General features: G+C 40.9%; 25 protein-coding genes and 1 pseudogene (2 of these 26 running past the window's edge). 2 read left to right on the top strand and 24 right to left on the bottom strand.

Features of this window, described 5'->3' with window-relative positions:
* From EEL30_11155 to treB, 13 genes and pseudogenes are all read right to left on the bottom strand, one after another.
* A protein-coding gene (locus tag EEL30_11155) for an amino acid adenylation domain-containing protein (GenBank protein QDX95741.1) crosses the window boundary here: on the bottom strand, positions 1 to 2,778 show its start. The gene continues 10,953 nt to the left of window position 1, outside the view; the window shows 2,778 of its 13,731 coding nt (coding positions 1-2,778); its start codon is at positions 2,776 to 2,778; its stop codon lies off the left edge, out of view.
* An 86-nt stretch (positions 2,779 to 2,864) separates the two neighbouring features.
* A complete protein-coding gene (locus tag EEL30_11150; GenBank protein QDX92814.1) occupies positions 2,865 to 16,724 on the bottom strand; it encodes an amino acid adenylation domain-containing protein in 13,860 nt (4,619 codons plus the stop codon).
* Between the two features lie 28 nt (positions 16,725 to 16,752).
* On the bottom strand, positions 16,753 to 24,339 hold the full coding sequence (locus EEL30_11145; protein ID QDX92813.1) for an amino acid adenylation domain-containing protein: 7,587 nt from the start codon (positions 24,337 to 24,339) through the stop codon (positions 16,753 to 16,755).
* A gap of 2 nt (positions 24,340 to 24,341) precedes the next feature.
* The gene (locus EEL30_11140) at positions 24,342 to 26,267 is read right to left on the bottom strand and encodes an amino acid adenylation domain-containing protein (GenBank protein QDX92812.1); all 1,926 of its coding nucleotides are present in this window, start codon (positions 26,265 to 26,267) and stop codon (positions 24,342 to 24,344) included.
* A 713-nt stretch (positions 26,268 to 26,980) separates the two neighbouring features.
* Entirely contained in the window at positions 26,981 to 27,571 is a 591-nt protein-coding gene (locus EEL30_11135; GenBank protein ID QDX92811.1) for a Mersacidin decarboxylase, read from the bottom strand.
* 19 nt (positions 27,572 to 27,590) lie between these two features.
* Entirely contained in the window at positions 27,591 to 28,991 is a 1,401-nt protein-coding gene (locus EEL30_11130; protein ID QDX92810.1) for a lanthionine synthetase, read from the bottom strand.
* Positions 28,992 to 29,008: 17 nt separating this feature from the next.
* Positions 29,009 to 30,883, bottom strand: coding sequence for an ABC transporter ATP-binding protein (locus EEL30_11125; protein ID QDX95740.1), 1,875 nt, complete (start codon positions 30,881 to 30,883; stop codon positions 29,009 to 29,011).
* Entirely contained in the window at positions 30,870 to 34,070 is a 3,201-nt protein-coding gene (locus EEL30_11120; protein ID QDX92809.1) for a lantibiotic dehydratase, read from the bottom strand. The genes EEL30_11125 and EEL30_11120 overlap by 14 nt, the downstream gene beginning before the upstream one ends.
* A 70-nt stretch (positions 34,071 to 34,140) precedes the next feature.
* Complete coding sequence (locus tag EEL30_11115) at positions 34,141 to 34,275, bottom strand: hypothetical protein (protein QDX92808.1); 135 nt, start codon at positions 34,273 to 34,275, stop codon at positions 34,141 to 34,143.
* Between the two features lie 852 nt (positions 34,276 to 35,127).
* Positions 35,128 to 35,256: pseudogene (locus EEL30_11110) on the bottom strand (DUF5050 domain-containing protein).
* 657 nt (positions 35,257 to 35,913) lie between these two features.
* Positions 35,914 to 38,112, bottom strand: coding sequence for a DNA topoisomerase III (locus tag EEL30_11105; protein ID QDX92807.1), 2,199 nt, complete (start codon positions 38,110 to 38,112; stop codon positions 35,914 to 35,916).
* A gap of 176 nt (positions 38,113 to 38,288) precedes the next feature.
* Positions 38,289 to 39,968 (bottom strand): alpha,alpha-phosphotrehalase, encoded by a 1,680-nt coding sequence (treC, locus tag EEL30_11100; protein ID QDX92806.1) that lies wholly within the window; start codon positions 39,966 to 39,968, stop codon positions 38,289 to 38,291.
* A 74-nt stretch (positions 39,969 to 40,042) separates the two neighbouring features.
* Positions 40,043 to 41,485 carry a PTS trehalose transporter subunit IIBC gene (treB, locus tag EEL30_11095; GenBank protein QDX92805.1) on the bottom strand — a complete coding sequence of 481 codons (1,443 nt, stop codon included), beginning with the start codon at positions 41,483 to 41,485 and terminating at the stop codon, positions 40,043 to 40,045.
* Positions 41,486 to 42,074: 589 nt separating this feature from the next.
* On the opposite strand from treB, the gene EEL30_11090 reads away from it, so the two are divergent.
* Positions 42,075 to 45,155: an isoleucine--tRNA ligase gene (locus EEL30_11090; protein ID QDX92804.1), complete on the top strand. Its 3,081-nt coding sequence runs from the start codon at positions 42,075 to 42,077 to the stop codon at positions 45,153 to 45,155.
* A gap of 178 nt (positions 45,156 to 45,333) precedes the next feature.
* Here EEL30_11090 and treR read toward each other — a convergent pair whose 3' ends face one another.
* The 11 genes from treR to EEL30_11035 form a co-directional block, all read right to left on the bottom strand.
* The gene (treR, locus tag EEL30_11085) at positions 45,334 to 46,044 is read right to left on the bottom strand and encodes a trehalose operon repressor (GenBank protein QDX92803.1); all 711 of its coding nucleotides are present in this window, start codon (positions 46,042 to 46,044) and stop codon (positions 45,334 to 45,336) included.
* Between the two features lie 218 nt (positions 46,045 to 46,262).
* Positions 46,263 to 47,150, bottom strand: coding sequence for an IS3 family transposase (locus EEL30_11080; GenBank protein ID QDX92802.1), 888 nt, complete (start codon positions 47,148 to 47,150; stop codon positions 46,263 to 46,265).
* On the bottom strand, positions 47,138 to 47,815 hold the full coding sequence (locus EEL30_11075) for a transposase (GenBank protein QDX92801.1): 678 nt from the start codon (positions 47,813 to 47,815) through the stop codon (positions 47,138 to 47,140). The genes EEL30_11080 and EEL30_11075 overlap by 13 nt, the downstream gene beginning before the upstream one ends.
* 119 nt (positions 47,816 to 47,934) lie before the next feature.
* Complete coding sequence (locus EEL30_11070) at positions 47,935 to 49,404, bottom strand: chitin-binding protein (protein ID QDX92800.1); 1,470 nt, start codon at positions 49,402 to 49,404, stop codon at positions 47,935 to 47,937.
* Positions 49,405 to 49,769: 365 nt separating this feature from the next.
* A complete protein-coding gene (locus EEL30_11065; protein ID QDX95739.1) occupies positions 49,770 to 50,528 on the bottom strand; it encodes a chitin-binding protein in 759 nt (252 codons plus the stop codon).
* Between the two features lie 572 nt (positions 50,529 to 51,100).
* The gene (locus tag EEL30_11060; GenBank protein QDX92799.1) at positions 51,101 to 52,054 is read right to left on the bottom strand and encodes an L-threonine 3-dehydrogenase; all 954 of its coding nucleotides are present in this window, start codon (positions 52,052 to 52,054) and stop codon (positions 51,101 to 51,103) included.
* A 46-nt stretch (positions 52,055 to 52,100) separates the two neighbouring features.
* The gene (locus tag EEL30_11055) at positions 52,101 to 53,291 is read right to left on the bottom strand and encodes a glycine C-acetyltransferase (GenBank protein QDX92798.1); all 1,191 of its coding nucleotides are present in this window, start codon (positions 53,289 to 53,291) and stop codon (positions 52,101 to 52,103) included.
* 573 nt (positions 53,292 to 53,864) lie between these two features.
* Positions 53,865 to 54,806, bottom strand: coding sequence for a primosomal protein DnaI (gene dnaI / locus EEL30_11050; GenBank protein ID QDX92797.1), 942 nt, complete (start codon positions 54,804 to 54,806; stop codon positions 53,865 to 53,867).
* Positions 54,807 to 56,312 (bottom strand): transposase, encoded by a 1,506-nt coding sequence (locus EEL30_11045; protein QDX92796.1) that lies wholly within the window; start codon positions 56,310 to 56,312, stop codon positions 54,807 to 54,809.
* A gap of 98 nt (positions 56,313 to 56,410) precedes the next feature.
* Positions 56,411 to 56,899 carry a transcriptional regulator NrdR gene (gene nrdR, locus EEL30_11040; protein QDX92795.1) on the bottom strand — a complete coding sequence of 163 codons (489 nt, stop codon included), beginning with the start codon at positions 56,897 to 56,899 and terminating at the stop codon, positions 56,411 to 56,413.
* 39 nt (positions 56,900 to 56,938) lie between these two features.
* Positions 56,939 to 57,118, bottom strand: a complete 180-nt coding sequence (locus tag EEL30_11035) for a hypothetical protein (GenBank protein QDX92794.1) — start codon at positions 57,116 to 57,118, stop codon at positions 56,939 to 56,941.
* Between EEL30_11035 and EEL30_11030 the strand changes: the two genes are divergently transcribed.
* A protein-coding gene (locus EEL30_11030) for an HD-GYP domain-containing protein (GenBank protein ID QDX92793.1) crosses the window boundary here: on the top strand, positions 57,117 to 57,671 show its 5' portion. It continues 579 nt past the right edge of the window; the window shows 555 of its 1,134 coding nt (coding positions 1-555); it begins with the start codon at positions 57,117 to 57,119; its stop codon lies beyond the right edge, outside the window. The two genes, EEL30_11035 and EEL30_11030, sit on opposite strands and share 2 nt — an antisense overlap.

Genomic DNA, 57,671 nt, shown 5'->3' with positions numbered 1-57,671 from the left:
GTCTACCTTGCCATTTGAAGTTAGCGGCATTTTTTCTATCTCGATAAAATAAGATGGCACCATAGAATCCGGCAATGTTTCCTTGATATGCTTGCGAAGCTCTGCGACTGACCAGGCACCATTTGTCACCAGATAGGCACATAAGAAGGAATGCCCCTGCTCATCCTGCTTCGCCAGCAAAACGGTCTCGCTAATAGCAGGATGCTCTAGTAATCTAGCTTCAATTTCACCTAATTCGATCCGATGTCCCCGAATCTTAACTTGTTCATCTATTCTACCTACGTACTCAATGCTTCCATCCGGTAACCAACGCGCTAAATCCCCTGTGCGATACATTCTCTCTCCCTGCACAAAAGGATTTTCAACGAAACGATCAGCAGTCAGCTCTGGAAGATTGAGATACCCGCGAGCAATCCCTTCCCCGCTCACACATAGCTCGCCTAATGCACCTATCGGTTGTAATTGATTGTCTGCTCCTAAAATAAACACCTTCGTATTGTTCAACGGGCGACCTATCGGCATAATCCCCGTCTCCTTGATCGTATGGTCCACCGTATAGGTAGTGGCAAAAACAGTAGTTTCTGTTGGTCCATACCCGTTGACCAAACGTCCATCTCCCAAGTAATCCAGCGCTTTTTCTACGTGCTTGATCGAAGCCTTTTCTCCTCCAAACACCACCTTGCGCATGTGTTTGAGACTTGTCACATCCAGCTCAACCAGAGTGTTAAACAGAGATGTTGTCATAAAGGACACGGTAATATGCTGGTCTTGAATGACCGATGCCAAATCAGTCGGATTCATCAGTACATGCGTTGGTACTAAAACAAGGGAAGCTCCGTTTAACAGTGCGCTGTATATATCAAAGGTAGAGCCATCAAAAGCGTAGTTGGACAACTGGAGAAGACGATCATTGGGCGTAATCTCTATGTAGCCATTGTTAATGATGGTCTTGACGATATTTTGATGTGTCGTCAGATTCCCCTTTGGTTTACCTGTTGAACCTGAGGTGTACATGACATAGGCCAGATCTTGTGCTTGGTTGACCAAATCTAAATTGTCTGTATTCTCATCCATCCAGCTATCTTCTGTTAACAGCAGTACCTCACCCTGATAATTGGCTGGGATCATTTCAGCTTTTTGCACCAATAACAAATGGGTGCGACTATCTGCTAGCATGTATTGAATGCGTTCACTCGGATAAGATGGATCGATAGGCATATAAGCGCCACCAGCTTTAAAGATGGCTAGAATGGCTATGATCATTTCTAAGGAACGATCCGTAAGTAACCCTATCACCTGATCAGGTAAAATCCCTTGTTTGCGTAAACCACGGGCCATTTGATTCGCCTTTTCGTTCAGCTCGCCGTATGTTAGTTGAGCCTCGCCAAATACGAGTGCCACTTGATCAGGGTTCTTGTCAACCTGCTCTTGAAACAGCTCATGAATCGTTTTCTCTCTTGGATACTTTGCATCAGTACGATTAAAAATGGTTAAAAGCTTATCCTTTTCCAGATCGGATACAAACTCGGTAGCTGGGTCAAAGATATCTTGCTGCGCAATAACCAAAGAAACCAGCTTTTTCATATTCAGCTCTAAAAGATTGAGATACTCTTTTGAATAAACACTTTCGTTATACATAAACTTAAAGATTAATTCCTTGCCAGGAATGACTAGCACGGTCAGATCATAGTGCGTCTGCTCAAAAGTGTGGGCATCCTTCACGGCAAACCCGAGTACGTTTTCTTGATTAAATGTTTCTTGATCCATCGGGAAATTTTCAAACGCTAAAATATGATCAAGCAATTGATGCGTATAAGCTGCGTTCGCCTGAATATCGGCTAAAGAAAGATATCCGTATTTTTCTGCCTCCAGCGCTGTTTGCTGTACGTTTTTCAGCACTTCCCCAAACGTTTTTCCCGCTTCCTTTTTAATACGGATTGGAATCGTATTACTGAATAACCCCACCATTTGTTCAACATGGGGCACCTCGGCGGGTCGTCCGGAGACAACCACACCGTAAGTCGCGTCATTCGTATTATTGTATTTTTGCAATAACGCTCCCCAAATTGTTTGCACAACTGTATTTAAGGTTACCTGATACTTTTGAGCCGTTTGCGTTAGTTTTTGTGTAGCTTCCTCTCCCAAGGAGAAAATGAATTCCTCTTGCTTGAAGGGATGATTGCCAGACCTTAGACGCGGGATACCCGTAAGGTTTTCAAATCCCCGTAGATACTCTTTCCAAAATGCCAATGCTTGTTGGTCATCTTGTTTCTTTAACCAACGTATATATTCGCTATATTGAGGGGCCACCTCTGGAAGCAAGGCCTGTCCTGACAAGCGACGTTGGTACATTTGAAATAAATCCTGAAAAACGATACCCGTGCACCAGCCATCCATCAGGATATGATGATGACTCCACAGTAATTCATACCGATTGGCGGCTGTTTGAAACAATGTAAAACGTAGCAGGATATCCCGGGAAAGATCAAAGCCTCTTTCCCGGTCTTTTTTTCTATATTCCTCGATGAATTTCCGTTGCTCTTCTTCATTGATTTGAGTAAGGTCCTCAATCTGTAAATCTATTTTGCGTTCACTAAGCACAACCTGAACAGGGTCTACTTTTTTATAGCGGAACACACTTCGGAACATGTCGTATTTTTGTACGAGTCCCTGAATACTTTCAGCCAAATAGGTTGGGTTTACAACCCCCTCCAGCAAAAGGGTAACCTGCTCGAAATAGGCATCGCTTTGCGGGTCTTTAATAGAATGAAATAGCATACCCTTTTGTAACGGAGAAAGTGAATAGATATCTTTGATCTTGTCTTTTTTTTGCACGATATATGGCACCACCTATCTCATTGTGATTACAGATCATCTATGTCTTCAAATAAATCATCTAATAGATCGTCTAGCTGTTCTTGGCTTAATTCCTTTTCTGTAAAATCAGTAGGTGTAAATTCTACAGTATCCTTTTCCAAGCAATGCTGAGTAATGAGAAGTAAATTGTGCTTGAAGCGCTCCATCAAAATTTCAACAATCGCCCGATCGACGGCTACAGGAGCAAATCGGCAATTTACATGTAGCTGGTTATTCGAGACCGCTCCATTAAACTCCAGCAGATGCGTGTCATAATATTGCGGGCTAATCGGCTGACCAGTAGGAATCCCAGCAGATTCGCTCTCCTCCTCTTGTTGATCAAATACCCCCAGATAGTTAAAGCTGATCTCTGGGCGAATCGAGAAGGTAATATCCTGTTTGTTCGCATCGCTTGTCAGATGCTTGAGTATGCCGTAGCCCATGCCTTTATTAGGAACTCGGCGCAGGGTTTCTTTTACCGATTTAATGATGAGAGGCAATTCGTCATTTTCTAAATCAATAACGACTGGGAACAGTGAGGTAAACCATCCAACAGTGCGGTTGACATCTACCCCTTCACCTATTTCCTCACGACCATGACCTTCTAAGTGGATAGCCACTCGATTCTCTTTTGTCCATTCCTTACTGGCTAATCCTAATGCAGCAAGCAACAGATCATTAATCTCCGTTCGATAAGCTCGATGTACACGAGTAAGAAGATTCTGGGTTTCTTCTTCTGTTAGACTCATCGTGGCATATTCGCTGTCCTTCACATAGTATCTACCGTCATTGTTTCCTTTTTTAGGAAGAGAGGCGATCGATACTTCTTCCATCTGCTTCCAATATGGAATCTCGTGTAAAAGAACATGACTATTTGCATATTCATTCAAGCGCTCACTCCATGTTTTAAAGGAGGTCGTTTTTTCAGGAAGTACAATTGCTTGACCTTGAATGACTTGCTGATAAGCAGTATGAAAATCCTCAAGCAAAATACGCCAAGAGACGCCGTCAATCACCAGGTGATGGATCACGATCAGTAAATAATCCCCAGCCTTGGTGGTAAATAAGCCAAGTCGTACCAGAGGTCCCTTTTCTAAATCAAAGCCTGCTTGCAATTGAGTAGCGATTTGCTCGATTTTCGTTGTCTGCGTATCAGTTGGTTCTTGGGTAAAATCGAACACCTGCAATGTGAACGCCTTCTCCTCAAGTCCCCTGTTGATCTGAGTCACCTTGTCCTCGGTATGCGGATACACCATTCGCAGGGCATCGTGATGCTCCGTTATTTTTTCAAATACCTTCTCGATCGCATCTTGGTTCCAGCCATTCGAGCTGTACAGTAACGAATCCTGATTAAAATGATGCGGCTGTTCCTGATTTTCTTCAAAGAATGCTTTTTGAATTGGCGTGAGCATAACTTCGCCTTCGACAGTTCCTTGTTCAATCAGTGCCTGACTGGTTTGAATCCATGGTGCAAGCTCTGCAATCGTTGGATGCTTAAACAAATGACTGATCTCCAGTTTACGGTGGTAGCGACGCAGTCTTGCTGTAATTTGAATAGCCTTGATCGAGTCTCCACCCAGTTCAAAGAAGTTGTCATAGATACCAATCCGTTCTACACGTAAAACTTCTTGCCAAACCTCAACAAGGATTTTTTGGACCTCGGTAGTAGCCTCTACATACTCCACTCCCGTTTGTATCTGTCCGTCTGGCTCTGGCAAAGCCTTTTTATTCACCTTACCGCTTGGTGTCAAAGGAAATTCCTCAAGCTCAATAAAATAAGCAGGAATCATATAGTCAGGTAATGCTTTTCCTATATGTTTGCGCAGTTCTGCTACCGTCCAGTCATCTGTTACTACTAGATAAGCACACAGATAAGATTGACCTTGCTCATCTTGACGAGCCAGCACAACTGCCTCTGTTACCTGCTCATGTTCAAGAAGACGAGCTTCAATTTCACCTAATTCAATTCGATGTCCACGGACTTTCACCTGATCGTCAATTCGTCCTAAAAACTCAATGTTTCCATCAGGAAGCCAACGTACTAAATCCCCTGTCTTGTACATTCTTTCGCCTTGGGCAAATGGATCATTCACGAATTTCTCAGCTGTTAATTCAGGCCGATTCCAATATCCAGGAGCAATCCCTACTCCACCGATGCATAGCTCGCCCGGTACCCCTATCGGCTGTAACTGATAATCCTGATTAATAATGTAAGCTTTTTTATTTAACACTGGCTTTCCGATATGCGGCTTATCTTCAGGGGTGCATAAGCCAATCGTCGCATCTACCGTTGTTTCTGTCGGACCATATGCATTTAAGAAAATTCGATTGGCTCCCCATAGTTTGACTAAATCAACAGGTAATGCTTCTCCACCTGTACTGATATATTTCAATGCAGGTAGCTCCTCATACGGCAATGCCCGTAATGCAGAAGGCGAGATAAACGGAATGGAAGTTATTTCGTTTTCTCTTAACCATTCAACAAATTCAATCCCTGCCATGAGAAGATTGCGATCTACAAGGTAGAGAGTAGCTCCATTTGTAAGAGTATGGAAAACCTCCCCTACGGAAGCATCAAAGCTATAGGAAGCAAACTGTAGAACGCGACTATTAGCAAAGATTCCATAGGTTTGGGCCATTAAACATAAATTACATACTGCTTGATGATCAATCATTACCCCTTTTGGTTGACCTGTCGAACCTGAGGTATAAATCATATAAGCCAAATCATCAGCTGTATTGACTATCCCTACATTCGTATCAGCCGCTTGATACCATTGCATCTGTTCAATCAATATGCGATCACCTGTGAATTCTGATGGTACCTCATGCTTGTGCTGGAGCAATAATAGCGATGCATGACTGTCTTCCAGAATATATAGCTTTCGATCTAGAGGATAATCAGGATCAATCGGAACATAAGCCCCTCCTGCTTTGAGAATTCCCATCATTCCAATGACTGTTTCTATAGAACGATCCGCCATGATTGCAACAAATTGATTTCTCTCTATGCCTTTGTCTATCAAGCAACGTGCCAATCTATTTGCACGTTCATTAAGCTCACGATACGTAATAGATTGATTTTGATATACAACCGCGATCTGTTCTGGTGAGCGTTCGACTTGTTGCTCGAATAGGCTATGAATGGTTTGGTTATCAGGGTAATTGGATTGAGTATCATTAAATTGCGTCAAGATCTGTTCGATTTCCGGCAAGGTAGCAATTTTGATTTCTGCCAACTGTATTGCTGGATGCTCAATAATTTGTTGTAAAACATAGGTGAAATGCTGAGCCATCCGGCTAATTGTTTCTTCCGCATATAAGCTAGTGCTATATTCAATAGCAACCTTGAGTGTTTCTTCCTCAAGCATCGTCCAATCCATGTCAAACTTGGCATTTTTCCATTCAAAATCAAATGGTTTGAAGGTCAAGCCAGCCAAATCAATATCAGATATCTCCATATTTTGCAAAGTAAACATCGTATCGAAGAGAGGATGGCGACTCATGTCTCTCTGTAAATCAAGCTTCTCAACTAATTTCTCAAATGGATATTCTGCATTAGCATAAGCTTGTAAAACCTGTTCCTTAACTTGTGCCAGATAGGAAATAAACGTCTGCTCTCCTACAGGCTGTCCACGTAAAGCTAGCGTGTTAACGAACATACCGACGATGCTTTCTACATCCGCATGAGGGCGTCCGGCAATTGGTGAACCGACGATAATATCATCCTGACCGGTATACTTGGCTAACAAGACCTGATACGCTGCTAGCAATGTCATATATAGAGTAGAACTCTGACTTGCCGATAATTTTTTCAGTTGTCTGAGAATGTCAGCATCAATCTCGAAAGTCCATACATCTCCTTCAAACTGTTGGACTGCTGGACGTGGAAAATCTGTCGGCATCTCTAGTACAGGAGCTTCTCCAGCAAATTGGCTTAACCAATATCCTTCCTGATTTTGCAGGCGAGCCACTTGAGCATCGGTTTGTTGCCACACAGCGTAGTCTTTGTACTGTACCTTGAGAGGAGACAGCTCTTTTCCTTGATAGAGCTGGGTTATATCTTGGAACAATACATTGGTAGAAACTCCGTCTGAGATGATATGGTGCATATCCAGCATGAATAGGAATTTCTCCTGGCTAACACGCACTACGCCTGCACGGAACAATGGAGCCTGGCTGAGATCAAACGGACGAATGAAACCTGCTGTGATGCTTGCAAGGTCTTCTTCCTCTCCATCCATTATCTCTAAATCCCATACCACATCCTCATGTACCTGTTGCATCAGCTCTTCGTCAATCATATGAAATGATGTTCGCAGAGATTCGTGTCTCTTAACCAATTGTTCAAGAGCTTGATGAAGCTTTTCAATTTCTAAAGCTCCTTCCACTTCAAGAAAAAGTGGCATATTGTAGCTTGTTGTTTGGATATTTCCTAAATGCTGGACCACGTACATCCGTCTTTGTGCAGAGGATACAGGATAGAAATCTTGCTTTGGAGCTGGTTCAATCTCCATGTGGCCTGATCGATCAAGAAGGTCGATCGTTGCTGCCAATTCTTTGACAGTAGGATGTGTGAATACCTCTTTTAAAGGCACTTCCATTCCTAGTTCTTTATTCATTCGTAAAACTAGCATCATCGCTTTTAGCGAATGACCTCCTAGTTCAAAGAACATATCTTGTGTACCGACTTTCTCTACACCCAAAATCTCTTGGAATAACTCTACTAATTTTGCTTCCGTCTCCGTTTCTGGTGCCACATAAACGCTGGTAATTTGTCCTTCCGGCTCTGGCAAAGCACGTTTGTTCACCTTACCATTGGAAGTGAACGGTAACTGCTCCAGTTCCACGAAATAAGTAGGGACCATATATTCTGGTAAAGCTTCACTGACATGCTTACGTAATTCTGCAACTGTCCATACCCCATTTGTAACCACATACGCACATAGGTACGAATGACCTTGCTCATCTTGTTTTGCCAGTAAAACCGCTGCACTTATCGAGGCATGCTCCAGTAATCTTGTCTCTATTTCACCCAGCTCAATTCGGTAACCGCGTACCTTCACCTGCTCATCCATCCGACCTAAATACTCAATGTTTCCATTCGGCAACCAGCGAACTAGGTCACCGGTGCGATACATTCTATCTCCTGAAACGAAAGGATTATCCACAAAGCGTTCTGCTGTCAGCTCTGGACGGTTTAAATATCCACGAGCAATTCCTGTTCCACCCACGCATAGTTCCCCTGGTACTCCAATCGGCTGTAGCTGATTATACTCATTTAAGACGTAAACACTCGTATTGTTTAGAGGACGCCCAATCGGTATAATGCCTGTATCTTTAATGCTAGAATCCACCGTATAGGTGGTAGCAAATACCGTTGTTTCTGTAGGACCATACCCATTTACCAAGCGACCTTCACCTAGATAATCCAGAGCTTTTTCTACATGCTTGAATGAAGCCTTCTCCCCACCAAATACAACCTTGCGCATGGATTTCATACTGGTCACGTCTAACTCCACCAAAGTATGGAACAGAGAAGTAGTCATAAACGAAACTGTAATATCCTGTTCTCGTATAATCTTCGCCAGCTCCATTGGATTGAGCATGACCTCTTTTGGCACCAGCACAAGAGTTGCCCCATTTAATAGAGCACTATAGATATCAAAGGTAGAACCATCAAAAGCGTAGTTAGATAACTGTAATAGTCGATCTGTTGGTGCAATCTCGATATAGCCATTGTTGATGATGGTTTGCATAATGTTTTGATGAGTCGTCAGGTTGCCCTTCGGCTTACCGGTTGAACCTGAGGTATACATCACATACGCCAAATCTTGTGCTTGATTGATTACCTCCAAATTAGAAGCTTCTTCATGCATCCAGCTTTCTTCGGCTAAGAGTAGTACTTCGCCCTGATAGCTAGCAGGGATCATTTCTGTTTTTTGCACTAATAACAACTTAGTTCGGCTGTCCTCTAGCATGTGCTCGATCCGATCGATTGGATAGGAAGGATCAATTGGCATATAAGCTCCGCCTGCTTTTAGGATGGCGAAAATCCCTATCATCATCTCAATGGAACGATCAGTGATTAATCCAACCGCTTGATCCGGCAGCACACCTTTCTTTCTGAGTACCCGAGCTAATTGATTTACTTTTGCATGGAACTCACTGTATGTGAGCTGCTTTTCTTTAAACACAAGTGCCGGCCGATCTGAAAAACGCTGTACTTGTTGTTCGAATAGATGGCAGATGGATAAATCCTGTAAATCATCAGTAGCAGTGTCGTTAAATACCGTCAGTATTTGCTGTTTTTCTTCGTCTGTTGCGAGTTCTAAATCGCTGAGTAAGCAATCCGGATGCTTAGCCACTTGTTCTACTAAATAAGTGAAATGCTTTTCTAGCCTTTGAATGGTTTCATGTTTAAACAGGCTGGTGCTGTACTCAACCGAAATCAATAGATTATTTTGTTCGGCAATCATCCAGGTCATATCAAATTTTGCATTTTTCCAGTTTAAATCACGCGAATGAAGCTTTAGACCAGAAATATTTATCTCGGACATATCCATGTTTTGTAAAACAAACATCGTATCAAACAAGGGATGACGACTCATATCTCTTTGTAAATGTAGCTTCTCTACCAACTCTTCAAATGGATGATCAGCGTTGTCATAGGCTTGTAGTACGTTTTCTTTCACTTCTGATAAGTAGGAGATGAAAGATTGCTCTTCTTTTGGTTGACCACGTAAAGCTAGTGTATTAACAAACATCCCCACAATACTCTCTGTGTCTGCATGCGGTCTTCCTGCAATCGGAGTTCCGACAATGATGTCGTCTTGGCGGGTATACTTAGCCAACAGGATTTGATAAATCGCCAACAGAGTCATATACAAAGTAGTTCCTTGCTCGGCTGAGAATTGCTTTATGCTTTCTAATACTTTGGCGTCAATTTCAAACGACCAGGAATCTCCGTCAAACTGCTGTATGGCTGGTCGTGGATAATCAGTTACCATTTCCAAAATTGGTAGGTCACCAGAGAATTGGTTTAACCAATACCTTTCCTGCTCCTGAAAACGGACAACCTGAGCCATGCCTTGTTGCCACACCGCAAAATCCTTGTATTGTATCTTGAGAGGACTCAGCTCTATACCTTGATACAACTGCGTTATATCCTGAAACAATACATTCATCGATACCCCATCTGAGATGATATGATGCATATCCAGCATCAATAAATGTCGCTTCGGATTGATTTGAATGAGTCCCGCTCGGAATAGTGGCGCCTTAGCAAGATTGAAAGGACGCATAAAGGAATCGGTAAGTTGTTGAACTTCTTCCTCTACGGCATGAATCATTTCCATTTCCCATGCAACTTCTGCATGTACCTTTTGCATCAGTTCATCATCAACCATATGAAAGGAGGTTCGTAATGATTCATGACGCTCAATTAGTTGTTTTAAAGCTAGAGATAGCTTTTCTACCTCTAGAGCACCCTCCATTTCTAAATAGAACGGCATATTGTAGCCTGTTGTTTCCACATCTCTCATTTGTTGAACAACATACATCCGTCGCTGCGCATTAGATACTGGGTAGTATTCTTGCTCCATGGCCGGTTCGATTTCGGTGTAATCAGACTGTTCAGCCTGCTTAATATAGGCTGCTAATTCTTTAGCAGTTTGTCTGGCGAATACTTCTTTTAACGGTACCTCTATTTCTAATTCCTTGTGTATTCTTGAAACCAGCATCATTGCTTTTAGGGAATGACCACCCAATTCAAAAAATGTATCCTGCGTTCCCACTCGTTCTACAGCTAAGATCTCTTGGAAAAACTGAACTAGCTTCTCCTCTGTCTCATTGACTGCCGCAACATATTCATTGGTAATCACTCGGTCTGGTTCAGGCAATGCACGCTTGTCTACCTTGCCATTGGAAGTAAGAGGTAGCTTTTCAAGCTCAACGAAATAGGATGGTACCATGTACTCCGGCAGAGCTTCCAGTAGGTGTTGACGTACCTGACCCACCGTCCATTGATCCTTACTTACGACATAAGCGCACAGATAGGAATGACCTTGTTCATCACGTTTTGCGACAAGTACCGCTTCACTGATAGGAGGATACTCCAGGAGACTTTTTTCAATTTCGCCCAGTTCAATTCGATGGCCGCGAATCTTCACCTGTTCATCCATTCGTCCGATGTACTCAATGTTGCCATCTGGTAAGAATCTAGCCATGTCTCCCGTACGATACATTCTTTCTCCGACAAGAAACGGGTTATCCACAAAGCGCTCTGCTGTCAGCTCTGGACGGTTTAGATAACCACGAGCTAATCCCTCCCCACCAATGCATAGCTCACCTACTACTCCAATTGGCTGAGGCTGTCCATCTTTATTTAAGATGTACGCCTTCGTGTTATTAATCGGTCTACCAATGGGAACAGCTGCTTTCGTCAACATGGAGTGATCTACAGAGTAAAACGTAGCATACACTGTAGATTCCGTTGGTCCATATACATTGATAATCCGGTGCTCGCCCAAATAATCAAGGGCTTTTAGGACGTGCTTGACCGAAGCAAGCTCTCCACCGAATAATACCTTTCGTACCGATTGAAAGCATGTGATGTCCAAATCAACCAGTGTATTAAAGAGAGCGGTCGTCATAAAGGAAACCGTCACTTGTTCCTTCTTGATAAGACGTGCTAGCTCATTCATATTTAGAACTGTCTCTTTTGGTGCCAAAACTAATGTAGTTCCATGTAATAACGCCCCATAGATTTCAAAGGTAGAGCCGTCAAAGGCATAATTAGAGAGCTGTAGCAAACAATCTCCTGGCGTAATCTCAATATATCCATTATTAATGACTGTCTTAATAATGTTTTGATGTGTTGTCAAAATTCCCTTAGGCTCTCCTGTAGAACCAGAGGTATACATCACATACGCCAAATCCTGAGCATCATTAATCAACTCTAAGTTGGACGCTTCCTCCTGCATCCAGCACTCTTCTGCTAGAAGCAATACTTCGCCCTGATACCCCTCTGGAATCATAGCGGCTTCCTGCACAATCAAAAGCTGTGCCTGACTATCCTCTAGCATGTAGGTAATCCGTTCTAATGGATAAGTTGGATCAATTGGCAAATAGGCTCCGCCAGCTTTTAAGATTGCCAAAATTCCTATCATCATTTCAATGGAACGATCAGTGATTAGTCCAACCGCTTGATCCGGCTGCACCCTATGCTTTCTTAATACGCGAGCAAATTGATTTGCTTTTGCATTCAACTGTCCGTAAGTAATTTCCTTATCTTTAAATAACAACGCTATCTGATCAGGGTTTTCCTCTACCTTCTGCTCAAACTGCTGGTGGATCGTTTTATCACACGGATAATCAGCTTCTGTATTATTAAACTCCTCCAAAAGCTGGTACACTTCTTCATCCGTTGCCAATTCCATATCTGTAAGGCTCAAGTCAGGATTTTTTGCCACTTGATTTAGCAGATGGGCAAAATGCTTCGCCATCCGCTCGATTGTTTCTTTCTTAAATAAGCGGGTACTATATTCAACTGAAAAATGTAAGGATTCTTTCTCTACAGCCGCCCATGTAAGATCAAATTTTGAATGCTTCCATTCCATGTCTTTCGTTATGATTGAAAGACCTTGTATCGCAACCTCGGTAATATCCATGTTTTGCATGACAAAGATTGTGTCAAATAAAGGCTGGCGACTTAGATCGCGACTTGGATTTACCTTATCAACCAGCTCTTCAAATGGATAATCTGCATTGGATTGAGCTTGAAGAACCAGTTGTTTGATCGTAGAGAGAAACTCGCGGAATGTCTGAGTTCCCTCTGATTTAGTGCGGATAGCCAGCGTGTTAACAAACATCCCAATAATCGATTGCAAATCAGCATTTGTGCGCCCTGCTATCGGGGAACCTATCACAATATCGTTTTGCGACGAATACTTGGAAAGCAAGACATGATAAGCCGCCAGCAATATCATGTAAGCCGTGCAGCCCTCTTTAACAATGAGCTGTTGTAATTCCTTCCATACTTGCTGATTTAATGCAAAGTCCAATACGTCACCATCAAACTGCTGTATCGCTGGACGTGGAAAATCAGTAGGAAGCTCTAGTACAGGCACACTCTCTGAAAATTGTTTCAGCCAGTATTCCTCTTGTTCGTGCAGACGAGCAAGCTGAGCCTCTCCTTGTTGCCAGATGGCGAAATCCTTGTATTGAATTCGCAGGGCAGGCAGCTCTCGTCCACGATATAATTGCGTAAAATCTTGAAAGAGTATGTTAGTAGATACGCCATCTGAGATAATGTGATGCGTATCTAGTAGCAGCAAATGACGCTCAGAATTAACACGAATTAATCCTGCTCTAAACAATGGAGCTTGACCGAGATCAAAAGGACGAATGAAAGATTTTGTCAAAGCATAAACCTCTTCCTCGGACGCTTCCATCTCCTCCATTTCCCATGCCACATCATCATGCACCTTTTGCAGCAAGGTCTCGTCAATCATGTGGAATGACGTTCTCATTGATTCATGACGCTCTATCAATTTCTTCAGAGTTTGTCTTACATTTTCCCTATCAAGAGCCCCTTCTATTTCTAGCAAAATCGGCATATTGTAGCTGGTTGTATTCGTATCTCTAATTTGCTGCACTACAAACATTCGTCTTTGGGAAAAGGAGACTGGATAATACTCTTGTTTGGCGGTTGGCTCAATCATGCTGTAGGCAGAGCGATCCGTCTTATGAATATACGCTGCTAATTCTTTGATGGTAGGACGTGTAAATATCTCTTTTAACGGGACTTCGATTCCCATCTCTTTATGAATCTGTAAGACCAGCATCATTGCCTTAAGTGAGTGACCACCGAGCTCAAAAAATGTATCCTGCGTGCCAACCCGCTCGACACCCAAAATTTCTTGGAAAAATTGAACCAGCTTCTCTTCTGTTTCGTTCTCTGGAGCAACGTAAGCACTCCCCATTTTTCTGTCTGGTTCAGGCAACGCTCGCTTATCTACCTTACCGTTTGCAGTAAGCGGTAGTTTTTCAATCTCGATGAAGTAGGAGGGTACCATGTATTCAGGCAGTGATTCCATTACGTGTTGACGTAGCTCTGTAACAGTCCAAAATGCCTGACCTACTACATAAGCGCACAGATAGGAATGACCTTGCTCGTCTCGTTTTGCTAGAAGCACTGTTTCACTGATAGCAGGGTGCTGTAAGAGAACTTTTTCAATCTCGCCCAGTTCAATCCGATGACCACGAATCTTTACCTGTTCATCCATCCGCCCTATATACTCAATGTTTCCATCCGGTAAAAATCGCGCCAAGTCACCTGTACGATATATTCGCTCTCCTGAAATGAATACATTATCCACGAAGTGTTTCTTTGTTAACTCTGGACGGTTGAGATATCCACGGGCTAGCCCCTCTCCACCAATGCATAGCTCACCTACTACTCCGATCGGCTGAGGTTGTCCATCTTTATTCAAAATGTAAGCTTTCGTGTTATGAATCGGTCTTCCGATAGGAACGGTATGTCTTGCTTTCGTCGACATCGAGTGATCTACCGAATAATAAGTGGCATACACTGTAGATTCCGTTGGTCCATATACATTGATAATCCGGTGCTCGCCCAAATAATCAAGGGCTTTTCGGACGTGCTTGACCGAAGCAAGCTCTCCACCGAATAATACCTTTCGTACCGATTGAAAGCATGTGATGTCCAAATCAACCAGTGTATTAAAGAGAGCGGTCGTCATAAAGGAAACCGTCACTTGTTCCTTCTTGATAAGACGTGCCAGCTCATTCATATTTAGAACTGTCTCTTTTGGTGCCAAAACTAATGTAGCTCCATGTAATAAAGCCCCATAGATTTCAAAGGTAGAGCCGTCAAAGGCATAATTAGAGAGCTGAAGCAAACAATCTCCTGGCGTAATCTCAATATATCCATTATTAATGACTGTCTTAATAATGTTTTGATGTGTTGTCAAAATGCCCTTAGGCTCTCCTGTAGAACCAGAGGTATACATCACATAAGCTAAAGCTTGCGCTTGATTAGTAGGAGGCAGGTTGGATACTTCCTCGTCCATACAGCTCTCCTGTGTTAAAACCAATACCTCTCCCTGATAACTGGCTGGTAGCATTTCCTGTTTTTGTACCAATAAAAACTGCGTTTGATTATCCTGAAGCATATATTGAACGCGTTCAGTTGGATAAGTAGGATCAATAGGCATATAAGCCCCACCTGCTTTATAAATCGCCAAAATGCCTATTATCATTTCTAAAGAGCGTTCGGTGATTAGTCCAATTACATCATCAGGTTGTACACCTTTCTTTCTTAACACATGTGCCAACTGATTTGCTTTCGCATTTACCTCACCGTAAGTAAGCTTCTCTTCTTTAAACACAAGTGCAACCTGATTAGGGTTTTTCTCTACTTGTTCCTCAAACAACTGATGTATGGTTTTCTCTCTCGGATAATCTGCATAGGTATTATTAAAACCATGAAGGATTTGATCTTTTGTATCAGTTGTTAAAATATCGATTTCTTTTACGAGTATGCTAGGATTAGCAGCAACCGTTTCAGCGACAGTGACAAAATGGCCAATCACATTTGCTATGTATTCTGATGAATAAAGCTTGGAATTATATAAAATTTTAATGGATGATTCATCACCGATCTGAGCTTGCACACTTAGATCATAATTTGTTTGTTCATGATGGTCTGTGGCGAATGCGAGCGAGAATCCCAGCTCTTTTTTATCTGCCAACTGATTAAAGCTGTCCATATCGATATAAAAATTTTCAAAAGCAATAATATGATTGATGAAATCCCCAGCTTCTGGATGAATATCTGCCAACGAAAGATAATCATATGATTCTGAAGCCAAGGCCATTTCTTGTACTTTGGTTACTAACGTCTCAAATCGTTCTTGTTGATCTGCCTTTATTCGTACTGGGATTGTATTAATAAATAAGCCAACAATTTTTTCAACATCAGGAATCTCTGCTGGTCTACCTGAAACAACTGAACCAAATACTACGTCGTCCGTATTGTTGTATTTTTGTAATAAAATTCCCCAAATCGTTTGGAAAACAGTATTAACTGTAACCTGATAGGCTTTGGCTATTGCAATCAATCGATCAGCTGTTTCCTGATGTAATTTCACAATACTTTGCCCATGAGCATATTCTTCATGGTTTGCCCGAACCAGTTGCTGTGGAACACCTGTTACTTTGTCGTATCCTTCTAATAGCTGTTGATAAAAATCCTTTGCTTCTTGATGATCCTGTTTTTCTAGCCATTGAATATGCTTGCTGTAAGGTGTCACATGCTCGAATGGAACAGGAGTATGATTCACGATCCCTTTATACATACGTAGGAAATCATTAAGTATGATTCCAAGGCACCAACCATCCATAATGATATGGTGATTACTCATAATTAACTGATACTGTTCCTGGTCGAGTTTAAACAATGACAGTCGGATGAGAAGGTCACGGGAGAGGTCAAACCCCTTCTCCCGATCCCTCCTTTTAAATTGATTAATGTAATTATCTTTTTCATCCACCTCAAGCTGGGAAATATCTTCAAAATAAATAGTGGAATTTCTTTCCTTCAATACCATTTGTACGGGTTCTTTTACTTTTTTGTAGCGAAAAACAGTTCGTAAAATATCATGCTTTTTGATTAATTGGTTAAAGGCTTCTTCTAAATTTTCAAGCTCTACCTTACCTTCCAAAGTAAAAATCAATTGATCAAAATAGGCATGATTTTCTTTATCTTTTAAGGAATGAAACAAGATCCCTTTTTGCATAGGAGATAAGCGATACAAATTTTGCACATTACTTCTGCTAAACATATCTTAATCACTCCATATTATTACCTAGTTATTTGTATACCTCTTCTTCCAGGTCGTCAAAAATGTCGTCTAGTTCTTCCATGGTGAGATCATTGATATCAAAGTCGCTTGGTGTATGCTCTACTCCTTCTCTCGTCAAACAATGATTAATAATCTCAAGCAAATAGGATTTGAAGTTTTGAACAAGGGATGCGATCGTTTCTGGATAGTAAGCGCTTGCGTTGTAACTAAAGTGCATTTGTAATCTGTCAGCCTCTATACTTCCATTGATATCTAGGAAAAGCTCACTAGTATTCTCTCGACTAATCAGATCACCCATCAAAGAAGAGTTCCCCTCTTCCTTATCTGTAAATTGACCTAAGTAGTTGAAGCTGATTTCTGGCTTAAGCTCGAATGTCTCTTTTGCCAAATATGTAAGAACACCAAAGCCAAACCCTTTGTTAGGTACACGACGCAACGTTTCCTTCACTTGTTTAATTGCAAACGAAATATCTGTTTTCGTAAGATGAATGGCAACTGGATACTCCGATGTAAACCAACCTATTGTACGGGAAATATCTACGTTTTCTAGAATCTCTTCGCGTCCATGCCCCTCCATGCTAACTAGTAGTTGTTCTTTATTCGTCCATTCTTTCAAAGCCAAAGCGAGTGCAGTGAGTAAAAGATCGTTCATTTCAGTCTGGTACGCCTTATGAGCTTCAGTTACCAGCTGTTGGGTTTCTTCTGTTGATAACGACATCGATACAGTTAAAAATTCCTCATAGGTTACCTTACTTGAGCTTGTTGTTTCTATATCTTTGATTAATGTATAGTCTGTGATAGTCTCATCCAGATTGCGCCAATATGGAAGCTCCTTTTCTAGCTCTTTACTCTGGACATACTCTTGGAGCTTTTGAGACCATGCTTGGAACGAAGTTGTTTTTAATGGTAGAGAATCGTTTCCTCTATACAAATGATAGAAGTCTTCTAATAGGATGCGCCAGGACACTCCGTCCACTACTAAGTGGTGAATGGCAATTAACAAATAATCTCCTTCATTTGTACGGAACAATCCGATTTGTACCAAAGGCCCCTGGGCTATATCCATATTCGCCTGGATCCGATTGGCCTCTGTTTTCCATTTCGACTGATCTTCCCCATCTTGTCTTACATCAATAATTTCGAAGTGATAATTCGAGCCGTCCAATCCCCGGTTGCGCTGTACGACCTCTTGATCGTCTAAGCTATAAACCATTCGCAGTGCATCATGATGCTGCGTTAGAATCTCAAAAGCTTTGTCTACTTTCTGATCATCCCAGCCTTCAGCATTATAGAGAAGAATCGATTGATTATAATGATTGACCTGTGGAAATCTTTGGTTAAAGAACCAGTGTTGAATCGGTGTAAGCGGAAGATTACCTTCCACCACTCCTTGGTCTATCTCCTGTACAATTTCTTGTACAAGCAGGCTAAGCTCTGCAATCGTTGGATTCTTAAACAATTCCCTCATTCGAACCTTGAGATTATGCTTATTAAGTCGAGCTGAAATTTGGATGGCTTTAATCGAATCTCCACCAAGTTCAAAGAAATTGTCATGTATTCCTATATTTCCATCGCAAAGAACATCAGACCAAATCTGAGATAAAATGGATTGCACAAGGTTAGTAGGGGCCACATAATCCTGCCCTCTGTGCATTTGCTTTTCTGGTTTTGGTAATGATTTTTTATCAACTTTTCCGTTAGGTGTCAGCGGTAACTCCTGCAACTCCACAAAATATGACGGTATCATGTAATCCGGCAAAGAAGCCTTTAAGTACTTACGCATGTCAGCAGCATTCCATAATCCTTCTACAATCAAATAACTACATAGATATGTGGCTTCTGATTCATCAGAACGTGGAATGACAATGGCTTCTTTAATTGATGGATGCTCTAATAGCCTTGTTTCAATCTCTCCTAGTTCAATACGGTGCCCTCTAATTTTTACCTGATCGTCTAATCTTCCATAATATTCAATCGTTCCATCAGGTAGCCATCTGACTAAGTCACCAGAGCGATACATTCTTTCACCTGGGATAAACGGATCGGAAACGAATTTTTCTTGAGTTAAATCAGGTCTGTTTAGATAGCCAAGTGCAACCCCTTCGCCGCCAATGCAAAGCTCACCAGGAACACCAATCGGTTGCAATTGATTGCTACTATTCACTACGTACACCTTTTTATTCTTAACGGGTCTTCCAATATGCGGTTTTCCTTCTGGTGTACATATTCCTACGGTGGCATCTACAGTTGTTTCCGTCGGACCATATGCATTTAGGAAAATACGATTTTCCCCCCACACTTTAACTAAATCAGCCGGTAATGCCTCACCACCTGTACTTATATAAGCTAGATCAGGCAGGTCTTCGTAAGGGAGCATCCGTAGGGCAGATGGAGATATAAAAGGAATCGAGTTAATCTTATTTTTCTTTACCCACAAAACAAATTCACTACCTGAGAAAAGCAAGTCTTTTTCTACCAGATACAAGCATGCTCCGTTTAATAATGTATAAAAAATCTCACCTACAGATGAATCAAAACTAAAGGAAGCAAACTGTAGCACACGACTCGAAGAATCAATCCCAAATGTTTCAGCTGAAAGCTGCAGGTTTATAACGCATCGATGGTTAATCAATACTCCTTTTGGCTTTCCTGTTGAGCCGGATGTATAAATGATATAAGCCAAATCAGATGAGCCATTGATCCTTGGCACATTCTCTATCTCCATCTCAAGCAACTCAGGAGTGTCAATAGAAATCACTTTACCTTCAAATGAAGTAGGTGCGATTTGTTCCCTTTGCTTTAAAAGAATCTTAGCTTTACTATCAGATAACATATACTCAATTCGATCTTCAGGATAATCTGAATCAATAGGTAAGTAGGCCCCGCCCGCTTTTAAAATACCAAGCATACCAATAATCATTTCAAGTGAGCGATCTACCATCAGACCAATAAAATCATTAGCTGAAACACCATTGGCTCGTAACAAATGCGCTACTTGATTTGCACGTTTGTTTAATTCCTGATAGGTCAATCGATGTTCTTTATAGACAAGAGCAATGCTATGTGGAGTTTTGTCTACCCATTCTTCAAATTGTTCCTGGATCGTTTTTTCTCGATCAAAATAGTTATCTGATTGATTGAAATCAATCAGTATCTGATGCTTTTCTGCTTTTGTCAGAATTTCAATATCAGATATAGGCAGGTCTGGGTGTACAATAATTTGATTCAAGATATGCTCAAAATGCTTGGACATTCGTTCTATGGTCAATTGATCAAACAAGCTTGTGCTATATTCAATCAACAATTGAAGAGAATCACCTTCTATTACTGTCCAATCCAAGTCAAATTTTGCTTTCTTCCAATCAAACAAACGCGGGCAAAATCTTAATTCATTAAGCTGTACAGAGGTTGGCAATTTCTCTACGGAGAACATTACGTCGAATAAAGGATTACGGCTTACGTCTCGCTGAACCAGTGTTTTCTCAACCAGTTCTTCAAATGGATAATCAGGATTTTGATAAGCACCTAGTACACTTTCTTTAACTTCAGATAAATATTCTAAGAAGGAATAGTCTACTTTGGGAGTAGTTCTGATTGCTAGCGTGTTTACAAACATTCCGAATACCCTGTCCAAATCTGCATGTGGACGGCCAGCAATCGGTGTGCCCACGATCAAATCCTCTTGATTTGTATACTTTGCCAATAAAATGCTATAGACCGTCAGCAATACCGTATATAGCGTCGTTTTTTCTTTAATAGCTAATCGTCTCAGTTTCTCAGTACTATCAATGGATAATTCATGTGTAAACAATGCTCCTGCAAATTGTTTTTCAACTGGACGTTGGTAATCTGTAGGTAATTCTAGAACGGGAAGATCTCCTTGGAAGTGACGTAACCAATATTCCTCCTGCTGTTGCAAACGTTGCTGTTGCTCTTCTAATTGCTGCCAAACCGCATAATCCTTGTATTGTATCTTGATCGATGGTAGCTCTGCTCCCTGATACAACTGCGTAAGTTCCTCAAAAAAGATCTGATATGAGAATCCATCTGAAATAATATGATGCATATCTAATAACAAAACATGCTGATTAACATTGACACGAATCAGCTTGGCTCTAAATAGAGATGCTTGGCTTAAATCAAATTTGCGTAAGAATAGGAACATCTTTTCATCAATTTCTTGCTCTGAAGCTGGCTCTATATCTATCTCTAAATCCCACAATATTGTTGTATGTACCTTTTGCATCAATACTTCATCGATCATATGAAACGAAGTCCGTAACGACTCATGCCTTTCTACAAGTCCCTTCAATGCCTGTTGTAACTTTTCTACTTGAAGAGGTCCTGTAATTTCCATCATAAAAGGCATGTGATAACTGCTGGTTACCTCATCGTCTTCCCATTGCTGAGCGATATACATCCGTTTTTGAGCTGGTGTAACTGGATAGTATGCTTTTTCTTCCACTGCTTCTATTTCAACATAGCCCGCTTCTTCTGACTGAGTCAGATAAGCAGCCAATTCCTTCACAGTCGGGCGACTGAACACTTCCTTCAGTGGTACTTTTACACCCATATCTTTATGAATTCGAGAAACCAGCATCATTGCTTTTAAAGAATGACCGCCCAGTTCATAAAAACTGTCTTGTGTACCAACGCGTTCCACATCCATAACTTCCTGGAATAACTGCACCAATTTCTCTTCTGTCTCATTTTCCGGCATCGTATACGTCTGTAGGGCTTGGGATTCAGGTTCAGGCAATGCTCGCTTGTCCACTTTTCCATTTGAGGTAAGTGGTAGGTTATCCAACTCGATGAAGTAGGAAGGGACCATATATTCTGGCAAGGTTTCCATCAGATGATTGCGCAGCTCCGTCACAGGACAGAAGTTGTCCGTAACGATATAGGCGCCTAAGTAGGAGTGGCCTCTTGCATCCTGCTTGGCCACTAGCACCGTTTCGCGAATAGCAGGATGTTCGAGTAGCTTAGCCTCAATCTCCCCTAACTCGATGCGATGCCCACGAATTTTAACTTGCTCGTCAATTCGACCCATGTACTCGATTACACCATCAGGCAACCATCTAGCTAAGTCTCCTGTACGGTACATTCTCTCGCCCGGCTTAAGTGGATTATCAACAAATTTTTCTGCTGTTAGCTCTGGTTGATTGAGATAACCAAGTGCGATTCCATCTCCAGCTACACATAACTCACCGGGTACTCCAATTGGTTGTAAGTGATCGTCTAGTCCAAAAATGTACACCATAGTGTTATTCAAAGGACGACCGATCGGAACAATTCCCGCTTTTTTTATTGTGTGGTCGACCGTATAGGTAGTGGCAAAAATCGTCGTTTCTGTCGGGCCATATCCATTTACAAGACGTCCCTCTCCCAAATAATCTAGTGCTTTTTCAACATGCTTGATCGAAGCCTTTTCCCCACCAAACACAACTTTACGCATATTTTTGAGACTGGTCACATCGAGTTCAACCAAGGTATTGAATAGGGAGGTTGTCATAAAAGATACCGTAATGTTGTTATCTCTAATGATTGCTACTAGGTCGGCTGAATTCATCAGCGTTTGCATGGGAACTAACACCAGAGTAGCTCCGTTTAGTAGGGCACTGTATATATCAAAGGTCGATCCATCAAAAGCATAATTGGACAGTTGCAGGATACGATCTGTTTCAGAAATATCAATATATCCATTGTTGATTACGGTTGTGATAATGTTGCGATGGGTCGTCAAGATACCTTTTGGTTTTCCCGTTGTCCCAGATGTATACATGACATAAGCAACGTCCTGGGATTGATTGACCAGCTCCAGATTATCGGCCTTCTCGTCTTCCCAAAGCTCTTCTGTCAGAATAAGTACCTCTCCCTGATAATCAGCTGGGATCATATCTGCTTTCTGTACAAGTAAGAGATAGGTTTGGCTATCTTCTAGCATATAGTGAATACGCTCAGCAGGATAAGTGGGATCAATAGGCATATAAGCTCCCCCTGCTTTCAGTATCCCAAGTATACCTACCATCATTTCCATAGAACGATCTGTAATGAGACCAATCACCTGATTTGGTAGCGTGTTATGTTTTTGTAATACACGAGCTAGTTGATTGGCCTTAGCATTCAATTCTACATAGGTAAGTTGCTTCTCCTCAAACATAAGTGCAACCTGATCCGAATATTTGGTCACTTGCTCTTCAAATCGTCTATGAAGGGTCTGCATGTTTGGATAATCAACTGTTGTACTATTCCACTCCTCTACCAACAGGTAGCTTTCCTTTTCATCAAGAATAGCTTGCTTGTCCAATTTTTGATCAATATGAAGAGCGATCATTTCTAAAATTCTTTGATAGTATTTGATAAGTTTTACAGTATCTTCTTCTGGAAGTGCTGATACAACGCGAACAAAATAATCATCCATCGTAGTGGAAACAGAAAAATCAAACAAGGTGTTTGTTTTCTCATATCCGTCTAACCAAAACTTGACTTTATGATCTTTAATTCCTTTAAAAACATGGAAATCAACAAAGTTAAAAACACAATCAAAAACTGGATTACGCTCGCTTCCTGTCTCTCCAATTACTTCAATTATCTTTGCAAAAGAAAGCCTTCCATATGTTTTTATCTCTATTAGCTTTTGTTGTGTCTGCTCTAAAAGTTCTCTCCAGCTCATGTCCTTTGTTATAACCGTGCGAAACGGAACTGAGTTAAGAAAGCATCCCAACACCTTTTCAGCATCTTCAGTAATCGGTCGATTATTCTCAATCAATCCGACAGTTAGGTCTTTCTCATAAGAAATCATATGCATCATGGAAAGAAATGCTGTTAAGCAAACCGTCTTTAAAGGAACCTGAAGGGCTTGCGCAATCTCTCTACATCTATTTATGATGACGGGGTCTAATTTCTCTACTACAGTAGCGTACGTATCACCATTTCCATCAGGTTTTACTGGTAATTGTAGCCGTTTGTAATCTTTTAACTCATCTATCCAAAATTCACGGAGCTCATTTTGCTCGGATAATAACATCTGATCAATAACATAATCTTTATAGGTAGTCTGTAACTGCTCTAAATGGAAAGTTTTTTGCTTTAATTTGAAATAAACATCTATTAGTTCCGTAATAAAAGATGCAACACTCCATCCGTCCAGAATGGCATGATGAAAAATCCAGACAAGAGCAACTCTTGTAGAATTAAGTTTAAAAACTCTCATTCTCCATAAAGGAGCCATTGTTACATCAAAAGGAGATAAACGATCCTCTGCCAAATAGTGATGGATATATTCTTTTTGACCTTCTTCTAAGTGGGATATGTCTATTTCATCAATATGAACAGGTACATCCTGGTGTACAACCTGAACAGGAGTGGAAAACTCTTCAATATGAAAACTTGTTTTTAAAATGTCATGCTTATCAACCATCATTCTCATAGCTTGTTCTAGCACATGAACATCAAATGAATGATCATCTACTTGATAGACAAATTGATCATGGTATACAGCCTCATGTACGTGTTTTAGTGAATGGTAAACCATCCCCAGCTGTATATCGCTCATTGGAAAAAGGTCTTTGGCGTTACTTAGCTTGTCCGACATGATTATTTATCACTTCCCAGAATTTTCTCTTTTAGGCGTTCCAATTCTTGAAGCTTCATCTGTTTTTGATTACTAGATTGCTTACCTTTTTCTCCGATTTGTTGACCCATTTCTCGAATCGTGCCATGTTTGTACAAATCGCCAATTTGGAAGTTAACTTGAAACTCCTTGTTTATAGCGTGTAATAACTTAATAGCCTTGATAGAGTCTCCACCCAAAGCAAAATAATTGTTATCAATACTGATGGGCTCCATTCCGATATTTTCTTCCCATATAAGAGCTAACTGTTGATCTGTAGGTGTTTGTGGAGCTACGTACATTCCTGTAGAGCTTTCTTGAAGTGTTGGTTCTATTTTTCGAAGTGATTCTTTATCAATTTTTCCATTTGATGTAATAGGCATATGCGATACAAAAATGAAATGAGCCGGAATCATGTAAGAGGGTAATGTTGTAGTAAGTTGAATACGAAGATCAGAAGGTGACCAATCCTCCGTAGATGTCATATAAGCTTGTAACTGTGGTTGTTCATTTTTATCATTTGTAACCAAGAGCACTGCTTCCTTAATGCCTTTCAGCTTCAGAAGTTCGGCTTCTATTTCTCCGAGCTCAATGCGATAGCCCCTTATTTTTACTTGTTGGTCAATTCTACCTAAGTATTCTAGCTCTCCTTCAGGTAGCCACCTTGCCAAGTCTCCCGTGCGATACATTCTTTCTCCAGGAATAAAAGGATTTTCCATAAATCGCTCTTCCGTCAATTCAGGTTTGTTTAAATAACCTCGAGCAACTCCTTTGCCGCTTACATACAGCTCGCCCTTCACCCCAATTGGAACCAAGTTTTTCCTTTGGTCTAAAACATAGGTTTTTAACGTAGGGATAGGCTTTCCAATATTACTAACTGTACTGCCCATATCAACTAAATCGAATTCCTTATAAGTAACATGAACAGTTGTTTCTGTAATACCATACATATTAATCAATGCTGTGTTTGGATATTTTTGCTTCCATGCTACTAACTGTGATGGGGTCAATGCCTCTCCACCAAAGATGATTTTACGAATAGATAAATTTCCATCTGAATGCTGCATCTCTTCCGATGTGAGTTGATAGAATGCTGTAGGGGTTTGATTCAAAATAGTAACCTTTTGCTCTTGAAGCAATTTCCGAAAGGCATTCGGATCTCTCGCTACCTCAAAAGAAACGAGGACAATTTTCCCTCCATTCAGTAAAGCTCCATACATCTCCCAAACAGAGAAATCAAAGCAAAACGAATGGAACACTGTCCAAACATCTTCACTATTAAAATCAAACAAATTCCTGTCATTAAATAACAGGCGAATCACATTGCAATGTTCAATCATAACCCCTTTTGGCTTACCAGTAGAGCCAGATGTGTAGATAATATAGGCCAAATCCTCGGGCTTATTTACATGTAATAGATTCGTAGTTTCCTCTTCTAACAGGGATGGATCATGTAAGAATATCAGATCTACTTTGCAGCCCTCTGGAGACATTTCACTATCTTCAACTAGTACAATTTTGGTTTGACTGTCGTTGATCATATAGTGAATACGTTCGGTAGGATATGTAGGATCAATAGGCATATAAGCAGCGCCAGCCTTTAGAACACCAAGAATTGCAACGATCATGTCAATATTACGATCTGCTAGAATCCCAACAATCTCATCTGGAATAACTCCATGTTTTCGTAAGCTATGTGCCACTTGATTTGCTCGTTCATTTATTTCTTTATACGTCATACTTTGTTCTTTAAAAATGATGGCAGTATGATTCGGTCTTTCTTGGACCTGCTTTTCAAACAGTGCATGAATGGTCATCTCCTGAGGAAAATCAGCGTCCGTATCATTGAATTGATTCAACAACTTGTGCTTTTCTGCTTCATCCAAAAAATTTAATGTAGATAAATCCATCAGGACCACCTCTTATTTTTTATAAGAATAAATACTCTAAATTTTACATCTATTATGTTTATGCGCTTCTAAAAGTAAAATATTTGTTCACTTCATCTCTAACATTAAACCACTGATCAGGTGACAAAAAAATGCATTATAATACATAATATTACAAGGATTATTTCTTAATACTACCAATAATGAACATATTCTTCAATATTTTTCTTTCACATTTTATTATTATGTTTTTATTGTGTAAAAATAATGACATTTTTTCATTTACGATAGTAACAATGTTATTTATCAATAACATGATTGTTATTTCTTTTTTGTTTATTACGCTTTTTTACTAGACTAAAAAAATGAAGGCGCCTACACAGAAATATATATCCGCTAAGCCTCGTGATTACGACATTCTTGTATAGTGAACAAGGTTCTCAATTGTAAATATGTCTATATAAAACGCTTACATTTTATGGAATTCAATTTCTACTACATCAATTTTATTTATGAAATAAGTACCTTTATGTACTTCTCCTCACGAGTCATTAACATAAAATAATAAATCTATGGATAAGTAATTTTTGTATTTCCAGCTTAACAAGATAAGGATTGTATGAAGCATCCTTTATTATTCCTAACAATCTGATATAAAAACAAAAGGACCGCTTCTACGCCAATGAAGGCCGAAGCAGTCATATCCATAGTTACAAATCTCATCACATTTATCCTTATGTAGAAACAACTGTCTCCTCTTCTCGTTCAAGCAAAGTGTTTTTCATCTCTTGAATCACTGTTTGGCCCGGAGGCAAGATGTAGTTTGGCTGCATGGTGCCCGAAGCTATTTCATAGGCCATGGCCTCTAGTGGTGTGACAACTATGTGGTTGTCTTCTCTAAGCTGGCTTACGTTGCGCTGAACGACTTTTTTTGTCCACATTAAACGATTCATATTTGGAAAAAACATGACAGGATTTGGAGAAGCTAGAATGGTAGAAGTTAGCAAGTTGAGGGCAATTCCATTGGCTGCTTGCCCGATGACATTTGCCGTAGCCGGCAAGATGATAAACAGATCAGCCCATCGAGCTAACTCAACGTGGTTCATTTTTTTCTCAAGACCAAGATCTTCATCTATAAAGACCTCATCACAGAAAAGCAAGATTGTAGACGGAGCGATGAGCTTTGTGGCCGCTTCTGTCATGATCACCTTTACCTCTTTAAAAATGGCGCGAAACACGCCAAGATAAGCAGGCAATCCCAAAACGGCACTCGAACCTGATAAACCGACTAAAAGTTTCTTATCCTTAAGAAATGGATCGTGCATAATCCTAGTCCCTCCTTTATTAGGCAAGTAAAAATGGTTGATCCCATATAGGCTCTTGTTTGCTGCTTGCAGAGAGTAGAGCAAGACCAATACCAGCCGCTCCTTCAAGTGCACCTGCCTTATTAAGCCCTATTCTTTGACCATCTCTTGGTTCTATATCCTGATATCCAAAGGGAAGTGAAGGGTTATAATTATTTACTAAGGTCTCTGTTAAATACTCTATATATGGTTGATAACGTTCATCATCTGCAACCATATCCATACGCATCGTCATTTGCAAAAGTCCAGCTTTTCCATGACAAAACGTATCTGAGTAGAGATTCCAATCGCTTACGGGTCTTTTGAAAATATGATCATAGGCTTGAAAAGCCAGATTACAATAGGATGAATCTTGTAAAGCTTCACCAGCTAAATGGAGTGAATGTGCTACTCCTGGTGTACCATAGCACCATGCATCGCGTCGGAATGATGATTGGGAACGAAATTCACTCTCTAGCTCATCCTCCAAACTAACCCTGTCTCTCCACATAATCCCGTACTCATCTGTTTCCTGCCACCTCATCAGCCATTCAGCTATTCTATGAATTGCGTCCCGCTGACCAGTTACTTCTATTCCTTCTCGCGTAGCAAGTGATAATAATGCTAATGGTCCAGGAATTCCATGGGCAAAACCTAGGTTAAAGTTACCTTTTGAGTACATTTCTTTGTCTTTATCTAAATATTGCATTTCTTGAGTCAAGTACCACCCTGGTATCTTTCTACCATCTTCCCATTCCATAGGCTGGCTTAGATAAACTAGATATCGCAATACATCTTGTAAGGCAGAGTGAAGTTCATTAATTTGTTTGCTTGCTAGTAAATAACGACCAATTCCTGAAACACCATTAATGACGTCATAGATATGAGGATTACTGCCCCCTCTTTTTTTATGGAGGACATATTCATCTTCAATCATGGCCACGGTTCTTTGAGCTAACAATTGATCCAATTGTCCGAGAAAGCGTTGATAACGCTTCCGATTGTGTGAAGCTACCAGCGTAGCAAAGCTTATCCCTGCTATTCCACCGAACATGGAATCACTTGAAACACCTATCGACCTAATTTTTTCTTGTAAAGCGAGAAGATGTTCATGAGCAACAATATCCCATCCTTCTTCAGGAAAGTGTCGGTCCAGCTCAGCAAAAAAGAGAATCGTACCAGGATATCCGTGGGAAAGACTAGTGGCCCCCCAAGGATATTGAGGTACCTCACCTATGGTACTTATGTTATCTTTGTGCATCACGACTTTCTCTACCTGAATGGGGTCTCTCAGCTTCTCTGCTACCTTGAGTGCGATTGAAAAAGCTTTCGTTCTTAACTCCTCTTTTTTAATCCCTATCCATACATGCTCATTACCCGTCACCACTTTATTTTTCTCCATATTTTCCTCCCTCTGTTTTACACTTGTCCTACCATCTTATTTGCATTTGCAGATTCATCTTTTTCCTCGAGATAAAAAGAAGCTTGCGTATGAAATAGAGAAGCATAAACTCCATTCTCTGCTATCAGCTCCCTATGTGTACCCGATTCAATTATCTCACCTCGTTTTAGGACAAGAATCTGGTTGGCATATCGTACAGTAGAGAATCGATGGGAAATAAATAATCCCATTTTATTCTTGGTTAGTTCACGGAACCGAGTAAACACCTCTTGCTCTGCTTGAGGATCTAGTGCAGCTGTTGGTTCATCAAGAATGTATAAATCAGCATCGTGCATGTAAGCTCGAGAGATGGCAATACGCTGCCACTGACCACCTGAAATCTGATAACCGTCTGTAAACAATTTACCTAGTTGTGTATTCAATTGTTGCGGAAAACGCTTAATCATCTCATCCGCTCCCGCCAGTTTGCTTGCTTCTATAATTGCCACTTCGTCATCAGCCTTTAGATAGTTACCAAATCCAATGTTTTCTTTGACTTGCATTTCGTATTTAATAAAATCTTGAAACAAAGCACTAATTTTTTGGCGCCATTCATTTTCTTCATAATGGCTTATCGGTATGCCATCAAAAAAAATTTCCCCTTCTGTCGGTTGATACAGTCGGGTAATTAATTTTACAATTGTCGATTTCCCTGAGCCATTTTCACCTACTAATGCAAGTGTTTCTCCTAAATGAATTGTGAAGCTTACATTTCGTAAGGCATAGGCTTCGACACCCTGATATTTGAACGAGACATTGCGAAATTCTAGACCAGACGCGTTCTTCTCAAAAGAATTTCTTTCTTCTGTGGTTTTTTGTTTTTCATCTGGCACGCCTAGAAAATTAAATAACTGACTGATATATAGATTGTTTTGATACATGTTAAAGATCGTTTGCATAAGATCTGTGGAGGTTGATTGGGTGTAAGAAATCGCTTGAATAAATGCGAGTAAGCTACCAACTGCAATGGTACCAAGCAACATTTCCCATACTACATACGACTGCATACTAACAACTGCGATGAGTGTAATAACCTGATATCCAAGCGCCACTTTCGTCCGTTTAATTACTATTGCTTTGTCTTGATTGAAGAACTGTTGGTAATATTTACTATATCTATTGACTAAAAACTTGCCGAGTTGAAAGATTTTTATTTCTTTTACCGATGAATCATTGGTCAGTAAATTCATCAGGTAATATTGCTTACGTCGGTCAGAAGCGCGGTTGTGGTTAATCATGAATTCTTCTTGCCCTAATTTAATAAAAGAAAATGTGGAACAGATAGGCAGCAAGAGCAAAATAAGAGCCAGCCACCACTTCCAAGTGATCAGCACAGCAGAAACAGATAGTAAAGTAATCACACTACTAATGACATTCATTACCTGTTGAAATAACTGATATGGGCGATACGTTGAATCTTGCTTTGCCCGTTGCATCTGATCGTAGATTGCTGCATCCTCAAAGCTAGAATAAGGAAGTCGTGTGGCTTTTTTCATGATCAACATGTTCACATGATTTGATAGTAATTCTTGATACAAAGTTTTATAGACCAAGTCAACATATTTGATAATATCGCGTATTACGGCTAGGAATGCGAAGGTACCAAACGCGATTAAAAGCGGATACATTTCCCCCCCTACTGAAACTACTACTGCCGAATTTATCAAAGATTGTGTAGCTAGAATTACTCCCACAGGAATCAAGCTACTTATAATCGTCAATATCATGACAATCGCAAAATAGCGAGGATGTGTTTGATAGAGCAAACGAAAAATACTAGGCCATTGGGAGAAGGAAGCAAATACATTTCGAATCGTTTCCAATTTATTACTGGTTTCCTTAAATGGAGACACCAACATTTTCCCTCCAGTGAAGCTGGCTGTGTAAAGTATGACGTACAAACGCCATTGCTTTCTCTTCCATCTCTCTATTTACTCCAAAAATTCGATTGCAATGCAGATGGATCAAACTACCTAAAATCGTCGCTTTTGAACTCCAGAGAGACTTGTTTTGTTCTCCTTCTGATACAAGTTTCCAAAAAATATTCAATGCATCCGTTCTTAAGTAAAAAGCTTCACGAATTTCTTCCCCGCTCGGATGACTACGCAATCCTTGCCAATCGTTCCGCGGATCAGCAAGAGTAAGTAAAGTTTTGCGCCATTTTCGAAACTCTTCTCTATGAGCATCCTTTTTAACAACCTGTTCCATCCATTCGAATTGCTGTTCAAAACTAAGTCCATATCTAGTCATGATATCAATAATACTAATCGTTGCTAAAACATAGTCAGGAAGATTCGTTTGCTTGTAGCGTAGTAATCCCAAAAGCTTCACAGTCGTCTGGCTATCTTTAGAAAATACTCGTTCGGCATTAGCCATCATCGTTGGACCACCGTATCTTTCTACCTCACGATCATAGGTATCAATCACCATTCTTTGAATAAAGCCTTCCCTCTGACATTCTTGAATCCAACGATAAAGTTCTGGCAAAATCTCCTGTATGAGCTTCTCGGGTTTGCCATGAAATCGCAGGCGAATATGGTGTTCAGGGTCAAGATATCTCATGAAAAACCATTCGTCTGCCGCTCCTTTTTGAACCATTGAGTCAGCAAACGTACGAATCTTCTCAACAATAAACTCATTCTGCCGTTGCTGGCCCCCATATAGTTTGATAAATAACCAATCGCTTCCAGGAAATTTTATGTATTGTTCCTTGGATAGGACCATGTTTTTTCTATAGACAGGGGGATTCATCTTAACTAGATGCTTCTGTTTGATAAGTGGAATCACACATTCCATTGCGAAATGCCCATCTGGTCCATTCACCCAGTTTTTCTCTAATCCTCCAATTTTTTCGCGGAACTTAATGCCTTTTGACTTGAACAATTCAGAACGTATTTCTTCGATATGGTAGGAATTATCCAAGTCTAGTAAGATACGATTGTCGCCAAAAGCCATATAAACATGTCGTGGTACATCCCATTCCATTCTCCATTTAGAAAAAGCATCATACCAGAGCTGGTCTTCTTTCGGATTTTCTTTCATCCCTAGAGAGGAAGGAGTTAATTTCCATACAGCAGGAGATAAGATCGTTCGTCCATAACGAACACGTGGTAAGTATGGTGAACCTTCCATATTACCCCAAGAAAATGGTTGCCAGTTACGTATATTCTCAAAAGAAACCTCACGTAAAAATCGATAAACGTTTGGAGAGTTTCTGAAATTAAGCATGTTATCCGATGAAATAATAATTTTCTTCCCATGTGTGCGGGACTTGAGATACAAATGTTCCACCGTTGCACATACCACAATATCTTCAAGGAGAAGGGGGTGTTTAGCCTTCTCTGAACAATTTGTCCCAATAGCCAGTTCGTATTCGCTTAGGGATGGATGCAACATAATGTTGGCCATACGTCCTGCTGCTGGTAAATAAACAGCATCGACCATTATTACATCTTCAAATTGGCCTTGTACTTGCTTATGAACCTGTTCGTGTTTTTCTATCGCTTCCGTTCCAAGAATATCAAGGAATCTTCCAAATGATTGACCTACTTTAGATGAACCAGGCATGGGTCCCACTTCAAGTAGATATTCTCCTTTATCGATCGCTTCCTGTGAAGATGCAATTACCTCCACATACATTTCCAAGGAATCTGGTGCGTATTTAGGATTTACTGGATCGGCATCTAACTGTTCGAGTAGATCATTCGTAATCTCTACTTCCCTTTTTTTTGTTGCAATCGCTTGAACCACTTTTCTCATCACAATGGCTTCACGCTGATCAGAATACTTGAGAGGTGATACTATTTCTCTTCGATTACTGGGTGGGGACATATATCCTGCTGGCGCTCCTAAACCGATTTCCTCACTAAGAAGTTCTAAGACTGGTACTTCTCTTGAAGTTCCATATCTCTCCAAAAAGTCCTTATGATAGCTTCGGAGATGAGTCGCTCCTCGCTGTACAAAAGACAATCGCCAAAGACATTCCGCCGCCTTGGCTACTTCTTCCCCAATTCCGTTGTGTAAACATACTTTGTTACTGGCTAAGTGGAAGTCTACTTGTATCGGCGTATCACTCGCTTCTATAGCCTTCATCCTAGCAATTAATTCTTGATAGGCTTGTATACCATTTCCTATAGGCAGCTCGTCATATCGTTTCATCATTTCTTGAATGTAAACTAGTTCCCCATATATTTCCTGTACACCATCCAGTAACTTAAGGTGTCCCATCACATAATCAAATGGATTCGCTACTGTGAGTGGTGGACGTAATTCACTAATTAAAAACTCCTGAGAAAATAATTGCCATAATAGTCCGGTTACCTTTTGTTCCCCCGCCTTAGGGTATAATTCCATCAACCTAGCAATTAATTCTTCAAATAGAATCGGATGCTCTGTCAGAGCAAACACGTTGTGCACAACTTCTGTCGCACGGATTGAAATCCTCTCTTTTTGCATGCCATCTAACCGTTTAATTTGGCCGTATTCAGTGGCAAGAGTAAGTTCAATTCGTCCTCCTACCTGTAATGAAGCATGGTTTTTTTGGACTTTCAGCTGTTTTACCACATAAAGTCTTTGTTCCAATCCTTTAATAATTGCAAGCAACCATTCCATATCTGGACGTGTACGTTTTTGGTTATAATCACAATTTCCTAATAAAATATCTGTCTTGTCAGTTAACGATCCCAAAGCTACACCAGCGAATAAACCATATGGAGTAGCACGGGTACTCATTCTTAGAAAATAACGAATAAAGCTAGATAGAGTTTGTTTGGTCTTTCGGGAAGTGAGGTCACTTTCTAGATTAGGCAATGCTGCGTACAATGATGGGCTAGAGACAAGAATGGCTTCTCTCACTTTCTCTTCCCTCGCATACTCCCTTATAGCAGTGAGATAATCATCCATTTTATTTAATTCATAGAAATTTTCTAATGGAAACAGTGGTAACCGTAGCATAAAAAAATCTGCTGCTGTAAATAAGTTTTCTTCTTTATTAGTTTTACCATATTGAGTAGTTAACTCTTTCTCAAGTTGTTTGGCCATTCATACCCCTCCTTCCTGAAATATAAAGGAAGAACATCGCTTATCGCGATGCTCTTCCTTCAAGCTTTTATTAGCAGCAGTTACTTTGGCAAAAAGTAGCTGAGCAAAATGTTGTACATATGAGGTCGCTCAATACTGAGTCCCCTTGAGCTTGACTTGCCTCTTTCACCTGTACATCCAAATCAAATAGATCATCTTTTTTCATTTTTTGTTCCTCCTCTTATAATTTTGTTCGTATCCAGAACTAAACTCTTTTTCTAGTATTTGGTTACGATTACAATTAAATGATATAACAGAAATGATTTACAGTAAAGTGTATTCTTGCGAAAAGTCTAAATCTTTCACAAATTCTACATTAAACAGTAAAGAAATTTCCCATTATTGCTTACAAAAGGCCACAATTTCAGAGGTGTTTCTACAAGAATCTAGTGATTGTGTTCGACTTCACTAAAAATCCGAACGTTTGTTTCTTCCTAATTTCGGACTTAATTGGTCTCAATAGTTCAGCAAGAACAAATGTATAAACTATTTTACGGTGGTTCATATTACTAATAAATGATAAAATAGAAATTTTTGTTAAAGTATATTATTCTGAAAATTTATTGCTCCTTGTGTTAAAAATCAGCCCGATATTATATTTCATATAATAACTTGGATAAATACCATATATTTATCTAGCAGTTAGCTTAACTCCAAGACTGCAGGACTTAAAAATGATCCTTCTACCAATATAAGTTAACTAGCTTTTACCTTTAAATTCTAAAGTTTTTAAAGGATCATGTACCAATTTTCTACTTTTTTTTTAGGTATAGAAGTAATAGAATTACTCTGAATAACGTTTTATAAATATCTTTTATCGTGGGATATTTCGAGCTGGTAGGCAAACAGAAACGTCATTTTTCATGAATTTCCAAAATTTACATAAAACACCTCCTTACTATCTTATTAATATCATTATTTTACCATTTAGACTAATAACTTCCTTGTTTTCTCTTTGCTGTAGTACGGCAATATAACGATTCGCAAAAAAATGTAGACAAACTTCGGTTTATCTACATCACATTTGTTTGGTTCCGTCTGTTTTAACACGATGAAGATTTTCCTTCTGTCCTCCTTCCCAATAAAAAACCCATCCTTTTGCTATATTAAGTTGTTCTACCGTATCATCTAAAACTTTTTTGAACGTGCGCCTCTCCCGGCACACGTAGCGGCGCTACATGGCGGTGGTCGGACTACATTCCTTTTCAATTTGCTTGGCCATTCATACCCCTCTTTCCCATGTATGAAGTAAAAATATTAAGGAAGAACATCGCTTACCGCGATGCTCCTCCGCCTTCAAGTTTTTATTAGCAGCAGCCGCTGTAGCAAGTAGCTGAGCAAAATATTGTACATATGAGGCTATTCACTACTGAGTCCGGTTGCACTTGATTTACCTCTTTCACCTGTATATCCAAATCAAACATATCATCTTTCTTCATTTTTTGTTCCTCCTCTTATAATTTTGTTCATTGTAAGAACACAATACATAAACCATTATATAGTTCTGCTTGCAAATTAATAATAAAATAGAAAAAAATTCCAGTAAAGAGTTATTTTACAAAATTTTAAAATATTTTAATTTTTGTACATTATATTTAATAGAAAAAACCGATTGCCACTGAAAAAACTTACAATAGGGATACATATATTTTAGACAACTTCAGAAATCTAAAAAACTCTCTACCTACCATTAGAATCTTTTATTCCAGCAAAAACAGACATAAAAGTAGGCGGTCTCTCCAGTAAATATTCGGAGAGAGACCGCCTACATATACAGAAATATTTTTTACTATCTACAAAAAAATTACTGGTCTAGCTTTAATTTTTTCAGTGCCTCCATCAGCGCTGGATTACCTAGGTCCTCTTGGTCACGTTGTTGGTTTTTCATGTATTGCGCCACATCTCGCTTGGAGACATTCGTTTGTTTCTCTTTACTACGTCTGTCATTAAACGTAGATAATTTTTCACGATGACCGCATTTGCATACGAATATCTTGCCTTCTCCTTCACCACGCATCTCCATCTTTTTCCGACATTGTGGACATCTCGCGTTTGTAACTTTAGATAAATTTTTACGATGACCGCAGTCACGATCCTGACAAACCAGCATTTTTCCTTTTTTGCCATTCACCTCAAGCATTAGCTTTCCACAATCCGGGCATTTGGAACGTGTCAGATTGTCATGACGGAATTTTTGCTCGCTGAATTTAATTTGTTGAACGATTTGCTCTGCATATTTCTTCATTTCTTGTATGAAGCTGTTTTTAGCCAGACTTCCTTTAGAAATAGCCCCTAGCTTCACTTCCCATTCCGCAGTCAGAGCGGGTGATTGCAGTTCTTCTGGTACAAGCTCTAGCAATTGTTTCCCTTTGGATGTGATATGAATGTGCTTACCACGCTTTTCAATTAAAAAGCTATTAAATAATTTTTCGATAATATCTGCACGAGTAGCAACTGTGCCGAGTCCGCCTGTGTCACCCAATGTTTTTGCTACATTTTTATCGACCTGTCCCATATACCGAGCAGGGTTCTCCATGGCAGAAAGGAGTGTTGCCTCTGTAAATGGTTCTGGTGGTTTTGTTTCCCCTTTAGTAGGAGATACGGTCTGTATAGTCATTTGCTCGCCTTGTCGTAGTGTAGGTAAGAGTTGCTCGGTTAGTCCATCTCCGACTTCCTCTTCATCAAAGTGGTTGTCGTAGATTTCCTTCCAGCCTTGGCTCGTGATGGTCTTCCCTTTTGCTAGGAATTCCTCTTCACCAATGCGGGCACGAATACTAATTTGCTCATATTCAAACGGTGTATAAAACACAGCTAAAAAGCGTTTGACAACGAGATCATAAATTTTACGTTCCTTGTCACTAAGCTTACTCATCAACACAGTTTGCTCGGTTGGAATAATCGCATGGTGATCAGTTACCCTACTATCGTCTACTACATGTTTTCCAGCACGAATAGGCTGTTTTAACAGCTTAGCAGCAAACGTAGTGTATGGTTTAACCGAAACAGCCCTCAACCGATCTGGTATTGTCGCCACAATGTCTGACGTTAGATAGCGGGAATCCGTACGTGGATAGGTAAGTACCTTATGTGTTTCGTACAGTCCTTGCATGACGGAGAGAGTTTCCTTTGCAGAAAAACCAAATCGCTTGTTCGCATCACGTTGCAGCTCGGTCAGATCGTATAAGGCTGGAGCAAAGCTTTTCTTATTTGCCTTCTGGATATCGATAATTTCTGCCTGTTTGTTTTTACTAGTTGTTGCTACTTTTTCTGCTTTCTCTTTGGTAAAAGTCTTCATATCTTTTGTCTGCTGATCTTGCCACATAAGTTTTAATCCATTACCTGTTATCGCTTGGACGCCATAATAGGGACGAGGAACAAATTTTTGAATCTCCTCCTCACGTTTGGCAATCATAGCCACAGTGGGTGTTTGTACACGACCACAAGAAAGCTGGGCATTATGCTTCGTTGTAAGCGCACGAGTTGCATTGATGCCGACAAACCAGTCAGCTTCCGCACGAGCTACAGCAGAAGCATATAGATTCTCGTACTCCTTCCCATCGCGTAGGTTCCGAAAGCCGTCCGTGATTGCCTTATCAGTTACAGAGGAAATCCAGAGACGCTTAATCGGCTTTTTCACATGGGCTTTTTCTAAAATCCATCTAGCCACCAGCTCACCTTCACGTCCAGCATCCGTAGCAATAATCACTTCTTTAATATCCTGACGACCTAACAGATTTTTAACGACCTGGTATTGCTTTCCACTCTGTCTGATGACGGTCAATTGTAGCCGGGAAGGCAATAGCGGTAGATCTTCCAGCTTCCATGATTTATACGTCTCTCCATATACCTCAGGATCAGCTAATGTTACGAGGTGTCCAAATGCCCACGTCACCACATATTTGTCGCCTTCTAGGTAGCCGTTCGCCTGCTTAGTACATTTCAGGACTCTGGCAATATCTTTACCCACCGAGGGTTTCTCTGCTAAAACGATTATTTTACTCATGTTGTCATCCTCTCAAACCGGATTCTATCGGTTGTACATGACGATCTTGTTATGTCAACCATTCTCCCTTTATGATACCGCTCTATGGCTGTGAGTACAAATAGAAACACAAAAACAGAATACCCATTTCCCCTTTCGAAATGGAAAAGGGATGAGCATTCTGTTTCATGCCTACTTTACTTTATCAAAATCGCAATCGACTCATATGGACGCAACGAAAATTCGTCCAGTGCATCAGGAACATCTAGATAGTTGGTCAGGATTACTTCCATAGGGCTGGTTCTATCAATATCCTGTGGCAACACAAATTTTGTTGGCTCAGCATAGAAATTAGTAACCACCACCAACTGCTCAGAACCATATTGCCGCACATAAGCAAAAATCTGCGGATGATCCTTGTATATCATCGTAAAATCGCCATATGCAATGACATCATGTTTTTTACGCAATCGAATCAGTTTTTGGTAGTGATACCAAATGGAACTCTGATCCTGCTGCGCTCGCTGTGCATTGATAGACGGATAATTATTAGCTACGTTAATCCAAGGTGTACCTGTCGTGAATCCACCATAGGGAGCATCCGTCCATTGCATTGGTGTACGTGAATTATCTCTAGATTTTTGTTGGATCGCCTTCATAATCTCCTGCTCAGGAGCGCCTGTTTCACGGAGCCATTCGTACGCATTAATCGTTTCTATATCACGGTAATCCTCAATACTAGAGAATGCAGGATCAGTCATGCCAAACTCTTCACCCTGATAAATATATGGTGTTCCTTGCATAAAATGAAGGGCAGTAGCTAGCATTTTCGCTGATTCTTTATGATACTTCTGATCATCGCCAAAGCGAGTGACAACACGTGGCTGATCGTGATTGCACCAGAACAATGCATTCCAGCCTTCACCTGCCTGCATTCCAACCTGCCATTCATTGAGAATGCTCTTTAATTTGCCAAAATCAAGCTCACCTGTAGCCCACTTTTGTCCGTTCGGATAATCGACCTTCAAATGATGAAAAGTAAAGACCATACTCAGTTCATTTTCCTCTGGATTGGTATATCGGATGCAATTATCAATCGTTGTAGACGACATCTCTCCAACCGTCAATATTTGAGGATAGTGTGCAAAAACTTGCTCATTCATTTCTTTTAAATATTCGTGGATACGAGGGCCATCTGTATAAAAACGGCGTCCATCTTCCATTGGGATTTGTAGCGTATCATTTTGGAATGTCTGATCTTTGGAGATGACATTAATGACATCTAGCCGGAAGCCATCGACACCTTTTTTCAACCAAAAATGCATCATATCGTAGATTTCGCGTCGTAAGGTAGGATTTTCCCAATTCAAATCGGCTTGCGTCACATCGTACAAATGTAAATAGTATTGCTTTGTTCGTTCGTCCCATTCCCAAGCATTCCCACCAAATTTGGACTGCCAATTTGTTGGAGGGTTACCAGCTACACCATCTTTCCAAATGTAATAGTCACGATACCGGTTTTCTTTAGAAGAAGCTGCTTCTCTAAACCATTCATGCTCAATAGAAGTATGATTCACAACGATATCCATAATCAGCTTGATGTTACGTTGGTGGGCTTCATGTAACAGCTGTTCAAACGTTTCCATTGTTCCATACTCGGGATTGATCGTATAGTAATCGCTGATATCATAGCCATTATCTTTTTGTGGAGATGCATAAATAGGTGTTAACCAAATCACATCCACACCTAATTGCTGTAAATAATCCAGCCGCCGAGTAATTCCTTCTAAATCCCCGATGCCACTACCTGTTGTATCGAGAAAGCTTTTCGGATAAATCTGATAGACAACGGCTTTCTTCCACCATGTTTGTTGCATTGTTTACACCACCATTTTCGTAGGGCTTAGTCGAGTTGTATTGTGCGCTGAGTATGTGCCGTATGAGTTAATCGTTACGCCACTGCTTTTGTACCATCTTCTTCTACCTTTTTGTTGCGCATTTTGCCAAACACAATCGTAATGACAAAAGGAACAACCAAAGCGATTGCCATTCCGACAAAGAACGGACCCCAATTTTGTGGAAAGATGGACAAGAAGCCTGGCAAACCACCTACACCAATGGAAGCTGCTTTTACCTTATTGACCGTAATAAAGACGGCACCGATAGCGGACCCAATCATCGCAGCGATAAACGGATAACGTAACCGCAGATTTACCCCAAACATAGCTGGTTCCGTAATTCCCAGGAAAGCAGAAATCGCTGATGTAAGAGACAAGCCTTTTAGCTTTTCATCACGGGTCACAAACATAGTAGCAAATGCCGCAGAGCCTTGAGCGATGTTAGAAAGTGCCAAGATCGGCCACAAGAAGGTTCCGCCCACACTTGCGATCAACTGCAGGTCAACAGCAAGAAAAGTATGATGCATGCCTGTTACAACCAACAAGGCATAGAAGCCACCATAAATTAAACCACCAACCACCGCAAAATTATCAAAAATCCCAACAAAAGTATTGGTAATTACGTTTCCGATCGAGAAGGTTAAAGGGCCAATAACGATGAAGGACAAGAGCCCTGTTACTAATAATGTCACAGGAGCTACTAATAATAGCTTGAAAGCATCTGGTACACGCTTGTTCATAAACTGTTCAACCTTAGCTAAACAAAACGCTGAAACCAGAACAGGTAACACTTGACCCTGATACCCGATTTTTTCTACGCTTAGTCCAAATAAATTCCAGTACGGCACCGTTCCCTTAGCAACCGCATCGCCGTATCCCCAAGCATTTAACAAATCAGGATGAATGAGCATTAATCCAAGTACCATCCCAAGAAGTTCACTACCACCAAAGCGTTTGGCAGCTGACCAACCGATTAAAGCAGGTAAGAATACGAAGGACGTATTAGCAATGAGATTAATGACATCCGCTAGGTCCCTCCATTGAGCATACACCTGAATGAGAGATTGTTCTGGGAAGAAGATTCCTTTGCCGGTCAAAACATTGTTGATCCCCATTAATAAACCAGCCGTTACAATCGCAGGTAGGATCGGTATGAAAATATCAGCTAATGTCTTAATCGCTCGTTGTATCGGGTTCAAATTGTGTTCCGCAGCATCTTTCAATTCCTGTTTAGAAGCTTGCTCTAGACCGGTAATCTCTAGTAAATGAACATAAGCTTTATCAACTACACCAGGGCCAATGACAACCTGGAACTGTCCATTGGCGGAAAAAGATCCTTTCACCAAATCAATATTGTCTAACTCTTCTTTCTGGACCTTCTCCTCATCCAGCAAAGCAAGACGTAAGCGTGTTACGCAATGTGAAGCGGTTACAATATTCTCTTTACCGCCAAGCGCTACAATGATCTCTTCTACGGACTTTTTGCTAACACTCATAGATGTACCTCCCTTTGGAATCGCTTTCATCGGTTTTATTGACCTTAGTATAACTTGTATAAACAAGTTTGTAAACACTTGTTTATACAAGTTATACTAAGAATTTATTCCCAATCAGAGTTCTTGATAATGAGCCTCGCATCATAACATTTAATTCTTATTGTTGATTGTAGGATGGCCCGAACACGTAGAAATGTAACAGAGTTAACCTGTTTGACATTTTATTGAAAGTCGTGTAAAAAGGAGGTAACAGAATGATCAGAGTAAATTCATTGACGAGAACGAGTAAGCTAAATCCCTTGTTCCCCAGAGAGTTGGCCTTGCGCTGAAAGCCAACGTTCAAGACTTAGCCGAAAATCCTCTCCGAGAAGGAAAGCTGAAGGTATGTAATTAAGCTAACCCGGGATCCTGCCGTTACAAGGGACGCGTATGATGGTACGTAGACGAGGTGCCGAGAGATCATGGTTTTATGATTATTTCGGAACAAGGGTGGTATCGCGAGATGAAATCTCGTCCCTTACGGGGCGGGATTTTTTTGTTTTTCTAGCCCTACCCCATAATTTATATGGATGGAGAAAGGATGAAAAGCATGAGAAAAGTTGATGTGAAAGAAAAAGCAAGGACTCGTGAGTTGCGTGTCTTGAATCAATGGAAACAAAACGATACGTTTCGAAAATCAATTGATAACCGGGTAGGCAAACCGAACTTCGTGTTTTATGAAGGGCCTCCTACAGCAAATGGAAAGCCTCATATCGGTCACGTCCTCGGACGCGTCATTAAAGATTTCATCGGACGCTATAAAACGATGTCTGGATACCGTGTCGTCCGCAAAGCTGGATGGGACACACACGGTCTTCCCGTCGAGCTGGGCGTGGAGAAGCAATTGGGCATATCGGGAAAACAAGAGATCGAAAAATACGGAGTAGCCGAATTCGTGGGACAATGTAAAAGTAGTGTGTTCGAATACGAGAAGCAATGGCGCGAGCTTACAGACGCAATTGCTTATTGGACAGACATGGATAACCCCTACGTTACGTTGACTAATGATTATATCGAAAGCGTTTGGCACATCTTGTCAGAAATTCATAAAAAAGAACTGTTGTACAAAGGTCACCGCGTCAGCCCATATTGTCCTGACTGCCAAACGACACTAAGTTCTCATGAAGTGGCGCAAGGCTATGAAGACGTTAAAGATTTGAGTGCTACGGTGAAATTTAGAAGCAAAAATGGGGAGGACATCTTCCTCGCATGGACGACAACGCCGTGGACACTTCCAGCCAATACGGCCTTAGCGATAAACAAAGATATCGACTACGTTAGAGTAAAACAGAACGGTGAAGTATACGTGGTTGCAAAAAATCTTGTAGAAAAAGTTTTGAAAGAGGACTATGAGATCTTGTCTACTCATAAAGGGTTGGAATTCGTAGGTACTGCTTATGAGCCACCCTTTTGTTATATCAGCGTTAACAAAGGTCATATTATCGTAGATGCCGACTATGTTAGCGATGCAAGCGGTACTGGTATTGTTCATACAGCACCAGCACACGGGGAAGACGATTACCGCACAAGCCGTCAGCACGGATTGGATTTCGTGAGCGTAGTAAACTTGTCTGGACGATACACTGATCAAGTCACTGATTACGCCGGACGCTTTGTCAAAGATTGCGATGTCGATATTGTGAAAAACTTGTCCTACCGCAATCTACTATTCTCCAAGGAACGTTATGAGCACAGCTATCCTTTTTGCTGGCGCTGTAAATCTCCTCTGCTCTACTATGCGATGGAAAGCTGGTTCATCAAAACGACCGCAGTTAAAGACCAGTTAATCGAAAACAATAGCAAAATCGACTGGTACCCCTCTCATTTACGCGAAGGACGTTTTGGGAAATTTCTGGAAGAGCTCGTCGATTGGAATATCAGCCGGAATCGCTACTGGGGTACTCCGCTGAACATTTGGCTTTGCCCTGATTGCGGATCCGAGTATGCGCCGGGAAGTCGTAAAGACCTACACGAAAGGTCAGTAGAGCCAATCGATGAGAGCTTGGAGCTGCATAAACCTTTTGTGGATGATGTTACATTGCGCTGCTCTTGCGGCGGTACAATGAAAAGAACGCCTGAAGTCGTCGATGTGTGGTTTGACAGTGGTTCGATGCCGTTTGCCCAGTACCATTACCCCTTTGGCGACGAGAAACTCTTCCATGAGCAGTATCCTGCCGATATCATCTCCGAAGGCATCGACCAAACCAGAGGCTGGTTCTTCAGCTTGCTGGCGGTATCAACACTATATAACGGAAAATCGCCATACAAAGCGGTTATTTCAACTGGACACGTACTAGATGAAAACGGTCTAAAGATGTCCAAAAGCAAAGGGAATGTCATTGATCCTTGGGATATTATCGAAGAATTTGGAGCGGATGCATTCCGCTGGGCACTTCTGTCTGACAGTGCACCGTGGAACAGCAAGCGGTTTACGAAACAGATCGTAGCCGAAGCGAAGTTTAAAGTGATTGATACGATTAATAACACGCATGCTTTCTACTCGCTTTATGCGACAATTGATCAATATAAGCCTGAAGACTATCCACAGCAAATTTATATGAATGAATTAGACCGTTGGATCCTTTCGAGGTTACATTCAACCCTGCAAAACGTGTTGAAGGGGCTTGAAGTTAATGATTTTCTGAATCCGGCAAAGCAAATGGAATCGTTCATCGACGAGTTAAGCAATTGGTACATCCGTCGCTCTCGTAACCGTTTTTGGGGCAGCGAAATGACAGAAGACAAGGTGTCCGCATACCAGACACTGCGCGAAGTGTTATTGACGCTATCACGGATGATCGCACCGTATGCGCCGCTCATTGCAGAGGACATCTTTAACAACATTGGTGGCGAAGGAAGTGTCCATCTAGCGGATTATCCGAAGGTGAACGAAGCAGTTATCGACGCAACTCTCGAAAACGACATGGAAACCGCACGTCAAATCGTGGAGCTAGCTCGAAACATCCGGAACGAAACCGGAATCAAGACTCGTCAGCCTTTGTCCGAGCTTATTGTGTCAATAGACCGCGATTTCAACCTGAACCGATTCATGGACATCATCAAAGATGAAATCAACGTAAAAGATATCCGAGTTGAAAAAAGCGTCAGCGGCTTCGTTACCTACCATTTAAAACTAAATTTAAAAATTGCCGGAAAAAAATATGGAAAATTCGTCGCTCCTCTTCAAAATCATTTAAAACATCTGTCCGCATCCGAAGCGAAACAAACAGTCGATAGTGGCTTCTTGGATGTCACCATTTTAGACGAAGGAATTCATATTACACTGGATGAGCTACTCGTTGAAAAACAAGGAAAAGAAGGCTTTGCTTCCGCGTCCGGCTATCAAATCAACGTTGCTTTGAATACGACGATAACGGAGGAACTAGAGCAGGAAGGCTTTGTACGCGAAGTCATACGTGCGATTCAGGATTACCGCAAGAAGCTGAATTTACCAATTGAAAAACGGGTGAGTCTTACTCTTGATGTTGATGCTCAGTTAAAAGAAGCGCTGGAGCGTTTTGATCATGTATTGCAGGACAACGTGTTACTTTCTGATGTCAAATATGCTAATGAAATAGGTATGGAGACAGTGTCGATGGGTGAGAAAAACTTCCGAATGCTTATAGAGTAACAACATAAAGGCAATGATAGCTTATTTCGCTAAGGCAGTTTGGAAAAAGACAAGATAGATTAGACTACCCCCTCCCAACTCAAGTAAGCTAAAAGTAATAGATGAATTGGGAGGGTTTTGTTATGAAAATGAACGAATTTTGGATGATGGAATTAAAAAACGTACTCTCTTCAGTCATTCATCGTCTCCGTGCGAAATCTGTAAACACAAACCGATCTGGACGATGGCGCGACTCTGTATATTCAAATAGCGTACCGTCATACAAATGTACATAGTTACGAACCACAACAACAAATTCAAATGCTTTCAAATCCAGATACTCTCGGTCTTTTCCTGTCGCTTGCTCTACTTGAATCACTCTTTGTGCAAAGCCAATTTTTAATTCCAAATCACTCTCTACATACTCATAGATTGATTTCTCAGCTATCTCAGGGGTCAGGCCTTCGCACTTTTCCTTGCTAAAATAGTTGATATCCAAAATGACCTTTTCCCCGTCCAGCTTTCTTACACGATAGAAATGATACACGGGCATGCCATTTGGTAGGTGTGTTTTTTGCTCCAATTTTTGATCAATATCAAGCTCCGTAAAGTAAGGAACTGTTGTAGAAAAGACCTGCCCGCTATTTTCATTAGCTTCCTTAAAACTTACCAGTCCGCCAAAAGAAAAGCTAATCATATTTTGGTCTAAAACAAAGACACCTTTTCCATGCATGCTGTTGACAAGTCCTTCTTCTGCCAACATATCCAATGCACGGCGAATCGTACCCCTACTGGTCTCGAATTTTTTGCAAAAATCGTTCTCAGAAGGCAATTTTTCCCCAGGAGGATACACTCCTTCCATAATCCCCTGTCTAATCTCTTCATAAATGGCAAGATATCTTCTGTTCATTATTTGTTCCTCCGTACATCTTCAACCCTATCTGGGGTAATCTTCCTGCTTCTATACACCATACTACCAGAAGTTGTTAGGGATGAAAAAGAAATGACCGATGATTACAAAATAGACTACATACAATAACCTTTGTTTCCATTATGGTATAACTCCAAAAAAATGCTAAAAAGTGAACTGCACCCTGTCAAGTAGACAGTACAAAAAATAAAAAACAGTTAAGCAGCCTTAGTTCTGTATTCCATTGGACTAAGGCTGTTTAGTTTTACCTGTAATCGGTCGTTATTGTAAAAGTACATGTAGTCATCAATGTCTTTCTTAAGTTCCTCGAAGGCACTATATGAATGCAAATAATACTTCTCACATTTAAGGGTTCCCCAGAACGCTTCCATTGGACCGTTATCAATACACCTGCCAACTCGGGACATGCTGTGGGTTAGTTTGTCGGCAAATAACTTTTTGAACCTGAAAGAGGTATATTGAAAACCTCGATCACTATGAAGCATAGGCTTACTTCCTGGTACCGCTTGCAAGGCCAAATTCACTGTTTTAAACACAAGGCTATTGTTATTGGAATGGCCTAAAACATAGGAGACAATCGAGTTATCATGAAGGTCTAAGATAGCACTTAAATAGGCCTTCTGGCCACTTCCGTACTTGAATTCCGTTATATCGGTTACCCACTTCTCATTCGGTGTTTTCGCATAAAACTTACGATTTAACAGATTCTCAGCAACTTGCTGTGGAGCTGAACGCGCATATTTTTTTCTCTTTCTGCGGATCACCGATTGGATTCCTCTTTTCTTCATAAGGCGTTGTATTCGCTTATGATTGATCCGTCGCTGGGTCTGGCGGCGCAAATGGAGGGTTAACCGACGGTACCCGTAGATGCCATCAACCTTCTCGTATAACGAGAGCATGGCATCAGTGAGTTGTTGATTTTCCAGTTCACGAGAACTGGTTTTGCGATTGAGCCATTTGTAATAGCTTGACCGTGAAATCTTTGCGATTTCACACAATACCTGCACGCTACATTGTTCTTCTTGCCAAACAGCTTGAATGGCAAGGTAGACATTCTCCTGCCGATATTGGCTTAACGTCGCCACCTTTCGATTTCCTGTAACTTTTTTAAGAAAGCATTCTCTGCTCGAAGCCGCTCATTTTCATACTCCAGCTTTTTCATTGCGAACTTTTGGCGATCCGCTTCGGTTAACTCCTCAAGCGCTTTTTTTCTTCCCCGCCCATCCTGTAAAGCATCCTGACCGTCATTTTCATACTTCTTTACCCATTGGTACACTTGTTGGTAGGAGACCTGGTACTGCTCCGCTGTCTTTTGATAGTCATGATGATGGGTAAGACAATAAAGAACAATATCAATCCTCTCCTGCCAAGTTGTAGATCGACCTTTCGTCATAGCTTTCACTCCCCCTGTATAGGTTTTTAAGCTGCTATGACCATTATACTTCTTTACCCAGTTGGAGAGTTGTGTTCGGCTGGCTATCTTGTACTTATCGATGGTCTGATATTGTGACAATCCCCCATAGAGATAATCCCTCACCGCTTGAAGCTTTAGTTCCGCAGAATAACTTCTATTGTGGGTTCGAACCTCTAACCCTTCGTATCCATACACTTCATAACGACCTCGCCATTTCGCTAAGGTTGATTTGTTAATCCCGTATTTTTTAACTGTAGCCATAAGACCCCACTGGCCACTTTCAACTTCTTGTAGGATGGCGAATTTCTCTGGCGCACCATATTGTACTTTAGGCATGAAAAAGCTCCCCTCACAGTAGCAGGTTTTATTATTTCACCTGTCTACCTTTAGGGGAGCATATCAGAGGGCTGTTGAATGGTCCTTTTCTTATCCAATTCTTTTACTGACTTCGTTCCTTATCGTACGAGTGTCCACACAGAGGATGTGCTTGGCTCTTCGCCTTTTGTCCACCATTTCGCTTGATAAGTATTACCTTCGTAGGATACTTGTACCCCACCCTGGTATGCTTTGTCGCTGTTCCATTTTTGTACGACATCGCCAACTTGCTTCCATACATCCGCATTGTCAGGACGTTCACCACGAGTCCACCACTGTGCTTCGTACTCTACTCCGTCATACATGACACGATCGCCATTATTATAAACGTTGTCTTTGTTCCAAGTTCCGTTGTTGTTCTCATCCTCATCTTTTTCTGTACGAACAGTTACTGCTTTGGAGAAAGCAGATTTATTACCTGTATGATCGACAGCTACCACCGTATAAGAGTATGCTGTGTTTGCTTTTAAATCCTTATCTGTGTAGGATGTTTCTCTAGTCGTACCTACAAGTCGACCATCACGATACACTTCATATGCGTGAATACCATGGGTAGCTGTGGAAGCTGACCAACTTAAATCAACTGTAGATTTCGTTTTTGCTGGGGAAACCAAATTGTCTGGTACCGTTGGTAATTCTACCTTTTCGTCTTCTTTACTTGTTTTTACTGTTATTTGCTTAGACATATCAGATTTGTTGCCAGCAAAATCAACGGAACGAACGGTATACGTGTAAGCTGTATCAATAGTCAATTCTTTGTCTTCATAATAAGCTTGGCTTGATGTACCTACTAGATGACTATTGCGATATACTTCATATTCTTTGATACCTTCAGAAGCTGTGGAAGCTGACCAACGCAGTTCAATACTTGTTGTTGTCTGAGCTGGAGAGGTCAAATTGCTAGGAATCGTTGGCAATTGTACTTCTGGTTCTGTTGGATTACCATCGTTCTTCAAATTTACGTCAATTGCTTGATAAAAAGCATTCCCTGTGTCAGCAATTTCCCAAACACCTAGAATAATATGGTAGCCGTTACGATCCGTTGGTACGTTAATGACATGGGAAACAGATTTAGGCGGAACCTTTCCACCATCGTTAAACTTGCCAATAAGCTCAAGATCATCGCGACCTACTGGTTTATTTGGATTCCAATCTTTTTTGGTTATGTAATATTTCCAGTCACCGGTAGAGTGAGGAGCAGTCAAGTTCCATGTAAAAGTATTTTTCCCACCCTGCATGGCTACTTTTTGCCATCTACTATCTGTTTGTGCAAAGAGTTCAGTATATTTGCCTCCCCCTGTAATCTGCCCATCTTTAGGGCCAGATTGTGGGAAATTACCTACCCCTTCTACACTTTGTGGTTCATATTGAACTTGACCGCAGCCACTGTTTTGTCCTTGCTTGCACAATAAAGCTCTACTTGTTGGTGATTCAATGTATCCGTGTGCAGATGCACTACTTGCAAATACCATCGTTCCAGCCATAGCCGCTAGAGTTATTCCAAAAGCTACAGAGCTTTTTCCCAAAAATTTATTCCATTGCAATGCCATTTTTGTCTACCTCCCAGTATGTAATATGTAATTTTTCAGGTTGTACTAAATACTTTGTAACATTTATTATTTTATTAAAATTGGTAGTATATTTGATAGATTCTTTACGACTGAATTATCACACTACAATAGTCACATTTTTAATCTGATCTTTTTTTAATGAAAGAGCTAGGATTTTGGACAAATGTTAGTTAAAAGATGGAAACAGTCATTCTTTCCTGTATGAATTTTCTATGTACACAGCATTAGGATAAAAGAACTAGATGTATGTTATTACTAAATAAAATGTTTTGCATAGGTTTTTTGACTCAAAAAAGCCGAATAATTGGCGTTTTAGTGACACCCATTATTCGGCTTATGCCTAATCAGCATAGTACACACAGATCACCAGCAAACCACTGGGCGCGCGAAAAAATGCTTCCTTGTTCAATTTGTTTTACCGTAGAAAAGATAGGACTCACCATTCCCACATGAGTAGCTTGTTGTTCTACAATAGCCTTGCTCATATCAATAGAGGATTGTTCAGTAGTAGCACTATTGACTAGATTAACGTCTATCACTTGATAGAAAGCATTAGTGGTATCCGCAATCTCCCACACGGCCAGAATGAGATGATAACCACTACGATCAGTTGGCACATTGCATGAATGGCTCACTGTAGTGGCAGGTCTTTTCCCATCATCGTTAAAGTAGCAAAATGGAGCTAGGTCTAAGTCAGAGCGAGCAAGTGGTTTATTTGGATTCCAGCCTTTTTTGGTAATGTAATACTTCCACTCTTTCGTGCTATGCAGTGCTGCCAATTTCCACTTAAACGTATTTGTTCCACCCTGCATCGTTACTTTTTTCCAACGATCAGCGGTTTGTGTATACAGATCTGGATAGTGGCCTGCCCCTGTGATCTGTCCATCCGGTGGTCCAGATTGTGGAAAGGAGCCCACACCTTCTACGCTCTGAGGCTCATACTGGATAGGACCACAATTAATGTTTTTACCTTGTTTACACATGTATGCTCGGCTTGTAGGAGATTCAATATAGCCGTGAGCCGATGCACTCTCAGCAAAAAACATTGTTCCTGCTACCATCAAAACCATCATCCCAACAGCAACACATACCTTTATAACCATCTTGCTAATGACACTCTGTTCTGTCATTTAACGCCCTCCTATGATGTGGTAAAGCAAAGACTCTAGCACTGCCGAAATACTCACCCCCATTTATAACATTAATAATATTATAAAAATGGAAGTAAATATTTAGAACCTATACAAACTAATTTTTTACAATTCATTTCATCCATGATCATTTTTGCGACATTTGTGACGTGTAAATATCTGATTATTCTAGCAACTATCAATTACCTGAAGTTTTGGTATAAAGTGTATCTTGAATACTGTACGTTTTATATCAATGACCTCGGTGGTCGATGATGTATCTCCTGCTTGTTCTTTAAATCATTCGATGAAATGGAGCCGGACGCTGAGATTGGCAGCAATGCAAGCAAACTCGGGATATGCTGTAAACCAAGATAATCCCTAGAACGAAATTGAACTTAGACGGTGGCTTCCCTGCTAAATAATATGCATGTTGTAGAAAGTGAATAAGAACGACAAAATTAAAAAGCAGAGGAACGAGCATCTCCTCTGCTTTCTATCATTCGTATTAAAGCCTTCTATATGGCTTGTTCCTGCTCTATCTACTAGCTACCAACTACTACCTGCAATTTATCTCTAAGCTTGGCAAGCATATCTGTTGTCATTTTTTCCAAATCAAATTCCGCCTTAAAACCCCACTCTGCTGTAGCAGCCGTAGCGTCAATTGAATTTGGCCAACTGTCTGCAATCCCTTGTCTGATTGGATCTACTTGATAATCCATCTCGAATGTCGGGATGTGCTTTTTAATTTCCTGTGCGATCTGCTCTGGCTCAAAGCTCATCGCTGTAACATTAAAGGCGTTACGATGCTGTAATTTGGACGCATCTGCTTCCATTAGATTAATGATTGCAGCTAGTGCGTCTGGCATATACATCATATCCATATAGGTACCTTTTTTAATGTATGAGGTATAACGACCGTTTTTAATCGCCTCATAATATATTTCCACAGCATAGTCAGTTGTTCCGCCACCTGGAGGCGTTACGTAGGAAATCAACCCTGGGAAACGTACACCGCGCGTATCTACTCCGAACTTTTGGTAGTAATAATCGCACAACAACTCTCCAGAAACCTTGTTCACCCCATACATGGTAACAGGACGCTGGATTGTGTCCTGTGGTGTATTATCTTTTGGTGTTGTTGGTCCAAATGCACCGATTGAACTTGGCGTAAAGAATTGGCAATTCAGCTCTCTAGCTACTTCTAGTGCATTCACCAGTCCGCCCATATTTAAATTCCAAGCGAGCAATGGCTTTGCTTCCGCTGTCGCAGATAACAGAGCTGCCAGATGCATCATCGTATCCACCTTATATTTTGCAGCAATATCATGCATGGCTTTCGCATCTGTTACATCTAAAATCTCAAATGGCCCCTCTTGCCCTTCACCGTGACGAATATCAGTGGCAATAACAGACTCTGTTCCATATACACTACGTAACTTTGTGACCAACTCAGAGCCAATTTGTCCAAGCGCTCCTGTTACCATTATTCTTTTCATGTGGGTTGACCCCTTTCTTTCCTGTTGTTCCTATTGTCCAGTAGGGTTAAATTATTCCCATTTCTTTCCCTACTTTTTTGTAAGCGGCCAACGCTTGATCTAACATTTCTTTCGTATGCGCCGCAGTTGGCATATTGCGGACACGTCCCGTTCCTTGAGCGACTGTCGGGAATACAATCGCTTTTGCATAAACACCTTCTTTATACAAACGCTTGCTAAATTCTTGTGTTTTTACTTCCTCACCAATAATGCATGGTGTGATTGGAGTCTCGCTTTCTCCGATGTTAAAGCCTAGCTCCTTCAGACCCTTTTTCAGATAGTTGCCATTCTCCCATAGACGATCATGCAATTCGGTGCTTTCCATCAAAATGTGGATAGCTTTTGTAATCGCCCCAACATCTCCTGGTGTAAGGGAAGTGGAGAACAAGAAAGGTCTACTACGTACTTTAAGCCAATCGATCAGCTCTTGTTTACCAGCTACATAACCACCTACTACCCCGATTGCTTTTGACAGCGTACCAATCTGAAAGTCTACTTTGTCAGATAAGCCAAAATGCTTTACTGTTCCAGCCCCTTTACCAAGGACACCAGATCCGTGAGCGTCATCCACATACGTAATCAAATCAAATTCTTCAGCAATCTCTACAATTTCTGGTAGTTTAGCAATATCTCCATCCATCGAGAAGACGCCATCTGTAATCACCATGATTTTATTGTACAAGCCAGATTCCTTCGCTTCTTTTGCTTTTTGGCGAAGATCAGCCATATCAGAGTGGTTATAGCGAATCGTTTTTGCTTTGGATAAACGACATCCATCAATAATGGACGCATGGTTTAATTCGTCTGATAAAATTGCATCATTTTTATCCATCACAGCAGAAATAGCTGCCATATTACAGTTAAACCCAGACTGGTAAGCGATAGCCGCCTCTGTATGTTTAAAATCCGCTAATGTTTTTTCTAAAGTAATGTGGATATCCAACGTCCCGTTAATGGTGCGAACGGCACCTGCTCCCACACCATATTTATCAATCGCTTGGTGAGCAGCTTCTTTCAAGCGTTCATCTGTTGCCAAACCCAGATAGTTGTTGGAAGAAAGGTTAACCAGTTTTTGGCCTTTTATGGTAATGACAGGTCCATTGGCACTCTCTAAAGGATCAATAACGTTGTATAGGCCTTTGCTTTTTAGTTCCGCTAAATTTCCATGTAAAAACTCTTGCAATCCTCTGCTGGACATCCTTTATCCCTCCATAGGTATCTTGGTCTTTTTTATCTTATTAAATGCGATATGAACATTACATATGGTAAGGAAGATAGGACTGCATATCTCTTTCCAGAGAAACATTTGTCCTCTCTGTATGCACATTTCTATACTGTTCTTGCCGTGCAATCATCTTCCTATTCTAGTTTTAAAAGTACCACATGAGCCCCATAATGTCCACACACCAAACACAAAATTTTTCAGTATGATCAGTTAATTCATAGTAGTCAGTCACTATAAGTCCTTTTATAATAAGTATTGTACTCCCTATTTCGAATTTTGGAACAACTGATCACCTATCTTTATATGTATTTCTAGGGTGTACATTTGTCTTTTATTATTTCAGTGTCAAATTTATATTCAAGCCTTCTGTGTCTTTTTCAAAAGGACATTATCTAGAATTACATTCTCCCCTTTCTATCCGCAAAAAAATTAGGTGAGATGACCTTGATCCATACAAAAGAACCCGAGTAAAGGGCTCATCTACTTGTCCAATACTCGGGTTACATGACTATCTATCTGCCTCTAGGCAATCATTAGAGAGAAAGCTTATCTTTTTCTACGATTATTTCCTTCAATCTCAACAACCTCGACATAATGGCGAATCCTTTCCAGAATACGACGCGCCTTGGTTACTTCAATACGTGAACCATTACTAATCGCAAAATGCTCTTCCAATTCTTCGAGTGAATAGTTAGAAGCAAACAATGTTGGCAGATGATTGTTAATTCGCTGATTTAAAATTACACCAATTACTTCATCACGAATCCAGGGAGTTACATTCTCCGCACCTAGATCATCTAGGATCAGAACTGGAATCTCCTTTAGAAGCTCCAGCTTACCGACATAGGATTGATCAGAAAGAGACTCCTTCACCTCTCTAATGAAATCAGGAACATAGACCATTAAGGAAGAAATGTTACTCTCCGACAATTCACGTGCGACGGCAGCCATCAGATAGCTTTTACCAACCCCAAAGCCTCCGTGAACATACAAGCCCCTTGTTGCCTGCTTCTTGTCACCTTTCATTTCTCGACAAAAACGCATTGCCTGACGAATCGCTTCTTTATTGGAATCGTCCATATCCATATGATGAAAGCTAGCTTGAAGCGTTTCCTCAGACACATAGTAGCTCCGCATCATTTTACGCGTACGTTGCGTTTCTTCATGAGCTAATTGCTTGTCACAGGGACTTAATGCGGTAACAATATGATTATTTTGTACCTGCAACTGATTGGTGTGCCCCTTCACCAAATTAGGACATTCAGCCAGCCCTGGGCACTTCTCACAGTAATAATGCTCCTTCACCGATTCATACACAGCAGAAAGGGAGCGAAACAAATCATCTCGGGTTAATTCAGGATGCTTCTGCTGAAAGGATTTCAGATAGAGAGACGAACGCATCATTTTATCCAACTGTTCTTCAGGGCTTAAAATATGACGAGGTGTGCGCTTAGCAAGCTCCTCCATAAATTGGCGCAAAGGTTCCATCTAATGCTCGCCTCCCTTCTTTGGCTGTCGTAGTGATTCATACAATTCCTTCAGCTCTGGATCATCCATAATGGTTTTTTTGGCTTGTCTTACGCGCTTTTTCTGATCAGTTTCAACCGCTTCTGCTTCCTCACGATCCAACTGTCGCTGTACAGCAGCAGGCAGTTTATCCTGCAACAAAGCTCGCGAATTACTGCGCCGATTACGATTGGGGGATAATCCACCTTTAGTCGAACCCGCCGATGATTGTCCACTCTGATTTTCCATAGCTTGGCTCTTGGCCTCTGCCCGTTCCAAAATGACCTTCACTGCTTCCTCAGCGGTGGAGATCGCTTTGGCTTTCCAGCTATCCCGAATGGTTTCTACGTAAGCTTTTGGTAATTCCATTTTTGTTTCACGCATTGCATATAACAACAAAGCATTGACGACTTCAGCTGGCATGGCATCGCCAAAGACCAAAGTCTCCGCTCGATCCAAATACGCCCGAGAAATTCTACCTCCCACCGCTTGCTCCAATACGACCAGCGGGGAGAGCTCTCGACAGGCTCGTAAAAAGATTTCCGTGCCCGGCGCTGGAATTTTCCCTGGACAGAGATGTTCCATATAAGCATCAGCTAAAGAACGACGCTCACGTGTTAATTGGTTATCTGCATAACGTTCCCGGAGTCGTTTACGCAATAAGTCCGTGCTTAGGGTTCCTTTTGAGTCAAAAAGATTCCAATCCCGAAGCTCTTGGCTTAGTAAATAGCTGTCCACCTGATAGAAGGAGAGCAACTGATAAAAAAACGGAATGGTTTCCTGCGTCACGACCTCAGAGGCTTTTACATGACCAGGTAGACTAGCCCTTAAAAAGGATAAATCCAACTGTTTATCTGGCTCCGCCTCATAATGGTTAGATAGGGAAGCGGTAGGATGCTTCTCTTGCATGTGAGCAAAGAACCGATCCGTTTCCGATCCAGGACGAATTTCTAGCTCAGAGGCTGACAAGTTGTGATATACCTCATAAAAACGCTTGGTTACATCTTCTTCATACGGATACTCCTCCGCTAGGTTACTCCATATCTGATCAGCAAAGGTACGACGAATCTGCTCGTATTTTACTTTGCCTACTTGATTCAACAACATAACAGGAAGGATATCTTCCTGAAAAAATTGGGCGGGAGTTAGCGGTGGCATTACCATATACTCATAAAAAAAGTCGTGTTCGCGATTCTCACGACGGCGGACCTTTAATAAATCCATCGCTTCTAGACGTTCTCTGGCTTGCAATAAGCGATCTAGCGGCAGGGATGTCATCATCATCAGACTCCGGTGCGTTCCCTCGCTTGCTGCTCCACTCTTTTCATCCACCTCGTGCATTAATAATTGATACAGCGAATAAGAGGACACCCCTAGTAAGGGCAAATAAAGATGGGTAACAAACCCCATCTCCATCATACTCAACGGCCTTATGAATCTCACTAAATAGCGATCGTTGGGCGCAAGCTCGTTCCACATGACACGCATCGACCAAAACCCTTCCTTACGTTCATAGTTTCTCTATTATATCATTTCTTCTGTCGTGGTACGTAGGAGAGGTTTGGAAGCTCGGACAAAAAAGTTATCTATTCCGACCTATTCATTTTAGGCGGCTGATTCCGCGCTTGTTCCAATAACTCTTCCAATTCTCGCATAAATACGTTAATATCTTTAAATTGGCGATAAACAGAAGCAAATCGGACATAAGCTACCTCATCCACATGGTACAGGCGCTCCATGACCATTTCTCCTACTTCTTTGCTAGGGACTTCCGCTTTTCCCTGGCTACGTAGTTCTCGTTCGATTTCATTCACAATATTTTCTAATATTTCCAATGTCACAGGCCGCTTTTCGCAAGCACGAATTAATCCACGTAAAATTTTATCGCGGCTGTACTCTTCTCTTGTTCCATCCTTTTTAATGATTAAAAGAGGTGTTTCTTCTACCATTTCAAATGTAGTGAATCTTCTGCCGCAGTCTTCACACTCTCGACGGCGTCTGATTGATTTGTTGTTATTAAATGGGCGGGAATCTAACACCCGAGTTCCATTAAATTCACAAAATGGGCAACGCATTAGCCATCATCTCCAAATGATTACTCAGTTAGATCAACATCATTCTAAAAAGAAAGACTTGATTTTATTTAATAAATTTGCGTGTATATTATAGAAGTTTTTCTTTAGAGTCCCATATCCGGTAAGGTTAGTCAAGGGAAAACCGAATATCCTATTCCCATTTGTCCATAATTTTTTTAAAATGGGGTAGTATCTTACAGCAAGGGAGGGTTCTTGCATGCGCCTAGTCTCATTGCGACATGTTCAGCCTGGGATGAAATTGGGAAGGACCGTTTTTACAGATGATGGTAAAGTTCTACTTGGAGCAGGTATGCAGTTAAACGCGAGACTCGTAAGTGGTCTAACACGCATGGGAATTGATTCCGTCTATATTGATGATCCCCACACATCAGATATTGAGGTAGAAGATGTTATACGACCAGAGACAAGACAAGATGCTTTGGAAGTCATACATAAAACCGTGCAACAATTGCGTAATACCAATAAAGTAGCTCGTCGCGTCTCTGTCAAAGACATGGGCATGCATTTCCAGCAGGTCTTTCATAAGATTTTAAATGATCTATCTGGAGCCAAAGAAATCATGATTCATCTAGCTAACATCTCCTCTCATTCAGGAGCAATGTATCATCACAGTGTTAACGTTGCGGTCATGGCTACAGCTGTTGGCATGTCGCTTGGCTACAACACTACGCAGCTGCGTGATTTGGGAATTGGGGCCCTGTTACACGACATTGGCAAAACGTACCTGCCAAAAGAATTGTTAGACAAGAAC

This window comes from Brevibacillus laterosporus (assembly GCA_007833815.1).
GTDB classification, from domain to species: Bacteria; Bacillota; Bacilli; order Brevibacillales; family Brevibacillaceae; genus Brevibacillus_B; species Brevibacillus_B laterosporus_D.
This window is presented reverse-complemented; position numbering and strand designations above follow the sequence as displayed.

Excerpts from the sequence above, each read along its gene's own strand:
- EEL30_11055 (QDX92798.1), bottom strand. The coding sequence starts at position 53,291 with ATGTCCAGCAGAGGATTGCAAGAGTTTTTACATGGAAATTTAGCGGAA.
- EEL30_11075 (QDX92801.1), bottom strand. The coding sequence starts at position 47,815 with ATGCCTAAAGTACAATATGGTGCGCCAGAGAAATTCGCCATCCTACAA.
- EEL30_11090 (QDX92804.1), top strand. The coding sequence starts at position 42,075 with ATGAGAAAAGTTGATGTGAAAGAAAAAGCAAGGACTCGTGAGTTGCGT.
- EEL30_11140 (QDX92812.1), bottom strand. The coding sequence starts at position 26,267 with ATGGATTTATCTACATTAAATTTTTTGGATGAAGCAGAAAAGCACAAG.
- EEL30_11105 (QDX92807.1), bottom strand. The coding sequence starts at position 38,112 with ATGAGTAAAATAATCGTTTTAGCAGAGAAACCCTCGGTGGGTAAAGAT.
- EEL30_11060 (QDX92799.1), bottom strand. The coding sequence starts at position 52,054 with ATGAAAAGAATAATGGTAACAGGAGCGCTTGGACAAATTGGCTCTGAG.
- EEL30_11115 (QDX92808.1), bottom strand. The coding sequence starts at position 34,275 with ATGAAAAAAGATGATCTATTTGATTTGGATGTACAGGTGAAAGAGGCA.
- treR (QDX92803.1), bottom strand. The coding sequence starts at position 46,044 with ATGAACAGAAGATATCTTGCCATTTATGAAGAGATTAGACAGGGGATT.
- EEL30_11045 (QDX92796.1), bottom strand. The coding sequence starts at position 56,312 with ATGCGTGTCATGTGGAACGAGCTTGCGCCCAACGATCGCTATTTAGTG.
- EEL30_11130 (QDX92810.1), bottom strand. The coding sequence starts at position 28,991 with ATGGAGAAAAATAAAGTGGTGACGGGTAATGAGCATGTATGGATAGGG.
- EEL30_11070 (QDX92800.1), bottom strand. The coding sequence starts at position 49,404 with ATGGCATTGCAATGGAATAAATTTTTGGGAAAAAGCTCTGTAGCTTTT.
- nrdR (QDX92795.1), bottom strand. The coding sequence starts at position 56,899 with ATGCGTTGCCCATTTTGTGAATTTAATGGAACTCGGGTGTTAGATTCC.
- treB (QDX92805.1), bottom strand. The coding sequence starts at position 41,485 with ATGAGTGTTAGCAAAAAGTCCGTAGAAGAGATCATTGTAGCGCTTGGC.
- EEL30_11120 (QDX92809.1), bottom strand. The coding sequence starts at position 34,070 with ATGGCCAAACAACTTGAGAAAGAGTTAACTACTCAATATGGTAAAACT.
- EEL30_11135 (QDX92811.1), bottom strand. The coding sequence starts at position 27,571 with ATGCACGATCCATTTCTTAAGGATAAGAAACTTTTAGTCGGTTTATCA.
- EEL30_11150 (QDX92814.1), bottom strand. The coding sequence starts at position 16,724 with ATGTTTAGCAGAAGTAATGTGCAAAATTTGTATCGCTTATCTCCTATG.
- EEL30_11065 (QDX95739.1), bottom strand. The coding sequence starts at position 50,528 with ATGGTTATAAAGGTATGTGTTGCTGTTGGGATGATGGTTTTGATGGTA.
- treC (QDX92806.1), bottom strand. The coding sequence starts at position 39,968 with ATGCAACAAACATGGTGGAAGAAAGCCGTTGTCTATCAGATTTATCCG.
- EEL30_11035 (QDX92794.1), bottom strand. The coding sequence starts at position 57,118 with ATGCAAGAACCCTCCCTTGCTGTAAGATACTACCCCATTTTAAAAAAA.
- EEL30_11145 (QDX92813.1), bottom strand. The coding sequence starts at position 24,339 with ATGTCGGACAAGCTAAGTAACGCCAAAGACCTTTTTCCAATGAGCGAT.
- dnaI (QDX92797.1), bottom strand. The coding sequence starts at position 54,806 with ATGGAACCTTTGCGCCAATTTATGGAGGAGCTTGCTAAGCGCACACCT.